This is a genomic window from Dorea sp. AF24-7LB (assembly GCF_003478575.1).
GTDB lineage: Bacteria > Bacillota > Clostridia > Lachnospirales > Lachnospiraceae > Dorea_D > Dorea_D hominis.
In genome coordinates, this window is sequence record NZ_QUFR01000014.1 from 1 (window position 1) to 57,023 (window position 57,023).

Sequence of the window (57,023 nt, forward strand, 5' to 3'; positions counted from 1 at the left end):
TTCCGGAAAAGGGTGCTCTGAATCTTTGGAAAGCATGCACTATTGCATTGGAATATTCAATTGAACTGGGAAAAAGTGGATTCTTTGCGTTATCCAGTCTTCTTAATGGCGTTTCAATCAGTACATTTTTATTGTATACACAGCTGATTGAAAGGAAATCTACAGGAAATGTTCCTGTAGCATAAAATTGCCTGATTATTTATTGATTGAGCAGACTGATAACAGCTCTATACAACAAAAGGTTAGGAAACTCCCTTTCAGGTGTTCCCTAACCTTTTGTTTGTAACATCGTTTATGTTTCTTTCACACTCCGCTAAATCCATGTACTCGGCTCATTTTTTCTATATTTTAACGGAGACACTCCATATGTTTTTTTGAAGCTTCTGATAAAATAACTTACGTTCTGATAGCCACTGAGCATTGCAACCTCTGTAACTGGAATGTCCGAATTTTGTAACAACTGTTTTGCATGCTCCAACCGCAAATATGTAACATATTTTGAAAGCGTAATATGAAAATGTTCTTTAAAATATTGCGATACATATTTTTCAGAAAGATGGAACTGTTCCCCAAATTCCTTTAATGATATCTCCCCTGTAAAACTCTGCTGTATGTATGAAATCATCTCTTTTTCTACAGTATTTCTTCCACTTTTATCATTTTCGATTATAAATCCATTCTCCCACATGTGAAGAATAAATTGTAAAAGAATTATTTTTGTCTTTATCTGAACAGCTATTTCCAACTTCTTTTCATCATTTTTTGCCATATATATTTCGGCCAACTGCTCACACAACTCTTTTGCTGCATCCTTGATCCTTGGTCTTATCATCAAATGACCATTTTTTAATGGAGTAAGCAATTTATCATCTAACATGTCATCTGTGCAAAAAGAGATATATTCAAGTGGAAAAAGGAAAGTAAAATAATCCACTTCTCCAGCCTGTGAACCCATGAAATGCAGATTGCCCGGCGACACTACAAAAGCATCCCCGGGGGTTCCAATATAATTTTCTCCTGATATACTTACAGTCAAAAACCCACTTTTTACATATATAATTTCCAGTTCATCATGCCAATGTACCGGTATCTGAAATGATCGTCCCTCATTTTTTATATGATATGTACTAAACGGATCATCCTTTGTACCATGCGGTTTATTTTCCTTTAATTCAAAGTACATAATCTCTCCTATACTTCTATAAGACCTTTACTTTTCCATTTTCCACTCTTCCATCTAAGTACCATTCCCACAGCTCTCGCACATTCGTCACCTGCCATAGCAATATATGATCCTACAGCCAGAAGTCCCATGTGTATTCCGAGAAAATAAGTTCCGCCAACTGCAAACAAATACATAAATATTGCACCTAGTATAACCGGGAAAAGTGCGTCTCCACTCGTTTTTAATGCCTGACCATATACAAGGTTTGTTACCCTTCCAAATTCAAGAAAGACATCTACTATTAACAACTTTACCACAAGATTTATCATCTGTGTATCATCAGTAAATATATGCACGATAAAATGTCCTGCCAATGCAAATGTCACGGAAAAACAGGTCGCTGTGATGATACCGTATATCGCAGCTTTTCTCGTTCCCCTGTTACATTCCTCAAACTCTTTTGCTCCAATTCTCCAACCGGTCATAATTGCATTTGCCTGAGCAAGGGCAGCTCCCACACAATATGAGAAATTTGCAATCTGTATAGCATATGAGCATGCTGTAACATTCATTCCATCCACATCCATCTGATTCATAAAACGTACAATAAAGGTCATTGCGATGTTGTAAAGTGCTGTTTCAAGCGCAGAAGGAAAACCAATCTTAACAATCTGCGCAAATATCTTTCTTGATGCAATTCGCTCAGGACTCTGTTTTGCTTTTATAAGCACAGCCCCCATACCTGCTACAATAATAAGATTTACAACTCTTGAAATAACCGTGGCAACAGCAACTCCCATTACACCCCAGTTGAATACAAATAAGAATACTGAATTAAGTATTATATTGAGAACATTTCCAACAATAGTTCCTATCAAAGAATGTTTTGTATATCCAAACACTCTCAAATAACTGGAGAAAATAGGAATCAGTGCATTTAAAAAACATGCGCCGCCAACAATTCTAAGATATATTTCAGCCGGCTCAAGCAAAGCCGGAGCAATACTTACGATTCGAAGTATCCCACCAGAAAAAGTAGCAAGAATGACAGACATTACGATACCTATCAATGCGTTGAATATAAGTCCAAGTTGTCTTGCCTGATACGCTATCCCCAGTCTTCCGGCCCCGATATTTTGTGACATAACAGCTATCATACCCGACGATATTACGCCGAACATGATAATAAAAACACCTATATATGTATTTGCTGTTCCCACTGCTCCTACAGCCTGGTCGCTTACAGATGATAGCATAAGCGTATCGACCATACCTGAAAGCATATAAAATAAAGTTTCTAAGCATATTGGCACAGATAACTGTGTTAATGTTTTTCTTTCAGCTGCCATAGTTTTCTCCTCACATACAATTCAAGAATACTATATCAATAATACAATATATTTCTATGTAATTCTTGTATAATATCCTGTGAAAATTGCACTATTTCTACTTTATCTTAAAAAGTACTAGATCGTGTTACTGAAAAATGGACCGCAAAATACCCGAATTCTATGAAACGCTGGTATGATAACTGGGATGCTCCCAATGAACTACCAAAACAGTAACTTCCATTCCTTTTTTCAATTATCTCACACCAAAATCAGCTCCTCTCTCCGGCTTATCTTTTCCCTGTTTTTCTTGAATAATCTTCTTATTGATTTCAAGCCGTTCATGAATGGATAATTTCTTATCTTTTCCATCTACCGTCTGCTTCTGCTGTGCCGTTTTTCTATCTGTCTTTCCTGCCTCCTTAACCACTGCATTCGCTCCGGTACTTATTACTCGCTCATCTGCTCTTCCTTCATTTCTTTCCGCTACCTGCTGTTCTCGTCTCTCCTTCACACCTTTTTCTTCCAGACTGCAAAAGCTCTGCAAATCCAACATCACCTCTTGTACCGTATTTTCTCCCGGCTCCACATTATCTCGATACTCATACGAATCAAAAGCTTCTGCAATCTCATCCAGTGCCTCTGCCAGCTGTTCTGTGGTCATCTTCTCTGGATACATTGCTTCTCGAACATCCCTCATCGGTACATACTTATAATCCGGCAATGCTTCATGTATTTTCTCAATCCCTTCCCGTACCAGTGCAAGCTCTCCATAATACCGAACATCATCCATCAGATTTCCAAGCCGGATTAACTCCGGTAAGCATATTTCTCAAGATGTATCAGCTCCTTCAATTGTCAAGGTGCAATCGGAAGAACTGTCTGAACCTCTTTTACGTTTGTGATTTTTGGAAATCAGAGGATTTTCAATTTGCCTTCCATATACTCTGTATTGGGAGCGACAAAATCGGACATGATTTTAGAAATTTTTTGAAATTATTTTTTGAAGTGTAAAAAGATATAAAAAAAGATGCCAGGATTTCTCCTGACACCATAGTGACTATGCCAACTTCGTGCCCACTTGGCACAAGGTTGATTGTATTATTCTTCATTTCCTAATGATATTGGTTCTTTCTTTGTTTTCTTGTTTTTAGATATCATCTTATGACCTGTATAAATAGCCATAATCATACAAAGCAAAGAACTTGCCGCAAAATATTTATGGCTTGATTTTGAACCTTTATATCCGCTATAAAAAGTTCCTAGCATCGTTATCAATGCTCCGACAGACCAATATTCATGAGCTTTCATTCTAACATCTCCTTTTGTGTTAATTTTAATATGTGCCTTTTAATGAAATATGCAAACAGGAATTTGGAACGTGCTTTATAAATTTTTTCCGATCCCCTCAAGTTCGTTCATGGAATCCTTGTTTTTTTCAAGTTCATCTCTGGCTGTTGCGTAATATGATTTTTTGAAAAGCATATCCCATGAAAGATATTTTGCCATACAGTCAAACTGCTTATCAATCAGCTCATACTGGATACTGTCTACGGGAGAACCGCCTACAACAATCGTGCCAACTTTTTTATTTTTTAACTGCAATCCACGGCAGTAGCACTTATCAATGATAAGTTTCAATTGTGCTGACATTCCCCACCAATAAACTGGTGTAGCAAAAAGAATCATATCTGCGGCAGCAATTTTATTAATTGTAGAATTTGTATCATCCTTATCGACGCATCCCTTAGAGCATTGACAGACACCACATCCCTTGCATGGTGCAATGTTGAGTTTGTCGGGTTCAATGATTTCAATTTCATTCTTTTCTGATGCTCCTTTTATAAATGCATTGATTGCTGTCAGCGTGTTTCCTTTTCTGGCACTTCCATTAATGATTACAATTTTCATGCGTGTATCCTCCAACTTCCGATTTCATGATATCATTTCTAATACAGATTTTACCGTATTTTTCAGATTCAGTCCATCTTTTAATCCCAGTCGATAGAAAAATTCTTCTGTTTCTACTCCACTGCTAAAAATTGCATTACAGTATTCCGTAATCACTTCTTCCTGTTCTTGGGATAACGTTTCCAGTAATTTCTGGTATTTCTTATCAATCTCACTTACTGGCTCTTTATCCTGCTTTAACTTCCATTCTGAATATGCTTTCCCCATATGCTCTGTAATTGTCAGATTCACAAATTCCTGCACTTCCTCGGATATGGTGCTCGCAGATTCCTGTTTATCTTTCTTTTTATCATTTGATTTTTCAAGTATCGTGTCATTAATATAACGAATGATTTCTCGAATATTTGACTTCATCGACTGCAGATATCCTTTCATCAGCACAGCTACTTTTCTAGCATCCGATTTTTCGGTTTCTTTTTCCAGCATATAAAACTCTTCCAGTTGCACTGTTGATGATATAATGTATGCAGATGCATGTTTTGTACCTCGTGTCGTCGTGCATGCTACAACCCTCATTAACCTTATAAGGAGCAGTAAAAATGGGAGAGAAATTCACCAGCCGAGTAGGCTATTTGATTCGAAATTTCAGAATTGCATCTGACATGACGCAAAAGGAATTAGCAGAGAAATGCGGATTAAATGAATCTACTATTAGAAACTATGAACTCGGAAACAGATATCCGGATGAAGCGACTTTATTAAGTATTGCAAACAATCTAGGTGTCAGTTTTTATGCATTATCTGATCCTGATGTTGCCAATATATTCAGTGCACTTCATGTACTATTTGACATTGAATGGGCATACGGACTACGACCTACTATGAAAGATGGAGAAATATGCTTCAAATTTGAAGAGCGGCTTCCAAGTGCTGGTCCCCGTCCACAGGAAGACCTTAATAACTTCCGAAAGATGGTTGAGTATTGGGCACGTTTACGAGACAAGCTAGAGGATGAAGAAATATCAGAAACGGAATATTATCTCAAAGAGGTAAAGTACCCAATGAACCCAACAGACCCCAATAAAGAGTATACTGTTTCGTTGAATCTTGATGATGACGACCAGCTACTTGTTCAAAATATGGATGAATATGACGATGTAGAAGAAACTGCTGAATTGTTAAAAGACTTGTTTCCGGATTTCTCTTATGTGAAGAGGAAAAGGAAACCGAAGAAAGAGTAGTTCAACCATAATCATAGGAAAGGATTTATTATTATGAGAAGATTTATATATTTAGATACTGATACACTTAATTCATATATTGCACAAATATATGATGGCTTAGTGCAAACACAAGAAACAGAGACTCAATCTAGTCAAGCAACTGATAAGCAATCTGAATATACATCTGACTTAGGAGCAGATGCAGATTTAAAAGTATTTGGAAAAGGCATTGAAGGCAAAATGGATTTTACATATCGCCATTTAAAAGAGACATCTAACACTGAACTTATTAGCGCTGTACAGACTAAGCTTTTACATGACAACGCATTCGATCAACTCATGAATTATTTAAACAAAAACGAACATTTATCAAATCACAATATTGGTGACTTCATAGAAATCAATGACGAATTTTATATTATGGATTTAGACTATTATAAAAAGATTTTTAACGACAAAAAATTTTTGGATTTTATGAAGAAAAACGACCGCGACAAAATACAAGCCTTGCTTAAAATACAACAAGATATTGAATTAGAGCAGGAAGGCGCTAATTCTAATGAAATCAAGAAAATTTATACTAATCTTGCCAAAAGCAAATGTGCAGAATCTGATAAAGGCTATGATGATACAAAGGACATAATTGAAATGCTTTGCACACTTGTTCCATATCGAAGAACCTTATGTATTGCAGACAATATGGTTGTACTAAATGACAAATATATGCGCGATAGCATTAATATGACATCTTTTAAATTCGGCGGTAAAATCAAAGTTCTTGGATATATCACTAACAAAATAACAACAGATACTAATGACAGTACAAATATTTCTCCATTAGCTCAAGTTGGCATCGGTTTGAACCAAATCATGCTTTCATTCTTTGGTCAACAATCATCCTTAAATATTGTACATCCTATTGCAATATACTACGAATAAAAAGGAGATATTCATATGAGATTTTGTGACTTATTTATCAGCTATAAAATTGGATTAAAAAATATTAAAAGCACTATTCCTTTTACAAAACTTCCCCTTTACCGAAAGATTCTTGTAATCATCCTTTTTGCAAGTGCTATTATTAGTGGTATCTTATTAATTTTTAAGCAAACTTGGGCTTCATATATCCCGATGGCATTAGGTATTATATCACTTATAATTTTCTTTATAATTGATTCCATGAAAAGGAATCTTAAAGTAATGCTTCAGCAACACTATGCCCCTTATTCCGAAAAACGAATGAATATGACCATTAATGTATTAAAAGACTACGGAATAGAAATTCAAAATTTTGACTCACTTGATATGTTAATTGAGGAAGCAAAACAGGCACAAATCCAATGTGACTACATAGCCCCATTAAAGAAACCATTTAAGACATTAGGTGCAATAATTATTCCTATTGTTGCATTTGTAGCACAAAAGATTGGAAATGCTGCTTCACAAGACGAAATGATTACCATGGCATTACAAGTTATAGTTCTTGTGTTATTAACTTTTTCACTAATTTTCTCATTAACACCAATTATTAAAGATATTCTTTATAGAGATTATAATAAATACGATGATTTTATTTATGATTTGAGACAAATAAAACTTTTCTATGCAAAAAAATGCTACATATTCAAATCCGATATGAGCACATACTAATTTCCAAAATTATTGTCATTTGATTGTCACGCAACCAAAAACGAGCCAAGAAACGCCTTAAATTCAGCATTTCTTGGCTCATGTACATTATTCAAACTCGGCGTGTCCTTTGCTGTTCTTAACTGTATTTATTTAAGTTTTGTGCAAATACACCCCTGTTTTTACTTCAATTACATCAATTATTCTGGCTTACTGATTTTCTGTTGCCAAAATGTTGCCAATACGTTACTTATTACACTTCATAAAAGTTCTAACCACATCCCATCTTATTTTCTCAAAAAATTTATCAATTGATGCATAATTTATCAACTCATTTGCAAATTTATCTATCCAACCATAATATTGCTCTTTGTTCATAAAAAAAGCAAGTGGCGAAAACTTCAAATCTATTCCAATCATTATTTTGTAACACGAAATATTTGAAAGATTCTCAATTTGCATATATCTCTTCTCGAAATCACGTGGCAAAACCGTTCCAAATCCGGTAAAAGTTGGTGTGATTTTAAGTTTAAAATATGGGTGCTTCAAAGTAATAGTATTAGGTTTTTCTTTAACAAACCGACATTTCACTGGTACATAAAGTTCGAATTTATCATATATTGCACCATTTTTACCAATACTATATACAACATCTCTTTCGAAATCTTTATTATCAAACGCTGCCCTTTCATATGGCTGCTTTGAAAATAAATTCACAAAAATATTAGAAGCAACAAAATCATTAATTTCTTCTCTTTGTATTCTTGTTATCTTATCTTTATTGTATTTTGGGTTATTAAAATAATCTGTTGTTAATGTGGACAATTTCTTCAAAACTATGTATTCTAAAAGTTGATTTAACAACGTACCTGAACGCGAAACACCGATAAAAGTTTTATCTGATTCGACTTCATTAAAAATATGAGTCATTGCAAGTCTATCCTTCATCCACATTGCTTCTATATTTTTATCTTCTGACAACGCCGCATTTAAGTATTTGCATACATCATATGAAAATGCATAACCATCAATATCTAGTATTTCTCTATTTCCATTATCATACTCCAATGCTGCCTCTATTATCACATTTCTATTCGATTGTTTAAATTTCTGAAAAGAAATAATGAGTAAAGATAATATAATCAAGATACTACCTATTATAATTAGCATCAAATTATTATTAAAATCTAACTCCTTACTTATCCCTAACACTACAAAATTTATTCCTATGGAAATAATCACAGTTGTAATTACGATTTCAGAAATTGTTTGCTTACTTCTTCTAATGTTTTCAATAGAATTCTCCATAATTTAACAATTCCTCTTCTGATTTTCATTGGCAACAACATAAAGTCCAAATATGATAAATACTTATATGACAGGCAATCCTATAGACCACCTGCCATATAAAATAATCCATGTACTCTTGTACTATTCAAACTCCAGACAGACAGTACGGAGTATTAACGCATATAGACGATTTTAAAGGCTTTTTAACCAGTTAAGAGCAACATAGCCACATAATCTAAATTTTAAAAATGCAATAAAAATGCAATGAGTGACACGACTACTTGCTATACTTCCATCGGCTTCTTCTTGATACCAACACTATGAAAAGTCCGATTACAATTAAATATACTTTGAAAGGAAGATCACCATGAATTACAAATTAGAACTCAAACAAATCGTGGAATTTCCACGCTGTCGCATTTACCGTGACTTCATACAAACTTTAATCACTACCAAGAGCATCCGAACTACCGGGGGCTCTTTTCTTTTTTATTATCTGGTATTATGCTCCTATGCAAATTACCGCACATCCTACCGCCGGATGGAACACATTACCTATACCATTGGTCCAGGAGAGTGGATCTGCACAGTCACAGATCTTCAGGAATGGTTTCGCTGCCGTTTCCAACATCAAGCGTTGTCCATCCTTCGATTTTTTGAAGAGCAGAATTACATTACCTACTCTCTTCTCGGCAAAAACCGCCTGGTCAAATTCAAAATATCAGACTGGCCCAAAGACAATACCGTATTGGAATACAACTATCCCTGTAAAAAAGATACAGGGTTTTTCTTTTTCCCGATTGCCAAAGTTCACGAACTAATTGGCATTGGAAAATGCTCGGAAATGGATGTTATTCTGGATCTGTGGATTCATGCAGTTTACAACGATTCCTCTGTCCTGGGATCTGATTCCGGTCCCATTGTCTATTACCGGGATAATACCGGAAATCCCCTTACCAGCTTTAATGAACTGGGTGAAAGGTGGAGTCTGTCAAAGGCATCGGTATCACGACTCTTGAAGAAACTGGAGGAAAAAGAATACATTACACTTATCTCATTTACAGGAAAACACGGAAGCGTAATTTATCTCAACAATTACCTGTCCGTGATGTTTAATATCAGCGACGTTATGATTGACAAGGAGGAGATCGCTATGAAGATGCAATTACCAATCCATGTACCTGAAGAAATCACTATTGAGGATTCTGCTTCTGTTAGCGTTTCAGAAACTGTCACAGACTCACAAATCACCGTTACAAAAAATGATTCCTGCGTTCCAGATTCACACATGAAATTTATCGTGCAAAAAGTCGCAGAACTATTGGATTCACAAGGGATTCCATGTTGCCACTGCTCCAAAACCCGCTATATATTATCTCCATTATCAGCCTGCAAAGATATATTTAATACATTTACTCTAAATATTATCTGTCCCTACGGAAATGCCGCTTATCGGTTTGAGTTGTCCGTAAGTCCAGGGGATGAGTCTGCCCAAAAGATGCCTGCCGTGGCAGAGCCTTCTGCACTGAAAGGGGGGGAATAGACATGGCAAACCGCAATACACAGGGATTTCCTTCACCCGAAGAAGATCCACGTTTTCACGACACCTATCAGTTTTTACGCAGATACCGGGATGCAACCTACAGCCTGAAGGTAGTCGTACACCAGATGGAGCACCAGTTTAAGCTCCAATACGACAATGACATCGACAAATTTCTGGACTCCATCTATGCTGCCGGGGCTGATCTTACCGGAAGCGACATCGAACAACGGGCAAAAAGTATTGCCAGAAGCAACCAGATGCTGAAGCTTTTGGAATCATCCATCGATCTCCTCCGGAACAATCACAAGCATGGGGAACAGTATTACTGGATTCTCTACTACGCTTTTCTCTCTCCACAGGAAATGAAAAATACAGATGAGATATTGGATAAGCTGGCTCACCACATCACCAATATTTCCTACCGCACCTATTACCGGAAACGCAGGGCTGCGATTGAAGCACTCAGTACCATCCTTTGGGGATTTACTGCAAAAGAGACATTGGATACGCTCAACAAGTTCTTTCCAGAGTAATACATATCGCCTATCTCCTCGGCTTTTCGTAATATCATAAAAATGTTATACTAAAAAATGCAAAATATATATTGACTCTCACGGAACGTCATAGCGTACAGTTATCTTATCAGGAACAGGAGGTCAGCAACTATGAGGACAGTCAAAGAAATATCAGAACTTACAGGTATCAGCGTTCGCACGCTTCACTATTACGATGAAATCGGGCTTTTAAAACCAACACAAAAAAGTGATGCGGGATACCGGCTTTATGACGATAGGGCATTGGAAATATTACAGCAGATTCTGTTTTTCCGTGAGTTTGACATTCCTTTGAAAGAAATCAAAGCTGTTCTGGAGAATCCTGCTCTTGAAAGGAACCAGATCTTGCAAATGCAGAGAAAAATGTTGGTAGCAAAGAAAGAACGTATGGAACATCTGATTGCCAGCATTGATGATATCCTGAAAGGAGAGAATAAAATGGATTTTGCGATTTTTAGTAAAACGGAAGTTGAAGAAATGTTCCAAACTATGTTTGAACATATGCCTGACAATATGAAAGAACTTGCTGTAAAAGAGTTTGGAAGCATTGAAGAATGGAAAAAGCATTATATTAAGACAGTTTCATCAGAAGAAATGCAGAAAGGCTATGCTAAAGTTGTTGAGTGGTATGGAGGAAAAGAGCAATTCCTGTCTGTTGCCAACAATCCTATTAGCAAAGAGGCTGCAGAAAGTTACAACCAACAATTTGACAATCTTTTATACAAATTAGCAGCTAAAAAAGTATGTTCACCAGATTCTTCTGAAGTAAGAGAACTTGTTTCCGAATACGGTTTTCTTATGAAACAACTTTCACAGATAAAGAAAGAACACGGTCTGATGGTTGCACAGGCTCAATATTACCGTAATGAAAAAATCAAACCTATGATAGATGAAAAATACGGCAATGGTACAGCCGAATTCTTCGCACAAGCTTTCGAAGCATTTTATAAAGACAAGTAATCATTAGAACTACACAAAAGCACAACAATACACCATGCAGGGAATCAAAATGGTTTCCTGCTTTTTTTATGCCAACCAGTGAAAATGGCACAGAAATGACCTGCTTCTGCGATTGAAGCGTAAAATTACCCATGCTACAATAGGTATTGCTTATAGTTTTCCTTATTTCCAGCACCCATAGATGGTGCTTTTTTTGTACCTGTAAATTCAATCGCTGACAGCAGGTTCTATGTACTTTGTACGTACACTATACTTACAATACCAAACGTATCCTGTACGTACAGCCATATGTATAAAGTTTCCTATTATATATAGAAGGGAGTCAATCATGAAAACAAGGAACGAAATCTATCAAGGAGAAGGAGCCAAGCTCTTACGGTTCATTACCACTTACCATACTCTGAGGTATGACCAGGTTTTACAACTTTTCTCCCGACATGAGCAGTCTATCAAGTCATTGATTACCAGCCTCATCAAACAAGGGCGCATCATTTACGATAAAGAGCATGACCTTCTTTGTGACAGCCAGCAGTCTGCTGAGAATCCTGACTATGCTATAATTACATGCTTCTGGGTACTGCTGGATTTTAAGAAAGGTGTTGTATACCACACCAGTGGCGAATTTCCAATCAAGCTCAATTTCTTTTCGCAAGATGAACAATACGAAATCATCTATATCGGTGAAGAACAGGAGGCTCTGATCAATCATGTGATGGAAAGTATCCCATCACATGGTTCCAAACGCCTGATTGTCTTAGAATCCGAAAGCCAGGCTGCCAAAATCACCATTGATGATGTAGCCGCTTACTGCCTTGTAAATGAATCCGGTGCTGTCAGTTACTACATGAGAAAGTAGGTTATTATGACGCAAAATACACCAACCATTTACCAGCGGCTTGAAAAACTGGAAGGGGAGCTGCAAAAACTGACGAATACCGTTTACGCTCTGAAGGTCACTGATATCCAGAATTATGATAAAAATTTTGAGGAACTGAGCGTCAGTGCTGCTCTTCGGGCGGAGCGGATTGCCTGCCAGATGCGTAACCTTGTCTGTCCGGCTCTCTCCCCAAATCAAGCAGCTTATCTTCCCAAAGCGGCAGATGCACAGGGAATGCGGATTGCAGAACAGCAGGGGATTCTCACCATTACGCTTCCCGGACTGCTTCCGAAACGAAGAGTCCACACAAACACTGCATTTCTCCATGAACCGCTTAATTATATGCTTCGGGAGTATGTAAAACAAAATGCCCTGCCCCTCTATCGTGACTGCGTGATATGTTTCAGTCAAATATATGACAGGGAACTTCCTCAAAGACGTATCCGGGATTATGACAATCTGGAGTTTAAACAGATTCTGGATACACTTTGTACTTATGTTCTGACAGATGACAGCGGCTTTTTCTGTGATTCCTACTACACGACACAGCTTGGCTTAAAGGACTGTACACTGGTATCGGTTATGGAAAAAGCTGACTTTCCGAAATGGCTGCAGAACCAGAAAAATCATCACGAAAGCATGTCGGAAAATCTCCTGACTTCTCAGGCAGAAATCCGACATCGGTAAGAACCACCGCAGGGAACTTTGTTTTCTTGCTTTTTTTATCTCCAAACCACCGGAGATTTACCCAAGTATAGGCTTGCATGGGTAAGAACTGAATTGAGGTGATGCTTATTTGATAAGACCTGACACTACGAAATACCGCTTACTGGAAATGATAGGGATGTGCGGGGAATTTCCCGCAGACCAGCTAAACAGACTCATCCCAAGTGCCTCCTATGCGGAAAAACTCATTACGGATTTGAAGGCGGAACACCTCATCCGTACCCACTACCGGGATGCTCTCAGAGGCTACCGTCTTACAAAAGCTGCGAAAGAGATGCTGTTATCTGTCTCGCCGCTACGCTTCCAGTGCTATCTGACCGGCAATACCGAGACGAACCTCATCCGAAGTGAAGTATCCCGACGTATCCGCTTACATCAGAAAGCCGAAACGTATCTGACACTCCTTCATGCCGGGATTCCCTTTTATCCGGATGTAAAACCTGACATCTTCTGTAATCACCGCGAAGCTGGTTCCATCGGTATGCGAAGCCTTCCTCTTTTTTACGCTTCCAGAGAAATTAAGGAACTAGGCCCGGAGACCACGAAGATTAGGAACTCCCGCAGCATGGGCATCCTGATGGCACCGCAATGTGTCTATGTCCTTTACAACACGGGAAACGGAGTCCTGAAATGGGAATATCGAACGGAAGTCCGCTTAAACGCCTTCCTGCAGCATTACCTGCAAGGCTACCCTTACAACGGACATCCACAGATCCGGGCAATCATGACCGGAACCGACATGGAAATGGCTTTCCGGCTGTTTACCAGTACAGGAGGCTACAAAAAGAGCCTGTTTATGCTGGACACTTCCTTCGAGCATTTCCATTACCTTCCCAATACTCCGGAAGGGGAAGTGCTTTTAAAACTGCTGGTTCACCCTGAGATCATGGAAAAGCTGGACAACCTCCTGCTGTCCGATCTGGGCTGCCGCAGCGATTCAATTCCACTGGAACATGATGCCACGGATGCTTCCGGGAACCCCATCCTTCTTGCTTATGATTTTGACATGCAGCGAATCAACCGGTTCAATACCGGCTTAAATGTATACGGCAGATCCGGGAACCTGATCTGTTTCGATTTTCAGATTCCGGTCCTGAAAAAATACTTAACTGCCACAATCCATTTCTCCAGTATTGACCTTTGCAAATTCAAAAGGGGGTTTTTACATGAACCGTAAATGGTGGAAGCTCATTTATATGCTTCCGATCACCTTCTGCACCCTCTATGCAGGAGGCTATGTTGCTCAATTTATCCGCAACTATCAGACCTGGGAATCTGCCGGCAATTTTGCTGGAAACGGAACTGCCCCGCAGATTCCCTCCCCGCACCCGCTCGCCTGTCTGGATGCCCTGACTGCTTTCCCGTACAATCTGTATGGGATTTTTCTATGTCTGGCAGCTTTTGGACTCCTGACCTTCCTTCTCATGCGTATGGGATTTGACCGAAACGGGGAAATAACAGACCGGGACCGGAACCTGAATTATTCCACAAAGGGAACCTATGGGACTTCCGGTTTTATGACTTTGGAGGAAATGCATCAGGTACTGGAGCTTACGAATGATGTCAAGAAACACAAGGGAACCATTCTTGGAAAACTGAACGGAAAAGCCGTTTGTCTCCCGAAGGATACCCGCATGAACCGGAATATTGCCGTTTACGGTGCCAGCGGTTCCATGAAAAGCCGGGCCTTTGCACGCAACATGATCTTCCAGTGTGTTGCCCGCGGGGAAAGCCTCATCATCACCGATCCAAAATCGGAATTGTACGAAAGTACAGCCACTTACCTTGAGAATGCCGGATATATCGTGAAATCCTTTAATCTTGTAAACCCGGAAAACTCGGATAGCTGGAATTGTCTGGGTGAAATTGGCGGACAGGAAACCATGGCACAGGTATTTGCTGATGTCATCATCCAGAATACCGGTTCTGCCAAAGGCGATCACTTCTGGGACAATGCCGAGATGAACTTATTAAAAGCTCTGATTCTCTATGTGGATCAGGGATTCCCACCGGAGGCAAAGAATATCGGACAGGTATACAAACTCCTGACCATGAGTTCTGAAAAAGAACTGAACAGCCTCTTTGACCTGCTTCCGGTCTCCCATCCGGCAAAAGTCCCCTACTGCATCTATAAGCAGGCAAGTGACACGGTACGTTCCGGCGTCATCATCGGACTCGGTTCCAGACTTCAGGTATTCCAGAACAAGCTGATCCGCCAGATCACTTCCTATGATGAGATCAACCTGACGCTGCCGGGAAAAGAAAAATGTGCATACTTCTGCATCACTTCGGATCAAGACAGCACTTTTGATTTTCTTTCTTCCCTGTTTATGACCTTCGTATTTATCAAACTGGTCCGTTATGCAGACACCTATGGGGAAGATGGAAAACTGCCGGTTCCGGTACATATCCTGGCTGATGAGCTGGCGAATACGGGAGCAATCCTATCGCTCAACAAAAAGATTTCCGTGATCCGAAGTCGAAACCTCAGTATTTCCTGCATTTTCCAGAACCTGCCTCAGATGCAGAACCGGTATCCCTTAAACCAATGGCAGGAAATCATCGGGAACTGCGACACTCAGCTATTTTTAGGCTGTACGGATGAGGTAACTGCTACATTTATCTCTAACCGCTCCGGTGATGTGACCGTTGGTGTCAGCAGCGAAGCCAAACAATTAAATAGCTGGAGGGTATCCGATTATACACCAGAATACCGCCAGACCAGATCCATCGGGAAACGAAAGCTCTTAACTCCGGATGAGATCCTACGCCTGCCTCTGGATACCGCACTGATTATCCTGCGTGGCCAGAAAGTCCTGCAGGTAGAAAAATACGATTACACCCTGCACCCGGATGCCAAAAAACTCATTTCCCGGAAGGCTTCCGAGCATATTCCGGAATGGAGAAAAGGAGCATGTAGTGAAGAATATACGTACACTCCAACTATTCCTGCTTCCCACCCGAAAAAAACCGCTTCTTATGGAAAGCAGAAAAAGAAAAAAGCTGAGCCTCTCTTTGACCAGCAAAGCGTTTATCAGGAACCTGGCTATCACGATTTCCCGGATGACTTCTCAGCAGATAACTATCCGGATCACACAGACATGGTTCCTTTAGATAAAGATTCTATCATGTCATAATTTGAAAGGAGACACTATGATGCCAAACGAAACAACCAACACATCTATTTTAACTCTGGATTCCGATGCAAAGCTGGAAACAGCCCAGTCCATTTCAGACCTTACCTGGCATGAGATCCAGAATGCCTACCGTACCCGCCGTATCTTAACCGGAATGCTTGGCGGTATCGAGAAAACAGAAAACGGCAGCCTCATTGCCGTGGTTTACTACAAAGATTTCCGTGCTGTCATCCCGGTAACTGAGATGATGATTCATCTCATGCAGGATGAAGCACACGATTATGGGGAGCTTGCTCTGCGGCAGAACAAAATCCTCAACAATATGCTTGGATGTGAGATTGATTTTCTGATTAAAGGATTGGATTCCAAAACACGCAGCATTGTTGCCAGCCGCAAAGAAGCGATGCTAAAGAAACGCCAGATTTTCTATCTGGATAAAGACGCAAACGGAATGCCAAAGGTCTATGAAGACCGTATCGTACAGGCAAGAGTCATTGCCGTTGCTGAAAAAGTAGTCCGTGCTGAAATTTTCGGTGTGGAAACCTCCATTCTTGCCAGAGATTTGTCTTTTGACTGGATGGGCGATGCTAGAGAACGCTTTCAGGTGGGCGACCACATCCTGGTACGCATCCTGGATGTGGAGGCTGACTCACCAGAGCAGATTACGGTTCACGCAGATGTAAAAAGCGTGGAAGGTAATACCAGCAAAGAGAATATGAAAAAATGTAAGATTCAGGGAAAATACGCCGGAACTGTGGAAGACATCCATAAAGGCACCGTCTTTGTCCGGCTCTCCATCGGTGTCAATGCCATTGCTCACTCCTGCTATGACAGCCGGACAGTCGGGAAAAAGGATCAGGTATCCTTTGTGGTGACGCATATTGATGAGGAACGGAACGTTGCCCTCGGCATCATCACCCGCATCATCAAGCAGACCATTTAAAATTATAGGTTGTTCCATAAAAAGGAACGTGGTATACTGATTCGGTATTATTGAACTGGAAAGACGGATGCATTTCGATTTTGCCCTCTAGTATCCAAGGAGGGTGATGCCCATGAATACAATGGAAGTATTGACTTTACTATTGGTAATTTTTGCGGCTTTGACTTATATAGATCGACATAATAAGAAATAGCATCCACGACCCTAGGAAAGTTTTGGATGCTATGACTTATACATAGAATATAAAATTTAACTGAGGGCATCAGATTTTGCATCTGAATACCTTTCTTGAGTTCATTATACACTGGGGGATTTGAGAAATCAAGTCCCCCTTTTATTTTAATCTCTGCATCGGATACCTTTTCAGGAATGTATCAATCCACTTCTGATTCACCCCATTTAGTACACCAAGCCCGGATAATAGCTGCATACAGTCAAGATATCCCTGCACATAACTGAAAAGCTCCGTCTGATATCCCCAATGCTCGTAGGCATTATAATGCTCCTCAAACAGATCTGCCATTTCAGCATTCACATTCCGGAGTGCTTCCACTGCCTCATCAAACTTCTTTTCCAGTTCGCCGCATACACTTCTGCCTTCCTCAAACACCGGATTCTGCTCCCGCAGCCTTGTTCTGGTCGGCTCCATCAGTTCCATTGCACTCTGCATCAAAAGTTCCATCATCTCTTCATTCATTTTTCAGATACCTCTCTTTGCTTTTTCATTTGCCGTTGGCATAAATAAAGCATAGCAAATATCTGCTTTTCTGAAAACGATGTGACAGTTCCTACGATGATAGATTATAGTTCCTATTCTCCTGCCTGCTTACCAAAGAACAACTCTCTATGCGGATGCAGCGCATCTGCATGATAAATGTTGATCCGGTGCTCATCCCCACTCCGGTCTTTAAACGCCGGAAACAGGAACCCATATTCCGGTTTCCCCGGCTCATAATCTCCTGAAACCGGACAGATGGCGCACATAAGGAACGGATAGACTTCCTACGATTCCCACAGCTCTGCTTTATCACTCGCCATTGCGATTGCCAGATTTCTCGTCTGATCTGAAGCAGATAATTTCAGGAAATGTGTATTGAATGTTCCATCCACAAATCCTTCCTCATCCATGTATGCTCCGGCAATCCTGCTGAAACAGTTTCTCTTGATTGTCATACGTCTAGTCAGTTCCAGCATATCTTCTCTGTTAATTTTTCCCATATTCTTCCTCGCTACCCATCTAAGCACGCATTATAAAAAGAGGTAAAATCCCCGTCAAATTCCATTTCAATAATATGTAGGCTGTCCATTGTGTGCTCCAGATAAGTCAGTGTTCCTCTGTCCAAATCTATACTCGGCTTTCCCAGTGAGTTCGCTATTACATCTGGATTTGTAATTCCAAACATCTCCTTTATATCCGGCATAAGATAATCCACGATATCCGGAAGCCTTTTTTCATACACCTGTGCCAGTTCAACTGCACGTTTTTTATAATCTGAATGTATCCTGTTGCATGTAAATTCAATTCCGTTTATTTCCATCTTATAGTAATCATTATTCTCATCATAGACAAACGCTGTACCCTTACTTTTTTTATTTTTTTCCAAAATCCCCATGATATATCTACACTTTCCCGGTTCTTCCGCCATACACAGTCTAAAAAACTGTAACTTAATGCTTACGTTTGTATAAAACAATTCCTGCTAAAATCAACAAAGTAATACCAATTACAATCAGAAAACTAAAACTATCCCGTTCAATTTCCCTGCTATGTAAATAGAAGTCGGACCATCCGCACCGCCTATCACGGATACTGCCGCATTTTCTTTCTGCTTCAGTACAATGCCAATGACAGCCAATACAATTCCTAAAATTCCTGCTATGATTCCCAAACATTTTTATGTAACTACCTTCTCCTCAAATCACATACTTCTTTACGGGAAGAATACATGTCATAAAATGTATGAATATATTAACTCCATTATTTTTTCTATTCCCATATCCTCTTTGTCATCACTATCCTGATTTATATGTTCTTCAAATTTTTTACATATTCTCAGATGTTCCATATATGCTTCATCTGACAGTTCACCTCCTTCAGATATTACCAAAGTTAAATATTCCACAAGATCCTTAAAATTCTCAACAACTCCTAAAAGAATAGTAAATAACACTTGAAGATCAACCCCTGTATTAGGAATTATCGACTCTCGCCCACTCATATTTTTCTTCTGCCATTGTTTTTCCTCACCTAACGGTGCATTATAAAACTGATATTCACCATTTCTTCCAAATGAATATCTCGCAAAATCAAAATGTGCATTTACACGTTTTAATTCCTCGATCAGTACGCTCAATTCTGATAGTGCGATTTCTATTGATTTGTTCATATTTAGTCTACTCAATTCACACTTTAAAATATTTAAATACTCATAAATACCGTGATTATTTTTTAATTTCTCTCCAGAATGAATAAGAAAATGAATTGCATTTATACTACTTTTCAGCCACAATTCTACGCCATGCCATACGTCAAATAAAATAGGAAAAACAAGCATATCTGCCACACAATAACGATTTCTATTATACAAAATTGAATACAGCCCTAATACTGCATTGGCCATATATGCTTTGCCCATTTCAAAATTATCATTTATAGTTTGAACCGGATTACTTTTATCATTTCCCCCCATAGCGTCATCAAAACACCAGTTCAAAAAAGCATAATTATTTGATTGATTATAATTTATCTCGTCTTCACTACAAAAAATTTTCATTTCATTATTCTTCTCCACTCTATTGGTCATATCTATCCCCTCCACAAAATAGAATTTTTATATACTTCTCAATTCATCATGTTCTTCAATCTTATTACATGGATTAGTTCGTAGCGTGACTGGATCTATAAACCAATATTTTGTATCTTCATAGTCAAATAACCTTCTTCCTAATAATGTGCGATTTGAAAACATATCTTTCTTTTCTGGCCAGTATACTCCCACAGGGCGACAATTCATATACTGATACGACTTGATCATCTGCGGAGCTCCTCCTATTGTATCTCTTTTATCTGTTTTTTGAAGCATTCTGCATAATGCTTCAAAAGGCTCCATATCTAAAACAATCCCTTTTTGTTTCTCGATATCGTTTCCATACTTTTTCCTTAATAAATCCCTTAATTCTCTTTTAAAATTTTCTCTCTGATCACCAATTGCCACAAAGTTGCCACTCACACTAGATATTATTCTATGGTTCTTTCCGTCCTTTGCAAAAGACTTATCATGTTTATCATAATAATATCTCCAAATTTTAAATTTCTTCTCCACCCACGAATATCCTCCAAAAACGAATTCATTATCGGGAACATAATTTGGATCAGCCAAATCATACACTGAATTCATTAGATGATTTGCATGATTTAAAAGGTGTCCATTAATATCGGTTATATCCATTGCCCGTGTTTCTATTCTTGTATATCCCGTCATTGCCTGCCTAATTTGCATCATCATTGGATATGCATATTCAGTATCTCCTGCAAACGCTAGTGCACATGTATTTCCCGGCAAAGTTGTAAGTTTTGGACACTCGTCCCAGCGATGTCCTCCACATAATCTACTATCAGAAATAAAAATTAATTCTTCACAATTATGAATTTTTCTCACCCACGATGCCGCTATTGTCATTGCTTTTCCTCCATCAACTTCAAATTTTTCTAATACATAAAACCTACTTACATTATACTCCTCCCCAATTCAAATCACAATTTATTCCCCAGCCTTTTTCCCGTTCACAAGCTTCGGACAGTAAAACGCCTGGATCTTCATAGTCTCCTCATCTGATTCAATTTCCACATAATAATCCCGGATAAAGTATCCCGCATTATGCTCCTGAAGGGCGTACAGCTCCAATGTCTGAAAATCCACCAGTACCAGATCACGTGGCTTTGGCTTTTGTGTTTCCTCACAGAATACTTCCATGCTTTCCACCAGCTTATCCAGACATTCCTGACACAGATGGTTCTGTACTTTTTTCACATCGAAGATACTATCTTCCCCGTAATCCACCGATACTTCGGAAATCCCGTAATCCGACATCTGCTCCGTATGGAAAAAGCAGCCGCCTTCTCCTGTCCCGGTATAACCCATATGCCCGTTTCCCTGCGGGCCGGTAAGATTCCCGTCTTCATCGTGATTCCGTATATGCATATCCATCACATACCATTGATTGGTACAGATGACTCCAAGATCATCAAACTTCCGAAAATATCCCATCATGCTCCGTTCATGACTCCCACACAGCCAGCACTGCTTGGGATCTTTCAGCTTGCTTTCTACTAATTCAGGCACCTTTCTTTCTACCGGGTGATATTCCTGCTCCTGTGTTTTTTCAAGATAACCTGTCAGATCCAGCCGGCTGATTCCCAGTCCGATCAGAATTCCTGCCGCACATGCCAATAATCCCACATATCCCTTTTTCATATCATAGTCATCCTTTAAGAATTAGTTTTATAATGCTTTTAGGATTACTATATCAAATCTTGCAATCACTTTCATCATAAATCGCATATTTTTATGTGTTTTATTGCATATACAACTTTCAAAAAAACTGCCTGCGGCAATTTCGCAGACAGCTTCTATTTCATCATCTCTTCAATTATCACATCCAGCATCCGAAGCACGCTTTCCTGCTTCTTCGGTGTGAGCCCTTCCAGCTTTCCTTCCACTACAGAAGTATGTTCCATTCTGGTAAGAGGAATCACTTCCTTCAGCACTTCATTCGGTTCCGCACCTAATACATTCAACAGCTTTACAAATGTTTCCATCGTAGGTGTTTTCACTTCCCGCTCAATCGCACCCAGATGGTTGGTACTGATATCCACCAGTTCAGCCAGTTTCTCCTGCGTAATTCCTGCCTCTTCCCTGTACCTGCGGATTGCCTTTCCCATTCCTTTCACACGCACACCTCCTCCTTCCAGTATTCACTAACGCTTAAAGCATTAGTCATGTAAATCCAGTATAATTGGTTGCAAATCACGCTTAAAGTATCCATAAGGATTGCATTTACAACGCTTTTAGCGTTGGTCACGTTTTTGGCACTCCATCGTCTGTAACTGGCACATTCCTGCGATTGTAGCGGTAATTTACCCATGTTAAAATTGATATTGTCAAAATTATATGCAGAAGGAAACGCAGCACTGCCTTATGGGAAGCCTCTCCTGCGGCAAATAAGCTGCGTTTTTTCTGTAAGATAGGAGGATCTTTACAATTTCATACTTTGATTTAGGACGCAGCCTGCATTGACCGGGCTGCGTCCTTTCTTGAGGCAGGAAAACCATAAGCAAAGGCAGGGGAGGTAATTCTCCTGCCGCTCTTATAAAAAGGAGGTATCTTTACGTGAAACACAAACTGAAAAACGCTCCGCCGGACACAAAACGGCATGTCAATTATGGCAGATGCCTGTATGCTGCATTTCTGGCTGTCACAGTCCTCTGCGGATATACACAGCCGGTTTTTGCCGCTACCATCTGGACCAAAGCCAATGAGATCATGAAGGATGTCTATAACCAGATTATCCTCATTTCCACCATTGCTGCAGTCGTAACGGCATCGGTTGCCCTTCTGATGATGAATTTTTCCAAAAGCGGAAAAACCGTGGACGAATCACGTGCATGGCTCAAGCGTATCGTCATTACCTGGGCGATCTTAAACGGGCTTGGCTTTATCATGGCTTACATCACCCCGTTCTTTGCAGGCGGAAAATGGAACGGATAGACGAAAGGAGATGCCACTATGGGAATACTTGACGGAATCGTGGAATGGATTGCCGAACAGGTCATGAACATTCTGGATCTGATCACCACTTCAGTCCTCGGTGCTCTGGGCTGTTCCATGGATACGTTTCTTCGCTACTTTCCTGCAGCCGAGACCATGTATCAGGTCTTTCTGGCACTGGGCATCGGGCTGATCCTCTTAAACTGGGTATGGCAGCTCTTTAAAAATTACTTTATGGGAGCCGGTATCGAAGCGGAAGATCCCATTAAGCTGTCCATCCGTTCCTTCCTCTTTATCTTTCTCACCTTCTATGCGAAAGATATTGTGGATCTGCTCCTGAAGATTTCAGGAACACCGTACAACTGGATTTTGACGGAAGACCTGCCGCCTTTAAAATTTGCGGATTTTAACTCCGTAGTCACAGTCATCCTAGGAGTCTGTGCAAATGGGGCGGTAGCCATCATTGCACTGATTCTGGTACTGATTCTGGCGTGGAACTACATCAAGCTGCTCTTTGAAGCGGCAGAACGTTATATTCTTCTGGGGGTACTGGTCTACACAGCCCCGGCAGCTTTTTCCATGGGTGCCAGCCAGTCAACTGGAAATATCTTCAAAAGCTGGTGCCGGATGCTTGGCGGCCAGTTCTTTTTGCTGCTGATGAATGCGTGGTGCCTGCGGCTGTTTACTTCTATGGTCGGCACCTTCCTTGCCAATCCGTTATCCCTATAAGAAAGGAGGACCAAAATGAAACTTAGAAAGAAACTCATACCATTCCTGGTATTAACTGCCTGTCTGGTACTGTTTTGCTCCATGCCGGTCTTTGCAGCGGAGCTTACGGAAGCAGACGTGGAAGCGGCAGTTGCCAGTCAGGGAAAGGAGGCGGTAACCGGAAATGTCTTCGTCTGGTTCCTGTGTGCCATTGCCTTTTTAAAGGTATCCCGGAAAATTGATTCTTTTCTGGCATCGCTTGGCATCAATGTCGGCAATACCGGAGGAAACATGATGGCTGAACTTCTGATTGCAGGACGGAGCCTGACCGGTTCCATGCGTTCCCATGGTGGTGGCGGCTACCGCAAAGCCTCTTCTCCCGGAAGTGCGGCTGTCGCAGGAAGCTTCCTATCCGGCGGGCTTGCCGGAGCAGTGGGAAGACAGGTACAAAGGGAAGCGGTCAATTCCGCAACCGGTTATACCGAACACAGCAGTATCGGGAACATGCTTTACCAATCATCCCTGAACAAAGGCGGAGACTTTGCCAATCAGGTCATCAGCAACATTGCACAGGGAAATTACGGTCAGGTGGGTTCCATCAAGGGAGCAGACGCACAGAAAGCCTTTACTTCCTATATGGGCATCAAGCCGGGCGGCGGTTCTTCCTATGATAATGTAGAAATCGGCGGCGGACGGATCACCGGTACCGAAACCGGAAGTTCCGGGAACCGGGATTTTGCCCTGTACCATGCCGACCAGTATGCAGCTCCGACTCAGGGCTCCTACTCTACGGTACAGTCCGTGGACGGTTCCACCTGGTACAAGCAGTATGCACAGGATACGGTCGAAAAAACACCATATACTTCCGGCAGCGGCAAAGTAGCCTACAATGAATCCATTGTCCAGAAACTACCGCCAGCCCCACAGCGAAAGGAGCGTATGTAACATGCCAAAAACAGCCTTGATGGGCAGTCCTCTTGCTGTCATCGGTACAGTATTCCGGCACAGGCGCACCCTTGCGAAAACCGGAGCAGCCGTCGGCGGTGTACTGATGCTTCCCATGCTGTTCCTTGTCATGCTTCCGGGACTCGTCTTCGGAGACCTCTCTGAAAATACCGGAGCACTGACCAGCAACACGGTAATCAGTGAAAATATCCGGGCTTCCAATCAGGCAATCGTGGAGGTGCTTCAGGAAAGCCATGATGCACTGCTTGCTAAGATCAATGCGGAAATTGCCAGACTCCCGGAAGGAGATACTGCCTCTATCAGCGATCCTTACGCTTCCAGTATCATCGTAAATGCGAACCAGCTCATCGCACAGTTTTGTGCCAGCCAGGATGACTATAAAAATATAAATATCAGCAAACTCAAAAGCCTTATCCGGGAAAACGAGGACGGGCTTTTTTCTTATGACGTTACTTCAGAAACGGTCACGGTGGAAGTTCCGGCAGAAGAGGAAAATGCACCACCCAGAAAGGTTACTTTTACCCGCCATACCTACACGGTCAGCTATGCCGGAGATGCCTACTTTGCAGATCACGTCTTTCATCTGACCGATAAGCAGAAAAAAACGGCAGACAGTTATGTGGAAAACCTGACCATGTTCTTTGGCTGCTCCGCTTCCGGTCTTGCCATGGCGGTGGGTGTCAGCGATGAGGTGCTGGCTTACCGGGCTACCATCCAGCAGGTCGCACAGAAATATGGCATGGAAGCTTATGTGGAACTCCTCATGGCAGTCATGATGCAGGAAAGCGGCGGGCGTGGAAGCGATCCCATGCAGGCGGCAGAAGGCGGCTTTAATAAGAAATACCCCCATGTCCCCAACGGCATCACCGATCCTGCTTATTCCATCGAATGTGGGATTCAGGAATTAAAGTATGCACTGGATAAAGCAGGATGTACCGGACCTACCGACCTGGACCGCATCAAGCTGGCGCTTCAGGGTTACAATTACGGCTCCGGCTATATCGACTGGGCAATGGAACGTGACGGCGGCTATACCAAAGAAAACGCCATTGCTTATTCGGATATGATGTGTGCCCGTCCGAACTGGCATTATGACCGGTATGGGGACAAGGAATATGTGGAGCATGTTCTCCGGTATTATCAGATTACCAATACCGGCGGAAGCTATCCGGCAAATGGAATGCAGATTCCCCACTATCTCCAGACCGATTACGGAAACATCCCTTATGGCGGCGGCTCCATCGCATCTTCCGGATGCGGGCCTACCAGCTTTGCCATGATCGCCAGCTACCTGACCGGGAACACTATTACCCCTCCGGATGCAGTGGCATGGTGCGGGAATTCCTATTACAAGCCGGGAGTTGGAACCTACTGGAGCTACTTTCAGGCTGCAGCCAGTCATTTCGGCTGTGGCAGCGTCACACAGACCAGCAATGCCAATACGGTACTTCAGGCACTCTCCGAAGGCCGTCCGGTCATCTCCTCTCAGCGGGCAGGACTTTTCACCAGCGGCGGGCACTTCATCGTGCTCCGGGGTGTTACGGCAAACGGCAAGGTACTGGTCAATGATCCCAATGACAGTGACGCAAAGAACTATATTAACCGTGAATTTGATATGATGTCGGAAATCCATGCCACGGCAAATGCCTACTGGATCTTCGACAAAAAATAAAGGAGCCATTATGAACAGAACAAAAGTGATTCTTTCCATTTTCCTGATGCTGTTTCTGCTGCTTGCCGGACTGGTTCTCCCCAGTTTCTGGAAAAGCCAGAAAAAAGAAGCTTCCGGAAACAAAGGCAGGGAACCGGCAAAGGAAACAACAGAAACAAATTCTGATACCCCCATGCCGGAATATCTGGATTTTGATGCTTTAAAAGCATTTTTCTCCGACAGCCAGATTGCTTCTCTCAAAGAGCAGTTTCCTGTCTACCTAAAAGAGTATGTCAAAAAAGAACAGACAAGCATCACCTTCCTGCCGGAAAAAACCAGCTACCCTACCGAAACAACCGTCTGCCTGATGTTTTCACTTTCCGATCAGGATACGCTTCCGGTTACCTACCACACCCCGACGGGTGTGTTTTTATTTGGAGAAGACGGGGTACAGGTCTCTGCAGATACAACTGTTTACGAAAAACAGACAGATGATTCCCTGCCGTCCCTGACTTCGCAGGACATCGAACACCTGCAGGAAGGCGGGTATCCGGATACTTCTGACAGCCCGGAAGCTCCGGACACAGAATCCGGCAGTGCCTCTGTGCCTTCCAAAGATGCGAAAGATACGAAAAAGGAGGTGCAGCCATGACACAGCCAGAAGAAACACCGGTTTCCTTTATCCCGCCCAACTTCATTGAGAAAGGCAAGATCCTAAACGGAACTTTTGACATCCGCAATGCCATAGAAAGCATTGTTCTTTCCCTGGCAATTGGTATCCCTGTTTCCCACCTGCCGCTGTCCCTGACTGCCCGCATCATCATTCTCTGCATGACCGCACTTCCGGCGGCAATGGTAGCCCTGATTGGAATCGGCGGAGAGAGCATCACTGCCTTTCTGATGAATGCCTTGCGTTTTGTAGTGAACCGCAGGGTAATCTGGAGGTCCGACAGTCTTCCGGAAGGAAAGCCACGCAGGAACCCACGTTCCAAAGAGCCAAAGACAAAGAAACACCGGAAAGCAGAAAAAACGGCAGAGCCTTCCAAAGTAATGGCATCGGCTCCCCCGCAGTCTGAACCGGACGCACCAGCCCCGCCAAAAAGTAAAAAAAAAGAACACCGACAGTTTGATACCTCCACCAAGCGGGGCATCAAAAAACAGGCAAAGGAAGATATCCGTTATCTAAAGTGGGAGCAGAAAGAAGCCAGCCGACAGAAAAAAGAGGCGGCGAAACAGATAAAAATCCAGAAAAAAACGGAAGCCCGGAGACGAAAGGAGGAAGAAAAACGGGCAGTTTCCGAAAATCGGGCGGCAAAAAAAGAGCAGAAAAAGAAGGTGGTTTCCAAGAAGGACGCCTCATCTGCCACGGCAAACCCCGTTTCCCGGAAAAAGCGAAAGAAAGACCAGACCTTGGAGGATTATCTTCCGGTGGAAAAAATCGAAAACGGGATCGTCTATACCACAGACGGACGGTACGTGAAGATCCTGGAGATTGAACCAATCAACTTCCTGCTTCGAAGTGCCAGAGAACAGCAGGGCATCATTTACAGCTTTATCAGCTACTTAAAGATCAGCCCGGTCAAACTCCAGATCAAGATGATCTCCAAAAAAGCAGACATCAATAAGCATTTGGAGCAGTCCCGGCTGGAGCTGGAGCGGGAAACCGATCCTCATTGTCAGGAGCTGCAGCGTGACTACATCCAGTTTGTCCAGAACTTAAGTTCCAGAGAAGCAGTATCCAGACGGTTCTTTCTGATTTTTGAGTATGAACCCTTCAATGCCAACCGGAAGGAGGAGGAACGGGAAATCCTTGCCGCCCTTGAGACGGCATCCCAGACTGCCAAAACCTTTCTGTACCAGTGCGGGAATGAAGTGGTCACCCATGACAATGAGGATGAATTTACCACAGATGTCCTGTACACACTGTTAAACCGTACCCTTTGTACGGAGGTTCCGCTTCCGGACCGGATCAGCACTGTACTGTCCGCCTATACAAAGGAAAACCGCATGGAGGAACTGGATCACATCCGGATCAACGAGTTTCTCGCACCGGAAAGTGTGGATTTCAAGCACTCCCATTATGTGCAGATCAATGGGCTTTACCATTCCTACCTGCTTGTGCCGTCTGACGGCTACAAAAACCGGGTAACTCCCGGATGGCTGTCACTCCTTGTCAATGCCGGGGAAGGGATTGATATTGATTTCTTTCTCCAGAAACAGCCAAAGGACAAGATCCAGCAGCGTCTCGGTCAGCAGATCCGTATCAACCGTTCCAAATTAAAGGATGCGTCCGATACCAACACTGACTATGATGACCTGAATTCTGCCATCCGCTCCGGATATTTTCTGAAGCAGGGACTTGCCAACAACGAAGATTTCTATTACATGAATCTTCTCATCACCATTACTGCTTCCACGTTGGAAGAACTGCAGTGGCGGATTCAGGAAATGAAAAAGCTCCTGATCTCGCAGGATATGAACTTACACTCCTGCTACTTTTTACAGGAGCAGGGATTTTTATCCTCTCTGCCGCTGGCAAATCTGGACAAGAAGCTTTTTAAGCTGTCCAAGCGGAACGTACTGACTTCCGGGGCGGCAAGCTGCTATCCCTTCGTCAGCTACAGTATCTGCGATGATAACGGAATCCTCTTTGGGGTAAACAAGCATAACAATTCCCTGGTCATTGCGGATATCTTTGATTCCAGGCAGTACAAGAACAGCAACATCTGTATCTTAGGCTGTTCGGGAGCAGGAAAGACCTTCACCATGCAGACCATGGCACTAAGGATGCGAAGAAAAGGCATCCAGGTGTTCATCATCGCTCCGCTAAAGGGACACGAATTTTACCGGGCTGCAAGGAATGTCGGCGGAGAATTTATCCAGATCTCTCCTGCCAGTAAGAACTGTATCAACATCATGGAAATCCGGAAGGTAGACAATTCTGTAAATGAACTGCTGGACGGACCGACACTGGATGCCTCCGCACTGGCAGGCAAGATCCAAAGGCTTCACATCTTCTTCAGTCTGCTGATCCCGGATATGTCCCATGAGGAGAAGCAGCTTCTGGATGAAGCCCTAATCAAAACCTATGCCAGAAAAGGGATTACACATAAAAATGAATCCCTGACAGATCCGCAGCATCCGGAGCAGTACAAAAAGATGCCCATTCTGGAGGATGTCTACAATGTCCTGCTGGAAAGCGAGGATACCAAACGTCTGGCTCATATCCTGAACCGCCTGGTTCACGGTTCTGCTTCTTCCTTTAACCAGCAGACCAATGTGGACCTGACCAATAAATATACGGTACTGGATATCTCCGAACTGACCGGTTCCAGCGATCTTTTAACGGTCGGCATGTTCGTTGCCCTGGATTATGTCTGGGATAAAGCGAAGGAAAACCGTACCGAAGAGAAAGCCATCTTTGTCGATGAGGTCTGGCAGCTCATCGGTGCATCCAGCAACCGGCTTGCAGCGGAATTCGTACTGGAGATTGCCAAGATCATCCGTGCTTACTCCGGAGCCGGCATCTTTGCCACACAGGATTTAAACGACTTCTTTGCTCTGGATGACGGGAAGTACGGCAAGGGTATCATCAATAACTGCAAGACCAAGATTATCCTGAACATGGAGGATGAAGAGGCACAGCGGGTGAAGACTATCCTGCATCTATCGGAAACAGAAGTAATGAACATCACCCATTTCCAGCGGGGCAACGGTCTGATCTCAACCAACAACAATAACATCACTGTGGAATTTAAGGCTTCCAATCTGGAAAAGGAGCTGATTACCACAGATCGGCAGGAGCTTCTGGAAATCCTTGCGAAACAGAAGAAACAGGCTGTGTAACTTTTGGCAGCACTGACGCTGCCCTTTTCATTTGAACTTCAAGAAGGAGGAGACTTATGTTACAGACATACAAATCCTATACCAGACGGACGCTGGCTATGCTGCTGGCAGTCCTTGTCGCAGTCGGCGCATTGTTTTCCGGCAGTTTTCCGGTTCATGCAGCCGACGGCACCATCAGCTATAAGGCAGGTGCCAATATCCCTTACGGCAGCTATTTTACCTCCCGCATGAACTTTGACGGGAGCAATACTGCCTACTGCGTGGAACCACTGAAGAAAACACCTTCCTCTGGTTCCTATTCCTATGACCTTTTAAGCCAGAACTCCCCGCTCAGAAAAGCGCTCTACTACTTAAACGGCGGTTACGGCTACGATAAAGTCGTCAAGGATAAATATTTCAGTGGCTGGAGTGATGATAACAGCTATGTCATCGGACATCTGGTTGTCGCTTACATCTATGCCGGTAATTCCGCTGACACCGGAGCTTTCCATGGCGCCCCGCAGTCCTATATTGATAAAGCACTGGAAGTAGCCAGTGCCATTCAGGGACTTCCGAACCCGCCGGAAGGCTTCCGGGCATTCATCGTTCCGGGACAGGGCAGCCAGACCATTGCCGGAAGCTGGTATCAGGTTCCAAACGGCTGGATCGAACTGAAAAAATCTTCTGCCAACGGAAGCGTATCGGACGGGAATCCGAATTACAGCTTAAAGGGTGCTGTGTATGGGATCTATCAGGGTGAGAAGCTCATCCAGAAACTGACCACTGATGAAAACGGGTATGCCAGATCCGGCGAACTGGAGGAAGGCGATTATACCATAAAAGAGCTCTCTGCTTCCAAAGGCTACATTGTAGACACCAAAGCTCACAAAGTCACCGTAAAAGCAGAACAGACTTCTGCTGCAAACGTAACAGATATTCCGCAGAATAATCCCATGGATCTGGTGCTTGAAAAGCTGGATGCCGAAACAAAGAAAGCCTCCCCACAGGGAGCAGCTTCCCTTGCAAACGCAGAATTTACAGTCAAGTTCTATACCGAGCAGTCTGACAGTGATCCTGCGGAAGCTGGAAAGAAACCGGCACGTACCTGGGTATTAAAAACAGATGTTTCCGGAAAGATGCATTTTACCAAAGATTCCTTTGTAAGCGGCGATGCCTTTTACTATACCAGTGATGGCAAGACCGTCTGTCTTCCGCTCGGTACCATAACGGTACAGGAAAGCAAAGCCCCTGCCGGATACCAGCTCAATCCAACTGTCTTCGTACAGAAAATTACAGGTGACGGTAAGCAGGAAATGGTTTCGGTATACCAGTCTTCTACCATAGAAGAATCTGTCATCCGTGGCGGAGTGAAGATCCAGAAACGTGACAGCGAGACCGGAGAAGCAAAACCGCAGGGTTCTGCCACTTTGGAAGGTACTGTCTTTGCGATCACTACGTTAAATGAAAATCCGGTATTAGTAGACGGAACATCCTACACGAAAGATCAGGTTGTCCTTACACTTACTGCCGATAAATCCGGTTCTGCTGCAACTGCAAAAGATGCTCTCCCATTCGGACATTACCGTGTGGATGAAACAACTGCACCTTCCGGTTATCTGAACAGCGGAAAGATCTCTGTAGAATTTGACATCACAGAACAGGGAAAAATCGTGGAACTGACTGCAAAAGACAATTCCATCTCCAATCAGGTCATCCGCGGGGATCTGGAATTTGTCAAGATTGCTGACGGCAGCCAGAACCGTCTGGCAAATGTGCCATTTAAGATCACTTCCAAAACAACAGGCGAAAGCCATGTGATTGTGACAGATGCCAACGGTTATGCCAGCACTTCCTCCAAATGGAACAAACATACCGCAAATACCAACCGGGGTGAGTCTTCGGAAGACGGCATCTGGTTCGGCACCTCCAAACCGGATGATTCCAAAGGCGCTCTCATTTACGATACTTACACTCTGGCGGAACAGCGTTGTGATTCCAACAAAGGCATGGATCTTTTAACCTTTGAAGTCAAGGTTTATAAGGATTCTGTTCTGATACAGGTTGGAACTCTGACCGATGATGCCATTGAGATCGGCACGACTGCTCTGGATGCCGAGACCGGTACACACATGAGCCAGCCGGCAAAAGAAGTGACCATTGAAGACGTTGTGGAATACGAAGGACTGAAAAAGAGCCAGAAATACAAACTGACTGGAACCTTAATGGATAAAAAAACCGGGGAACCAATCCTTGTGGATGAAAAACCGGTGATTTCTGAAACTGAATTTACTGCAAAGAAATCCTCCGGCTCCGTCAAAGTAACCTTTACCTTTGATGCAACTTCCTTAAAGGGAAAAACAACCGTTGTCTTCGAGGAATTATATCAGGATGAGATGCAGCTTGCAGTCCATACCGACATCAACGATGAAGACCAGACCATCTATTTCCCGGAAATCAAGACTACTGCGAAAGATGCGGACACGAACTCCAATATTTCCTGTGCAAAGGAAGAAATCACGCTGGTGGATACGGTTTCCTTTAAGGGGCTGGTTCCTAACCAGAAATATGAAGTGACTGGAACTCTGATAGATAAAGAAACAAAGAAACCAGTCGAAGCAGACGGAAAACCGGTGACAGCAAAAGCATCCTTCAAGCCAAAAGAATCCGCTGGTACGGTAGATGTTACCTTTACCTTTGATGCCAGCTCCTTAAAAGGGAAAACAGTAGTTGTCTTTGAATCCCTGGCTTACAAAGACAAGGAAGTTGCCGTACACACAGACATTGCGGATGAAGGACAGACTATTTACTTCCCGGAAATCAAAACCACTGCAACAGATGCTGCTTCCGGCACACACTATGCAAAACCGGAAAAAGAACTGACGCTTACAGACCTTGTGGAATACAAAAACCTGATCCCAGGCAAAGAGTACAAGCTGACAGGAACACTCATGGATGCGGAAACCGAAAAACCTTTCGATGTGGATGGCAAAGCTGTGACTGCAGAAACAAGTTTCACTCCGGAAGAAGCTAACGGCAGCGTAGAGCTTTCCTTTACCTTTGATGCCTCTGCACTTTCCGGAAAAACGCTCGTGGCATTTGAAACAATGACTTTTGAAGATCACGAAGTAGCGGTACATGCGGACATCAAAGATGCCAACCAGACCATCTACTTCCCGGAAATCAAAACCACAGCCAAAGACGGCAGTGACGGGGATCAGGATGTCTCTGCTTCCAAGGAAGCGACTATCGTAGATACGGTCACTTATCATGGTCTGATGCCTGGATCTGAGTACAAAGTCATCGGAACCCTGATAAATAAGGAAACCGGAGAGGCTTTGTTAAAAGACGGAAAACCAGTTACCGCTCAGGCAGAATTTAAAGCAGAAAAAGCTGGCGGCTCTGTGGAAGTTACCTTTACCTTCGACGCTTCTGCTCTTGCCGGACAGGATGTGGTTGTCTTTGAAAAGCTCTACTATACAGACGGAAAAACCGAGCATGAGATTGCTTCCCATGAGGATCTGAAGGATGAAGGTCAGACCGTACACATGACGGAGCTTCCGAAAGAACCGGAGACGCCTCCGGTAGCTCCGCCTGTAAAGACCGGCGATGAGACGCCGCTTCTCCTGTATGCCGGAATCGCCATAGCTGCACTTGCAGGTGCAAGTGTCCTGGGCATCGTTTACTTCAAACGCAAAAAGAAACATCAGTAACTCATAACGAAGACTCCTGCAGGCAGCTCCCACATGGAACTGCCTGCTTCTTTAGTAGGTGATGAATATGAAACACCCCCACTGCAAGACAGATGCCAAGCACATCCGTCATTTTCTGAACCTCTGTGAAGGGAACTGGCACTCCTGTATCTACGTCTGGTGCCGCACTTGTAACGCACAGGAAAGCTGTGAGAACTCTGGCTTTTTATTCCATCCGGATGAAACGGGAAGCCCCTGCATCCTCCCTCTTTCAGATGCAGCGCTTTTGTTTCCCCGGATACCGGAGCCAACCGAATGTACCGGAAGCATGAGCATTGCTGCTTTTACAGAGCTTTATCTGCCCTATCTGGCCGCTCAGAAGCTGCCTTTAAAGCCATGTCCCATTCCGGCACTGCTCCGGCTTCAGGAGAACCAGCAATATGACTGGTAACAAAAAGTTGCACTTTCAGGCTCTTATACGTACAGGATATGTAAAGAAAGGAGGCACTGCCTATGTTAAACGTAATTTCAATCATCCAATGTATCGATCAGGTCTTTACGAACCTGATATTTATTCCCATGATTTTTGTCCTGTATGTGAAATTCCGTCCGAAAAAGCCATGGACCAGAAGGCGCAGGAACACTTACCTGCTCTGTCTGGTACTGATCAGCTTATTCCTGCTACGGATTTTCTGTGAGAAGTTCATCTTTACACCGGTTAATTATCCACGTTTCACAGACAGCGGCTTATTCCCGCTCATCCGAGCAATTTTCTATCCCGGCATCTGAAAAATGGGGATTCGTGCCATTTAGTCCGAATCTGGGATCAGTATCCGCTTGCGTCCTATGGGAATTCATCACCTGCTTACTTACAATATAAGTATACAGTACGTACTGGTTATTCACGTACACGTTACGTATCGTGTATGTACAAGCGAGGTGAAAACAGATGAAGAAACCAAAAATCATCCGCTGCCCTTACTGCGGCGGAACAGCAATATTAAGAGATGCATCCTTTGTATATGGAACGCATTCTCATGGCGGACAGGTTTATGTCTGCTCCCACTATCCATCCTGCAATTCCTATGTCGGGGTACATCCGGGAACCAAGATACCAAAAGGAACGCTCGCCAACCGGGAGCTTCGTCAAAAGCGGATTCAGGCACATCGAATTTTCGATCAGATCTGGCAACAGGGCATCCTTTCCAAACCGGAAGCATATCGCTGGGTGGCAGATAAGTTCTGTCTGACAGATAAGCAGGCTCACATCGGACAGTTCAGCAACTATATGTGCGACCAGCTCATTCGGGAATCCGCAGATGTTTTAAAGAACAACCATATTCCCTTCCGCCTCCGGGCAGCCAGCTGAAAGGCGGTGATTGATGATGACCTTACCACTAAATAAAAAGCAAAAACAACTGGTGGAAAAATCCATGGATCTGGTTCCGATCATGATTCGTTCCATGACCCGCACCGCTGCCTATGTAACTGAGGAAGAACAACAGGAATTATGTCAGATTGGATATCTGGCTTTGTGCCGGTCGGCTGTCGGATTTGAGGAAGGAAGATCATTCCAGCCTTATGCCAAAACTATCATCCGTCATGCCATCTTTGACTACTGGCGGAAAATTGCCCGTGACCGCTCCATGCTCTGTTCTCTGGACGAAGCATCATCTGAAGATGAACATCTCCATTATCGTGATTTGTTTTCCTACGAGGATACACAAACAACTCACCCGGAAAAGGACACAAACCAGACCTTGCTTCTTGAGCATTTAACCCAGCTTGGCACCGGACAGTCCTCAACTATTCAGAAGGGAATTGTAGCCCTCTATCTGCAACAGCAGGGATATACCAGCTTTGACTTGGCAAAACACTACCAAGTACCAGCCAATCGTGTACGGGCATGGCAGAGCAAAGCACGGAAACTATTACAGCAGGATGATGCACTCTATGCACTTCTGACTTAACCTTGAAGGAGGGAACTTTTATGCTGACACTTTATACTGCTGTCGGAACCTTAAAATTTCAAAAAACGACAGGCGGAAAATCCATTCCTCTTGTAATCAACGATGGACAAGAATATGGACTATCGGATGACGAGTTGCTGCTCTGGAGCTGTCTTGCCTTCCAGATTCTGACGCTCCATGAACTCCAGGATGCCTATACCCTGCGCCAGATACAGAAAGAAGGTCCGAAAGGCTTATCCTTCCAACACTATCTGAACCGACTTTCCTTACGCGGTCTGGTTGTAAGCGAAATTGGACTGACAGGGGTGGATGCCTTATATCGCCTTCTCGGCAGTCTGACCATTATTCCCTTGAAGGATACCTTTCCCATCCGGCTCTTTGGCTGCGTTCAGCTTTATCTGGAAGGAACTATTGGTGCAAAAGAGTTTGGCAGATATTTAAAGAAGAAACCCTCTTCACCGATGGAAGATACCATTCTGAAGCTGGCTGATAAGGTATCCCTCACGACCGCTGAGCTTGTCACAAGTATGGAGCAGGAAAAAGTAATCCACAACGAATCGGATATTATGGATGAGTTATACACAGAACCGGAGACAACTTACCAAACACTTGTGGATGATGTCCAGATTCACCATACCCAGTATCCAGTGCTGCAGGCTATTGCTAATTTGTACCTGAATAAACAAATCACATTTCATACATGTTAAAGGAAGGAACCTTATGCCAAAACCATTTTTCACAAAGCTGGTTGCCATCAGTGCAATCGGCTTTTTCTGTGTACTTTTTGGGTGCATCTTCGGGATCGCCACCCATGACCGGCTCTTTATCCTCATGAGCCTCCTCATCGGAATCTGCAGCATCTTGCGTGCACTCAGTTTCTACCACCTGATCCATACACATGCTTATCTGTCACTGGACGTAAGCTGCACGAAACGGGAACAGACACTCTTCGGGAAAAACCAGCAATATTGGTTTGCCAGTGATAACGGAAAGGAATACGCCTTCTCACTGGAAAAGAATATCAAACTCCTAGAGGGACATCGGTATCGGCTGTACTTCCGGAAACCACAGCAGGGAACAGGGCAATCGATGCCATGTGCCGGAGATATTCTCGGATATGAAGAACTCACCGATCAACTGCCGGAACTTCCGGATACATCCGTTTAGATAGAAAATGAGCCGCCCGTACTGCATCACCCCTACAGTTCTGGCGGCTCATTTTATTATAAATAACCTCTCTTATTTCTATCAAACAATAGTGTTTGTATCCGCTTCAATGCCATGAGCATTTACTGATGTGCGATAAAGAAGTAATAGAAGTGTAAAAAATTTTGCCGTTCCTATCCGGCACTTGCGCATTGTGTCGGATAGGTCGGGCGGTTATTCGGGCAAGTCCACCTTGCCAACAAAAGAATAATAAATCTCAATGTCCTGTCTGCGGGTCTTGTTCTCGTCATAGCTGCACTCATGCACAACGATTTTCTCTACAAACTCCCGCAGCAGAGTAGGGGTAAGTTCTTCAAAGCTGGTATGCCGCCGGACAACATTCATAAACTTTTCTGCGTTCACGGTGGCTTCCTGTGCTTTGGAAAGCTCCGCTTGAATAGCAGCGGCTCTTTCTTTCAGCTCCCGTTGCTCTGCTTCATAGTCTGCCGACAGCTCTGTGAAACGCTCGTCTGATATGCGCCCGGTCACGCTGTCCTCATACAGCCGCTTGAAGATAGCGGATAACTCGGCTATGCGTTTCTCGGAGGCTTCCAGTTCCTTTTTCTTGGCGGCGTTCCTGCGTTTGCCCCCGTCCTCGTTCTGCTCAATCAAGAGTTTCATAAACCGGGCTTCATGCTTTGCCGCATAGCTGGTCACTTTCCGCAGATTGGAGAGTACACCAGCGGTCAAGAGGTCGGTGCGGATAAAGTGCGCCGTACAGTCATGGGTGCGTTTCTTGTAGTTGCCGCAGATATAACAGTCCTGCTTGCGCTTGTCCGTCTGGTATCGCTGCTGATACATCACGCTGCCGCAGTCCGCACAGAACAGTATGCCGGAGAACAAACCCACTTCATCATAGCGGTTTGGGCGTTTGCGCTGTTTGCGAAGCTCCTGCACCCGTTCCCATGTTTGGGTGTCTATGATAGGCTCGTGGTGGTTCTCGAAAATCACTTGCTTTTCCGGGGGATTTTCTACACTGTGCTTGACTTTGTAAGAAAGTTTTTCTGTCTTGAAATTTACCAGACAGCCTGTGTATTCCCGGTTTTCAAGGATATGCACTACGGTATTGGTCGCCCACTTGCACTCATAGCCGGGGTGGTAGCGGCGGGTGCTGCCCGTCCTGCGGTATTCAAGCGTTCCCGGCGTGGGGATTTGCTGCTCTGTGAGCATACGGGCTATCTTGGTCGGACCATTCCCGGCAAGACAGAGGTTGTATATCTGCTTGACTACGGGTGCAGCTTCCTCGTCAATAATGAAATTTTCATCCTCGTCCATGAGGTAGCCATACACAGGCTTGCTTGTGATGGGCTTGCCATTCATGCCTTTTGAGCGTTTTACTGCTTTGATTTTCTTGCTCGTATCTCTCACCAGCCATTCGTTAAAGATATTCCGCAGCGGGGCAAAGTCATTGTCGCCCTGTGCGCTGTCCACTCCGTCATTGATAGCGATGAAGCGGACACCTTTCTGTGGGAAAATCATTTCCGTGTACATTCCCACTTGCAGGTAGTTTCGCCCTAACCTCGACATATCCTTTACGATAACTGTCCCGACTTTTCCGGCTTCAATGTCCGCAAGCATGGCTTGAAAACCGGGTCTTTGAAAGTTCGCACCAGAATAACCGTCGTCCGTGTACCAGCGCAGATTGGAAAAGCCGTTCTGCTTTGCATAGGTTTCAAGGATACGCTTCTGATTGGAAATGGAATTGCTTTCGCCTTGCAGCTCGTCCTCATGGGATAGTCTTGGGTAAAGGGCGGTAATTGGTTGTTGGTTGGTCTGTCTTAACATAAAATCCTCCGTTTCCGACAGCCAGCCCCACTATTCCGTACCTTGATTGTACCACATGGGGCGGCTGTCTGTATAGCGGCAAAAGCGTCAAATCTGCTTCTTTATGGTCGGTCAAATCGCCGTTTTTTGTGTAGCAGCTTCCGCTTCCAGCACTTTCATCATCTTGTCGGCTGCGGTGTCGGTTGCGCCCTGCTTGAAGAAGCCGGAAACGGTAAGGACGGAGTTGCCCATGCGGATTTCCGTCACACAGTCCGGGCGGCGGTCTGTTTTGGTGGTGCTTGTCTGTTTCGTTTCTGTCATAGGCTCTCCTTTCGCTGCTTCATCAGTTGCTTTAAGCGTTCCAGCTTTTCCTGTGCGGTTTCCTTTCGGAAGTTGCTGCCCGTGAAGCGGACGGGGGCGCACATGGAAGTCAGCCTGTCATAGATACGGGCGTGGGGCGTGTCCTGCGGGTGCTGCAATTCCTCCAGCGTGAGGTTGGTCGTGGCGATCAGCGGCTTGCCGCTTCGGTAACGGCTGTCAATCACGCTGTAAACCTGTTCCAGCCCGTATTCTGTTCCTCGCTCCATACCGAAATCATCAAGTATCAGCAGAGGGTAGCTGCAAAGGCGGGAAATATATTCGTTCCTGCCCTCAAAGCTGGCGGCAAGGTCACCCAGTATCGTTGCAAAGTTTGTCATGCAGACGGCAACCTCTTTTTCCATAAGGGCGTTGGCGATACAGGCGGCAAGGTAGCTTTTTCCCGTCCCCACGCCGCCCCAAAACAGGTAGCCGATATTTTCAGCCTGCATGGTTTCCCAGCTCTCCACATAAAAGCGGGCGGTTTCGGTCTGCGGGTTTCTGCCGTTGTCATGCTCAAATGTCCAGTTCCGCATAGCAGGGTCGGTAAAGCCCCGGCGTTTCAAGTCCTCCACTTTTTCAAGGTGCTTCTGTCGGCTTTCGGCGGCTTGCTGCTTTTCACGGGCTGCCCGCTGGCAGTCGCACTCTGCCGGGTGGCGGTCACGCCCGAAACAAGTCTTTCCCTCTGCAAAATAGGCTTCTTTGGGCGTATGGCACTTACCGCAGTATAAAAGCCCGTCCTCGCCTGTGTAGTCCTCCGCTTCGGCGGTAGTGGCTGTAATGTCCGTAATCATAGCTTCAATTCCGTTTTTCATAAGCTCTCGCCCTCCTTGCATGAATAATCGGGTATGCCCTGTTTCGGGGCAGCCTTGCCTTTGGCAGCGTCCTCCTGCGCCCACTTGTAAATGGTGGCTGCATGGCTGTGGTACTGTTTCCCGGTGGAAGCGATATGGCAGGAAAGCCGGTCAATATAATACTCCCACTTGTCGGGCAACTCTGTTTTTAGCCCGGAAAGCTCTGTATCGGTCAGTATCACATTGTTGTATCTGCCATAAGCGGCGGGGGCGGGGTGTCCCGTTTCTCCCTCTCTCTCTTTTTCTATCTCTATCTCTTTCTCTAACTCTATCTCTATCTCTGGTGGACGAATGTCGGACAAATGTCCGCCTTTTGTCCGGGGCGGTAAAAGTGCCTTGTTTTCCAGTCTTGCAGCCCGTTTCCGCTCGGCTTCGGTAGAGGACTGTCCTATCATCAGCTCAATGTCGGTCATATAGAAAGCCCCGCTGTCAAGCTGCTCCACAAGCCCCAACTGCCGGAAAATCTCTAAAGCCCTCTCAACCGTCCCTATCTGGTGGCGGGTCAGTGTCGCTATCATCTGCGCTGTGTAGGGGATATGCTCGTCAAGCTGCAATTTCCCGCCGTTTTTCAGCGATTTTAAGTACAGCTTCAAGAGGATATTGGAGTATAAAATCCCGTCTTTCATATCTTCCAGCAGCACAATGGAGTCGCTGTCAAAAAAGTTCTCTTTCAGCTTGAGGTAGTAATACTTGCGGTTATCTGCCATTGTCCCTGTCCTCCTTTTTCCGGCGTTTGGAGTAGTAGTGGGGGCAGAGTATGATAACCGCCCGGAAGCTCTGCTTGCAGCTATGGGTACAGCCCCGGCAGAGGTCATTGTATGTGATACGATCGCAGGTGGAATTCCCGACTTTCACTTGCCGCAGGAAAAAAGACCATTCCAGCCGCCGTTTCTTGCTCATTCTTGGCATGGGTGCGCTCCTTTCTGCCGTTTCCGCTGGTGTGGCGGTATCGGCGGTAATTCTGTATCATCTCGGTATCATTTTCGGGTTTTTTCTGCCCTATAAGCCCGTTAAAAAATCCTTTGGTATTTGCGGATAGGGTACGGGGCAGCCCCCTTGTTCTGTATAGGTTCGGGTACATTTTGGGGCGGTTTTTATCGTTCCTGTTCCTGCCTTTTCACAGGCTTGCGCTCCCGGTGTAAAATCTGGTCGATATTGCCCTTGACAGTCTGTAAGCGGCGGTATTCCTCCCGTTTTGCCCGGTAATCGTTGTAGCCGCTGTTTTTCTCTTGGATAAGGGTTTCAATCTCTGCTTGCAGGGCTTTATAGCTCGGCAGCTTGGAAATGCCGTTTTCCCTGAAATAGCGGGCGGCTGCGTCTGCTATGATAAAGTCGCTTTCGTACTTCTGACGGTAGGCTGCTTTTGCTTTGGCGTTTTTCTGCTGTTTCAGCCCGTCCCGGACAGGGCGGGTCTTGGAATAGGCAAGCACCTGCCGTTGCAGCTCCTTTTTCCCGTTCAGCGTCTTTTCCATCTGCTTCAGCTCTGTAAGGCTTTCCCGCATGGCGGTATAGGCGGCAGAACAGGCTTCGTCCAGTTCCTCCGGGGAAGAAAAGCCGTACTGCTGATAGGCGGTAACGGTAGCTGCCATTTGCTTTAGGTTGTGCTTTGCCGCCCAGCGGTCATAGCCCACGCCCTTGCCCTCGGCTCGCTTGGCTTCCCGGTCAACCATGCGCTGCAAGGTGTTGTCTGCCGGGGTGGTTTTTGTGGTTTTTTCCCCTTGTGACAGCTTTTTAACCGCGGCAGGGTATTCGAGTATGGCTTTGCTCTGTTCGGCGGCTCTGTGGGCGTTCTGCGTAAGCAGGACAAGGACAGCAGCCTTGTCAAAATCGTCCCCCAGCTTCCGGGCTGTGATAGGCTTTGTCCTGTCCGGCGTGAGGTAGGAAAGCCGCCCCCGGCTCTCCTTGACGGTCACACCCTCCCGCAGCAAAAGGGAAGAAAATTCGTCAAAGCTGCCAGCTTGGGAAAGTGCCTGCCGTATCGTCCGGCGCAGCTTCGCCTTGTCCGTTTCAAACTTGGTGGGCTTGGTCGGCTGTCCTGCGGCTTCTCTGACAGCGTTCTCTTTATCAAGGGCAAGCTGTCCTTTCTTTGCCGCCCAGTATTCCCGTTCGGTTATCCGTTCCTTGCTGCCGCTTAGGAGGTCGATTTGGTAAAGCCCCTCCCGGTGGCACATCTCCATGACTTCACTCTTGAAATATTCCATAGCGGCGTTGGTGCAGCGGTGCTTGCAGCCCTCCCGTGTGTCGGCTGGTCTGTCCATGTAGGGCAGAAGCGGGACTTCATAAATCCGCAGGGAGTTGATGACGATATGCACATGGATATTGCCGCTGTGGTTATGCCCGTCCGGGTGGGTGCAGACTAAGGCTTGGTGTCCGGGGAAATGCTCTTTACAGAACTGCTCGCCCAGCTCCTGCGCCCGGTCTACGGTCAAGCCGTTGTCTGTCCCGTCCCGTGGGTCAAAGCTGATGATATAGTGGTGGCTTTTCACATCTTCCCGTTTTTGGTTTTTCTCATAGCGGAGATTAGCCCGCATACAGGCAACAGCGAAATCCTCGCCCCCACAGTTGAGGGAAGAAATGCGGTAATCCTCCCTCGGTATCAGCCGCCCGTTTTCATCAAGGGTGGGCTTCATGGTAAACTCGTCATGCTCAAATGTGAGATAGGCTTCCGCTGCGCCATAGTCCGCATTTTTAGAGCTGATATGTTTGAATGTTGCCAACAGCGTCACCCACTTTCTGCAAGACTTCAAACTTTAGGGCAGCAAGGTCGGAAACCGCCGCCCGTACCTCCCCGGCAAGCTGCGGGTAGGGGCTGTGCCACTCGTTCAGCGTCCGGGCTATCTGGTTTAAGTTGCCGCCGATCCTGCCGTATTCGGCGGTCAGCTTCCCGACAGCGGCAAGCAACTCGTCATTGACGGGGGAAACGGTTATGATGGGGCGTATGGCTGCCCCGGTTATGGCTTGCCGGATAAACTCGGCTTGGCTCATGTTGTAAGCAGAAAGCCTTTCCGCAAACTCGGCGTATTCTTCCTCGGTCATGCGTGTCTTGACTACCCGGCTGCGGTGCGGCGTGTTATATCGTTTTCGCATGGTAAAACCTCCTTCGGCTGTGCGTGGTGTCCTCTCACTAATAGGAGAAAAACAGGGTGTAAAGCGGAACTGTTTTTGAAAAATCCGAAAAATTATTTTGAGGGATTTTCCAGCGGCGTAAGCCGCATAAGCAGGGTTTGGGGAAGGCACTCCCCAACAAGATTCCCGCAGGGGCAAAATGAGCGATAAGCGAATTTTGGTACTGCGGTAGAATCTTGCTCTGAAAAACTCCGGCGTTCCCCGGCTTCCGTACTTTCCGCTAACAAGACGTTTCAAAAGGGCTTTGCTACCCGCTATTCCGGCATATCTTGAAAATTTTCCTTTCACTACCTACAACACCACGCAAAGCAAAATGGACGGAGATTTTTAGAATTTCCCCTTATTCCCTACAACACCACGCAAGCCGAAAAAGGCGGACAATGGCAGTATTTTTTTCTTTGATACCCTCCACGGATAAGTAAGGGATTTTGCCAACTGCGGCGGCAATTTTCCCTTTTGTTTTTTCATACTGGGGATTTTCAAAAATGCCAAACAGGAACGAAAAAAAGCAGCAAATCTGTTGAATAGATTTACTGCTTTCTGGTTGCCGGCGAAGCGGCGGTTATTCAGTTGTAGGCGGTAGGGCTATCTCCCAAAGCGGAACTTGAAAATAGCTGTGAGAAGCGTCTGGGTGATGTAGTCCTCTGTATCTTGGTCTACCCGTCCATTCACACGGGCGGCACATTGTATGCGGCGGCGGTAATACTGCAATACAGTTCCCACCGCTTCCGGCTCCCCGCTGGTGGCTTGGACGATTGTTTCATAGGGGAGAAGCCTATTATTTCTCATATGCCATTCCCTCCATTTCCGCTTGGAGCTGCCGTAGGACTTTTCGGATATGGTAGCCCGCTGTGCTGCGGCTGCGCCCGTACTGTCTGCCAATTTCGTGCTGTGGAATACGCTTGAAAAAGGACAGGTAAATCATTTCCCGCTCCCGTTCGTCCAGCCGTGACAGGGCTTCCGCAAGTAAGCCGCTGCTGAAAATGACCGTATCGCCGCAAAGGGTAAGTATGTATTCCTCGTCCGGCTCCGGGGCTTGGAAATATTCATCTGTCGTGCCTAAAGGGTAGTGCTTTTCGTCTGTGAGGTATTCAAGGGATATTTCTCTTTTGTGCTTCCTGCTCCGTGTCCTCGCTGCGTTGATCGTTGCATTTCGGATAACGACTTTGCAAAAGGCATGGAAAGTGTACTCGATATGTTCCCGATATTCTTCTGTACAGGTCATGGAAAATCCCCCTTTCCTCCCAAAAGGGCTGTGGCTGGTTAGTAGTTGCTTTTTATGATAGTAAGGGGCGGCAGCACTTTAGGCTGTCGCTCCTTGACTGCCTAACTGCAAAACCGGGCGGGGCTGTCAACGGCGGGCGAAGCCCGTTCATCTTGACCGTTGACTGGCTCGGCCAGGTTTGCTATTTATCCGGCAAACTTGAATTTATTTTAAGCTATCACGTTTTACCTTTTTAAGCCTTACTATCATTACCATAGGAATTTCTTTGTTGTTTTTGAAACATTCTTCATAAAATCCATCAATGACAAATCCAGCTCTAAAACAAAGGTTAAAAATATCTTGTATGGAACGATGATAATAAATCTGCTCCTCCGGTTGCCCTTCAATCGCTATACCATAGTAACTGTGCGGTGTCATATATTTTTCAGTCAACGTGATAAAACAAGGGTGTTGCGTTGCAAAGACAAAAATTCCGCTTTCCTCCAACAGTTCATAAACAGCCATAAGAAGTGGTTCAATATCCGTAATATCCATAATTGCCATATTAGAAACTGCTTTCGTAAAGGCTCGATTTCTTTTTAATTCTAATATACTTTCTCTATTGGTCGCATCCGCTACACAAAATTCAATTTGTTTTGCATATTGTGATTGCCGTCTTTTAGCCAATTCTATCATTTTTTTGCTGTAATCAAAAGCGACAATCGAAGCGCCTCTTTGTGCAAGATACGAAGAATAATTTCCATTGCCACACGCAATATCCAAAATGTAATCCGCAGGATTAGGAGATAGAAGTTCCGTTACTTTGGGACGCACTACCTCTCTGTGAAATTCATTAGATTTGTCACCCATTGCATTATCCCAAAATTGTGCGTTTTTCTCCCAGATTTTTTTACTTTCCTCTGTTCCCATGTTCTCTCCCACTCCCAAAATTTGCCTTTTTGCTTCCATTAAATCTTCCTTACTATATTCCATTGTTACCCTCCATAACTTCTGATTGTTGCCGTCTTGACTATTATGTATCTTTTCTTTCCAAAATGGTATAGGCTTTTATTTTTATAATGCTGCAAAACTTTTCTTCTGTAAGGTATTCAAAGGATATTTCCCTTTGCCGCCGCTATTGGAAAGCCAAAAGCAGCGGCTTTTTTACGCGATATGACCGAAAAGTCTAGAAAGCAGGATATGTCATCATTTGTCATTTCTTCTCAATGTAATAACTGCATGGCATATCAAGCCAAATACAAGAGAAAAACAGCCACCGCCAAATAGTGATGCTCCCCACCCTGCACCCGACATTGTCATAAAACCGCCAACAAAGAAAATACCAATGCCAAGAAATATCCCGACACCATAAAAAAGTCCAATTGCCATATCATACTTATTAAATTGTCGTTTCTCTTTTTTTTCACATGTTTCCATTTTTGTTATTACCTCCTTCGCAAAATCGTCCATGTGGACTCCAAAAAGAAAACAAATTTTTTTCAACGTATTTAAATCGGGTTCATTAACATCTCTCTCCCAATTCGATAGCGCCTGCCGGGTAACATTCAATTCCCCAGCCAGTTCTTCCTGTGTCATTCCCGATTGTGTTCGCAGATGACGTATTTGCTTTCCTGTTGTAATATCCGTCTGTTTCTGGTTCAAAATGGTTCCTCCTCTCTGATGCTGATTTTATCAATATACGATACATTTATGCAGACAACACCACGGATCGGCTTTTGGCTGGACAATTCCAATCAAACACCACAGCAGACAGCAGAAACCATTCTGAACACCAGGAAGCCGGTATGATTGTTACATATAAGGGGAAGAAAAATTTCTTTTAAGTACTTGCTTTCCTAAAACTGATGTGATATAATAGCTTCATTCCAGAAAAGGAGTAAAAAATATGCGGCAAGGTATTCTTAAATAAACTGTCAATTTGATAGTGGGAACAAAAAGTAGCAGTCCCGTTTCACTTTTAATATGGGGCTTAGTTTTTTGTACCCAGTTTAAGAATACTTTTATCATGTAATTTTATATGCCCGAAAACATATAAGTGTTTTGGGGCTATTGGAGTTATTTACCCAGTGATAGGAGTATTTATCACTGGGTATTTTTATGCCCTTTTTTGGGTGTTGATAGGAGGAAAATCACATGAAAATAATTAACTTAGGCATTCTGGCTCACGTTGACGCAGGAAAGACAACATTAACGGAAAGTTTATTGTATACCAGTGGTGCAATTGCAGAACTAGGGAGCGTAGATGAAGGCACAACAAGGACAGATACAATGAATTTGGAGCGTCAAAGGGGAATCACTATCCAGACAGCAGTGACATCTTTTCAGTGGGAGGATGTAAAAGTCAACATTATAGATACGCCAGGCCATATGGATTTTTTGGCGGAAGTATACCGTTCTTTATCCGTATTAGACGGAGCAGTATTATTAGTTTCTGCAAAGGATGGCATACAGGCACAGACCCGTATACTGTTTCATGCACTACAGATAATGAAGATTCCGACAATTTTTTTCATCAATAAAATTGACCAAGAGGGGATTGATTTGCCAATGGTATATCGGGAAATGAAAGCAAAGCTTTCTTCGGAAATTATAGTGAAGCAAAAGGTTGGGCAGCATCCCCATATAAATGTAACGGACAATGACGATATGGAACAGTGGGATGCGGTAATTATGGGAAACGATGAACTATTAGAGAAATATATGTCAGGGAAACCGTTTAAAATGTCAGAACTGGAACAGGAAGAAAACAGGAGATTCCAAAACGGAACGTTATTTCCCGTTTATCACGGAAGCGCTAAAAACAATCTGGGGATTCGGCAGCTTATAGAAGTAATTGCCAGTAAATTTTATTCATCAACGCCTGAAGGTCAATCTGAACTATGCGGGCAGGTTTTTAAGATTGAATATTCAGAGAAAAGGCGGCGTTTTGTTTATGTGCGTATATATAGCGGAACATTGCATTTGAGGGATGTTATTAGAATATCTGAAAAAGAGAAAATAAAAATCACAGAGATGTGTATTCCGTCAAATGGTGAAATCGTCCCGGCTGACCATGCCTGTCCGGGAGAAATTGTTATTTTAGCTGATGATACTTTGAAACTGAACGATATCCTGGGAAATGAAAAACTCCTGCCTCACAAAACACGGATTGATAATCCCATGCCATTACTTCGGACAACGGTAGAGCCGCAAAAGCCGGAGCAAAGGGAAGCCCTGTTAAATGCCCTCGCAGAGATTGCTGATACAGACCCTCTTTTGCATTTTGACATTGATACTGTTACCCATGAGATTATGTTATCTTTTTTGGGGAATGTGCAGATGGAAGTCATTTGTGCCATCCTTGAGGAAAAATATCATGTGGAGGCAGAAATAAAAGAGCCTACTGTTATATATATGGAAAGACCGCTTAGAAAAGCAGAATATACCATCCACATAGAAGTCCCGCCAAATCCTTTCTGGGCTTCTGTCGGGTTGTCCATAGAGCCGCTCCCTATTGGAAGCGGAGTGCAGTATGAAAGCAGAGTTTCACTTGGATATTTAAATCAATCGTTCCAAAATGCGGTTATGGAGGGGGTTCTTTATGGCTGCGAGCAGGGGCTGTATGGATGGAAAGTGACAGACTGTAAAATCTGTTTTGAATATGGATTGTATTATAGTCCTGTAAGTACCCCCGCAGACTTTCGGCTGCTTTCCCCTATCGTATTGGAGCAGGCTTTAAAAAAAGCAGGGACAGAACTATTAGAGCCATATCTCCACTTTGAAATTTATGCACCGCAGGAATATCTCTCACGGGCGTATCATGATGCTCCAAGGTATTGTGCAGATATTGTAAGTACTCAGATAAAGAATGACGAGGTCATTCTGAAAGGAGAAATCCCTGCTAGATGTATTCAAGAATACAGGAACGATTTAACTTATTTCACAAATGGGCAGGGAGTCTGCTTGACAGAGTTAAAAGGATACCAGCCAGCTATTGGTAAATTTATTTGCCAACCCCGCCGCCCGAATAGCCGTATAGATAAGGTTCGGCATATGTTCCACAAGTTAGCTTAACAGCTTGCAAAAGTCATATAAAATGAGATTTGAAAGGAGAATGTAACTTCATGTTTGCTAAAAATTCAAAGGCATATTCTGTCTACCTGCTGTTCCGATTTGTCTGTTCCCTGGCGGTTTCTATGTCCACAGTGCTTTCCATCGTGTACCACCTGGAGGTGGTGCAGCTGGATGCTTTCCAGCTTGTCCTGGTAGGGACGGTTCAGGAGACCTCCTGCTTTCTGTTCGAGATGCCCACCGGTGTGGTGGCGGATTTGTATAGCCGTCGGCGCTCGGTGCTGATTGGAATGTTCCTCTACGGCCTGGGCTTTCTGATGGAGGGTGCGCTACCGTGGTTCGCGACGGTTCTGCTGGCCCAGGTTGTCTGGGGTTGCGGTGATACCTTCATCACCGGCGCTCTGGAGGCGTGGATTGCCTCGGAGGAAGAGGACAAACCCATAGACAAGGTGTTCCTGCGGGGCAGTCAAATGGGGCAAATCGGCGGCGTTCTGGGCGTGGTGCTGGGCACACTGCTGGGAAACATAAACCTGCAAATGCCTGTCATCTTGGGGGGCAGTTTGTGCTTGTTGTTGGGGCTGGTGTTGGGTCGCATCATGCCAGAAACCAACTTCTCCCCTGCTATTGAGGAACGGCAGGGCTTGCTTAAAGACTTTGTCTGCCTGTTCAAGCTCAACCTGGGCTTTGTGAAAGGCGCACCTGTGTTGCTGACGCTCTTAGCAATCACACTATGCGGGGGACTTGCCAGTGAAGGCTTTGACCGGCTCTCCACCGCTCATTTTCTGGATGACACGGTAATACCCGTTATCGGGCCGCTGAACAGCGTCACTTGGTTCGGTGTTATCAGTCTTATCGGCAGCGGCTTAGGTATTCTGGCTTCTCAGTTGCTCATCGCCCGCATGGAGAAAAAAGGGACTGTCAGCCGAACCAGTGTGGTCATGTCCACCAGCGCCGGGTATATCCTGTGCCTGGTTCTCTTCGCGGTGGGGCGGAGCTTTTGGTTCATGTTGTTGGTGTTCCTGCTGGCGGGGCTTATGCGCACCATCAAGGAGCCTGTGCTGGCCGCCTGGATGAACGACCATGTGGATGAGAAAATGCGCGCCACAGTCTTTTCCACCAGCGGACAGCTGGACTCTTTCGGGCAGATCATCGGCGGGCCTATTGTGGGGCTGGTAGCCCAGCAGGTGTCCATACCCTGGGGGCTGGTCTGTACCGCTTTCCTGCTGTTGCCCGCGCTGTTCTTAGTGCCGGTGGCGGGAAAGAAGCGGGATTGATATGGCATAGTTAAGTTTACTGACGAGCGGGAGATTACTTCCGCTCGTCTTCATTTAGTAGCGCAAAATTTGAGGACTCTTTATTTCCTTATTCGGTATAGCGGAGGCGGCTGTCAATTCGACATAATTTTCTTGTGATACTTTACCGTACATGAGCATTTGCTCCGGGAATGTCTTAGTTAAACTTGAAAGAATTAGATTTTCATTCTCATTACACAAATATTATTAGATAACCAATTCAGAAATATCAATGCTCGTTTTATAGTTTTGTTTTACTCCGCCAGGAGAAGTAATAAAAATCGTAGCATATTCCCCATTTTCATAAAGGGTAATTTCTTTTATATCTTTTTCTTCATCTTGGTTCGTAGTATCGCAATAAAATTTTATGGTATATTTAGGGTTCATACCTATGCTTTTTTCTGTCTCTTTCCATGATTTTATATTTAAAGCAGAAATAACCTTGTCTATATTATGCTTATCATCATACTTTACCAGCAATTCCTTATTTGCGGCATCATATATCTCTATAACTTTTACACCTTTTACATAATTGTCCATTCTCTGCCTTTTTCCGCCCCGCCAGATACCTGTGCCGGTATTTCAGCTCTGCATACTCTGTGATCCGTTTCATGTAGACTGCATCATAAGCTCCGCCTACAGCACCAACCACCGGAATTCCCTGTAAGAACTTCATATACAGAAGCTCTTTTGACAAAGCTCCCGCCGTTTGTTCGATCTGCTCCTTATCCTGATACTCTTCCGGCAGTATTCCGTTTCTGATAAATTCATTTACTTTCCCGTCAATCTCACAAAGTGTATCCCCATAGGATACTGCTCCCCGGATCAATAATAAGATAAAATATTTTTCTTCCCTGCTTTCATAGCTGTATCCATACTGCAGAGCAGTCTCATAAATATTCTTTAAAATCATCCCTGTAAATACCGGAATATCCGGCAGACCGATTCCCAATACGCCCATCCCGATTCCAGACACACCGGATAGCAGTAAATTCTTTGTTCCCGTATCTCTTGCCTTTTTAGAAAAAGAGCGGAGGGATTTGGAATTCTGCTTTACATCCGCCATATACTGCCGCACCTGATAATCCTGCTCCAGTTTTGTCCGCTGATACGTCTTTTCAATAACCCCGGTTCCTTTCTCGAAAATCAGAGCAAATGCCTTCGCAAAAGCGGTATCCAATGTTTTCTGAAGTTTCGGCGGTATCTTTTCCTCCAGTTTCTGATTCAGAATGCTCTCCCTTTTCTCTGAACGCTTCTGAAGGAATCTCTGCTCCTGTACTTCCAGCTTTTCCCACTCCTTCTGAAGCGGTGTCCTTTTATCAAATAATCGCATCTTAATACACCTCCGCACCAAACGGCATCAATGCCAGTTTCGCCAGTTTAAACTGCTGTAAACCAAACGGGATTCCGATAATCGTCACACATAAAGCTGTACCCAACGCCAGATGCTCCAGTGCAAGAGGCAGACCGGATACAATCAGCCAGATGATATTCAAAAGGAACGAACCAGCTCCGCCACCATACTGCACCTCTTTTCCAAAGGGGAAAAAACTAAGCGCCGCAAATTTAAAACACTGCATCCCCACCGGAATCCCCACAACGGTAATACACCAGAGACAACCTGCCAGACACCAGCTCAGCCCACTGACTGCGCCGCCAAACACAAACCACAACACATTTCCCAGGCATCCCATATGCTACACCTCCCCATTCATCCGATTTTTCACATCAGCAAGTATCTTTTCTATCCGGTTGATGGCATCATCCACCTGTTCTCTTGCATCTGCAATCTTGCTCTGCACCATATAATCTGCCACCAGCCCGTCCAGAAAGAAATCCGCAAAGGAAAGGAAGCTGCCGATTTCCATGCGTAGATCCAAGGAAACCTGCACATCTCTTAATTCTCTCTGAAAACGCTGAATATCGCTTTTCGCCTGTTCCATCAACGCAGCTGCGTCATTCATTTTAGAATGCTTCACAAAGTCACTGATAAAGCCTCCTCCAAGCATATCAAAAATGCCCCAGTTTCTCGCACTTCCCAACTTATCCCTTGCTGCGTAAAGGCTCTGAAGCGCCCGCTCCCCTGCCTGTACTGCTTCCTGCATTTCCCGTTTCATCATTTCGTTACTCATCGTTTATCCTCTCTTTCTTTTTAGCAGACTATTGCGGCAGATTTTCTATATTTCATAATAAAAAAAGACTCCTATCATGACCTCTGCCACAATAAAAGTCTTGCTATCTCATTTGCTACGGGTATCTCTCGATACCGGTTGTCGGTTACAAAACCACCTCTTTCAAGGCGTTCAGCTACTCCCTTTTTTGCTTGAGATGAATATAACATATTGGAAATAATTTGTCAAATCATGCATTTTTCTTTTCCAACCGTTCCGCTTCTCTGGCAAATACATGCGAGATATCAAACAGTTCCGGTACATCTGATATGGTACACACATTCACACAATAATTGAGCCATGGAAATTCTTTTGTCATCTGATAAATAACTGCCATGGCTTTTGCTTCTGACATTGCTTCCACCGAATGATATCCCGATCCCTGAATATGCTCAAATCCGTTTGCTTCAAAAAAGTCCCTTACATCCGCATATGCATTATGCCAGTCACCTTTCGGATAATATTCCTTTAGTGCTTGTGTATTCAGGTCAAAATTGATGCCTTTCCTCTGTAAGCTGTCCATCTGTTAGTTCCTTATAAAGTCTGTAATCAGGTTCTCCTTTTCTGTTCCGTTATACCAGAAACACTCTAACAAATTCTCTGCAATTCCTACGGAGTTTTTCAACTGAAAGATTGCTGCCCAGAATCTTCCATAGTCCTGCTTGCGTCCCCGGTCAAGATAAATCCTGCTTCCAAGGGCTTTGACTGCACAGCTTAAATCCTCCTGCTCAAAAATCTGATCTGCCTGTTCACACATCTGATTTACCGTTTCCGGAGCGAGCTTGCTTGTATCAAATTTAAGTTCTACTTTATACATTATACTCATCCTTTCATACAACAAATGACTGAGTGACTCTTCTCTTTCTACTGTAATTCTACCATGAAACCTATATAAAGTCATTCCCCATTTTCACTTGCTTTAATATAAATTTTTCCTTTTATTTTGGAAACACAATCTCCACACAGAACTCATTCCCTTCTATCCGGGCGCTGATTTTCCCATCCATACGAAGTACCAGCTCTTTCGCAATTGATAAGCCGAGACCGCTGGAAGTCTTACTGCGTGCTTCATCCGCTTTATAAAACCGTTCAAACACCTGATCTACATTTATTTTTTCCACATGACATACTTGATTTTTTATCTGTATCCGGATGTTGTTTTCAACTTCTTCCAGTGAAATACTGATTTTCTTCTCCCCGTGATCCAGTCCGTTTTTTATGATATTCTGAAAAATTCTCTGGATTCCCTGTTCATTTCCGTTCATAAACAGCAGTTTATCTGTAATCTGTATCTCCGGTTCAATTCCTCTGCCCGTCCATTCATCGTAGTAGGAAAATATGGTATCTTTCAAAATCTTGTTGATACAGCAGGATGACATTTCCAGATGAAAAGAATCGTTTTTAAGTTTTGTAAAAGTAAATAATTCTTCCAGCATTTCTTTCAGGCTGCCGATTCTCTCCTGTATGATCTTCATATACCGTCTCTGCTCTTCCTGGTCTTCACAGGTTTCCATTAACTGAAAATATCCGTCAAGGGATGTCAAAGGAGTACGGATATCATGTGAGAGATTTGTATATGTATCCGAAATCATCTCCTCTTTCTTCAAGTATTCCTTCTTTTCCCTTCGCTTCAGTTCCAGCCATTCGTTTAAAACATCTGCCAACTCACCAATGCCTCCAAAATCCATTTCTCTGGTAATCAGCATGTTGCTGTCGTGCTTCATCAGAAACGACAACTGGCGGCAGATGTCTTTCACCTGCCGCTGGTATTTCCAAAATAACATTCCTTGTACCAGTATCACTGCTATCAATAGCACGAACCCTAGTTTTATCATTTAGATATCTCTCTTTCTGAATACCCATGCTGTCAGTAATGTAACCACGATTCCGAACGCCGCCGCAATCACAACTGCCGTCAGGCATTCCTTATTGGTCGGTGACATGGATAAAAGTGCAATCTTTCCTGTCACTGTATATTTCAAAATCTGGAAATTCTCCACACCTGCCTTCTGGATCAAATGATTGATCACTCCGTATAAGACAATCATGGTATTCATGCACAGGCAGATAACAATCGTCATGCTGAACACGTTGCTGTTCAAAACCACCGCAATCGCCATACTGATTAGTACCAGTGCATAATGAAGCAAAATCTGAATACCAAAGTATCTCAGCAACTCGCTTCCATTCCCCCACTCCAGATATCCGAAGTACATCTGCTGTGCAATAATCTGAATGATGAAATAAAGCAGCATGGTAACAGTCGTATACACAAACAACACGGAAGCTTTGGAAAAGATCAGGTTTCTCCGGCTCCTTACCTGCCCGCCGATATTTTTAATATAACCGCTTCCTATATCTGCACTGGAAAACAGCACTGTAAAAATCACCAGAAACAACGCCACAAACTTCGCCTGCAGGTTTGCATATACCTGATCAAAGACCGTTACTTTTTCTCCCGGCTGTGTCGGCAGGAATACGGACATTCCCATATTGATGGTTTCTGGTTTCACTGTTTCTGCAATGTTTTCTGTCTGCTGTTGTTCCGCTTCCTTGTTCATCGTATCAATATCCAGTTTCGACATGGATGTGGAGAAGAATATAGCTGCCGCCATCACAATCCATACCACATACATACTTTTTGTCCGGACCATCCGGTACAGATCCATTTTTATCATATTAAGCATTTTGATTCCCTCCTGTCAGATTCAAGAAATAGGTTTCCAGTTCTTCACTGGTAATGGAAATTCCATTGACCAAAATTCCTGCTTTTGCCAGTTCCATATTGACATTGGCTCTTTCATTCAATCGTTCAAATATATGGATATGGCTCTTATCTGTAACCTGATAGTTGGTAAATCCCATTCTGTCCAGAATCGGGACTGCCTGCTCCGGATGGATTAACTCTATTTCAATCCGTTCACTGCAGCGTTTCATCAGTTCTTCGCTTGTCAGCTCCTGCAGAAGACTTCCATTATGGATAATTCCATAATCCGTTGCAATCTTAGATAATTCCTCTAAAATATGACTGGATATCAAAATCGTCATATTCCGTTCATCTCGCAGTCTCTGTATGGTATCACGCACCTCTGCAATTCCCTGGGGATCAAGCCCATTGATCGGTTCATCAAGGACCAGGAGATCCGGCTCCCCGACCAGTGCCAGCCCGATTCCGAGACGCTGCTTCATTCCAAGGGAAAAATGTTTCGTTTTTTTCTTTCCGACACCTTCCAGTCCGACCGTCTCTAAGATATCTTCGATGTATCCCTTTTTCCGAATACCAAACAATTCACATTTTATTTTCAGGTTTGTATATGCATTCATGTTGCCATACAGCCCCGGTGCTTCAATCAGACACCCCACACGAGAACGAATCCTCTCCAGTTCTTTTCCTTTACACCCGAACATCTCAATCTCTCCGGCTGTCGGTCTTGCAAGTCCACTGATCATCTTCAGGCAAGTCGTCTTTCCCGCACCGTTCCGTCCGATAAATCCATAGATAGCACCCTTTTTTATGTGAAGGTTTACTTTATCCACTGCCTTATGATGACCATACTGCTTCGTCAATCCATTTGTACTTAATAACAATTCACTCAATGCTTTCATCTCCTTTTCTTATCTGCTGTTATCATATCGGATAAATCCTAATCAAACGCAAATAAATAGTAAAAAAAGAGTAAAGATTAAGAATGCAGACGGTAGCCGATTCCCCATACGGTATCAATATATTCCTCCTGCGTTACTGCTTTTATCTTTTTCCGGATATTGCTGATATGTACATCCAGTGTCTTTGTCTCTCCCATATAGTGTTCATCCCACGCATATTCAAAAATCTCTTCTTTGCTGAAGACCTGTTTCGGATGCTCCAGTAAAAGCTCCAGAATTGCAAATTCCTGCTTTGTAATTTTGGGAAGCAGCACTCCGGCAATCCGGACTTCAAAGCGCTCACGGTCCAGTTCCAGGTTTTTATATGACACGCTTTTATGTTCCGGCTCCTGCTGCATATGGCGGAGCTGAACCTGAATCCGGGCAAGCACCTCCTGTATCTCAAACGGTTTTGTAATGTAATCATCTGCCCCACTGGTAAGAAGCCCGATTTTTTCATCCAATCCGTCTTTGGCTGTCAGGACAATAACCGGCGTATTGCCCTGTTTCCGAATCTGGGCAAGCACCTCTTCTCCTGAAATTCCCGGAAGCATCAGATCCAATAGAATCAAAGAAAAGCCCGCCTTATCCATCTGGAACAGCATCCTCGCTTCCGTCCCGGAAAAAGCCTGTACCGTCTCATACCCTGCTTTCTGTAATGCCGTATATAAAAGATTATTGATATCCGTATCGTCTTCTACAATCAGAATTCTGTTTTTCTGCTCCATTTTTCTCATCCTTCCATTTTCCGATTTAAACAATATTATATTGCACTTTTATAACTATGTCCAAAATTCTTTTGATATTATCCTTCCACCTCGTCTACATATGCTATATATAGTTCTAATTCTTTTGACATATGCTATATCTTGTGTTAATATAATCTTGTATTTAAGTTTTTGTGCTGTCCCGTCATGGGAGTCTGGACCATTCATCCAGAAGCATATGCAGTTTAAGTTTGGAAAATCGTGTCATTATACTGCCGTTTTATACGGTGCTATAATGGCACTTTTTTTATTTTAATCTATTTTAACGCCCAAAGAGGCAGAAAGGAGAATTTTTATGTCAGCAATTTTAACAATTTTAGGGAGGGCCACAAGAGATCCTGAGATGCAGCAAGGAAAAAATTCCGGTACGGAATATGTTTCTCTGGACATTGCAGTTTCACAGCGAGGCCAGGATGGAAAGGAAGAAACCATTTACTATCAGTGCTATTTTAACAAGTTCCTTGCAGAACGCTTAGCAAAAGCAGGCGTAAAGAAAGGAACCGGGCTGATGATCTATGGTGATCTGGAGCTTCATCCGTTCATTTATCAGAAAGGAAAGAATGCGGGGCAGGCAAATGCCGGTCCGAGGATCAATGTCAAGGACTGGCACTTTGTACCATCCAACCGTTCTGACAGCAATACCGGACATCCGGGTGCAAACCAGAACAGCCAGCCGAATGGTGGTGCGGCAACGCCCGGTGCA

At 44.0% G+C, this 57,023-nt stretch carries 62 protein-coding genes and 2 pseudogenes (1 of these 64 running past the window's edge); 28 read left to right on the plus strand and 36 right to left on the minus strand.

The annotated features are described in order from the left end of the window. Positions 1-185 (plus strand): annotated as a pseudogene (locus DWY31_RS14075) (hypothetical protein); the annotation flags it as partial. Positions 186-313: 128 nt separating this feature from the next. Here DWY31_RS14075 and DWY31_RS11875 read toward each other — a convergent pair. The 6 genes from DWY31_RS11875 to DWY31_RS14215 all read right to left on the minus strand — a co-directional run bounded on the left by DWY31_RS11875 (position 314) and on the right by DWY31_RS14215 (position 4,890). Next, positions 314-1,183: an AraC family transcriptional regulator gene (locus DWY31_RS11875; RefSeq protein WP_118520709.1), complete on the minus strand. Its 870-nt coding sequence runs from the start codon at positions 1,181-1,183 to the stop codon at positions 314-316. Between the two features lie 8 nt (positions 1,184-1,191). After that, positions 1,192-2,514: an MATE family efflux transporter gene (locus DWY31_RS11880; RefSeq protein WP_118520711.1), complete on the minus strand. Its 1,323-nt coding sequence runs from the start codon at positions 2,512-2,514 to the stop codon at positions 1,192-1,194. Positions 2,515-2,749: 235 nt separating this feature from the next. Next, entirely contained in the window at positions 2,750-3,286 is a 537-nt protein-coding gene (locus DWY31_RS11885; RefSeq protein WP_118520713.1) for a hypothetical protein, read from the minus strand. A 308-nt stretch (positions 3,287-3,594) separates the two neighbouring features. Continuing rightward, entirely contained in the window at positions 3,595-3,804 is a 210-nt protein-coding gene (locus DWY31_RS11895) for a DUF6219 family protein (RefSeq protein WP_009300563.1), read from the minus strand. Positions 3,805-3,879: 75 nt separating this feature from the next. Further along, on the minus strand, positions 3,880-4,404 hold the full coding sequence (locus tag DWY31_RS11900) for a flavodoxin family protein (RefSeq protein WP_118520715.1): 525 nt from the start codon (positions 4,402-4,404) through the stop codon (positions 3,880-3,882). Positions 4,405-4,428: 24 nt separating this feature from the next. Next, the gene (locus tag DWY31_RS14215; RefSeq protein ID WP_243060573.1) at positions 4,429-4,890 is read right to left on the minus strand and encodes a hypothetical protein; all 462 of its coding nucleotides are present in this window, start codon (positions 4,888-4,890) and stop codon (positions 4,429-4,431) included. Between the two features lie 113 nt (positions 4,891-5,003). Here DWY31_RS14215 and DWY31_RS11910 point away from each other — a divergent pair, with 113 nt between their 5' ends. Genes DWY31_RS11910 through DWY31_RS11920 form a run of 3 tightly spaced genes read left to right on the plus strand, consistent with a single transcriptional unit; the run spans position 5,004 to position 7,277 of the window. Next, on the plus strand, positions 5,004-5,645 hold the full coding sequence (locus tag DWY31_RS11910; protein WP_118520717.1) for a helix-turn-helix domain-containing protein: 642 nt from the start codon (positions 5,004-5,006) through the stop codon (positions 5,643-5,645). Positions 5,646-5,678: 33 nt separating this feature from the next. Further along, positions 5,679-6,566 (plus strand): DUF6414 family protein, encoded by an 888-nt coding sequence (locus DWY31_RS11915; RefSeq protein ID WP_118520719.1) that lies wholly within the window; start codon positions 5,679-5,681, stop codon positions 6,564-6,566. A gap of 15 nt (positions 6,567-6,581) precedes the next feature. Then, complete coding sequence (locus DWY31_RS11920) at positions 6,582-7,277, plus strand: hypothetical protein (protein ID WP_118520721.1); 696 nt, start codon at positions 6,582-6,584, stop codon at positions 7,275-7,277. Positions 7,278-7,502: 225 nt separating this feature from the next. On the opposite strand, the gene DWY31_RS11925 is transcribed toward DWY31_RS11920, so the two are convergent. Further along, the gene (locus DWY31_RS11925) at positions 7,503-8,564 is read right to left on the minus strand and encodes a hypothetical protein (RefSeq protein WP_118520723.1); all 1,062 of its coding nucleotides are present in this window, start codon (positions 8,562-8,564) and stop codon (positions 7,503-7,505) included. 349 nt (positions 8,565-8,913) lie between these two features. On the opposite strand from DWY31_RS11925, the gene DWY31_RS11930 reads away from it, so the two are divergent. The 8 genes from DWY31_RS11930 to DWY31_RS11965 all read left to right on the plus strand — a co-directional run bounded on the left by DWY31_RS11930 (position 8,914) and on the right by DWY31_RS11965 (position 17,286). Further along, positions 8,914-10,089 (plus strand): MarR family transcriptional regulator, encoded by a 1,176-nt coding sequence (locus tag DWY31_RS11930; protein WP_023921589.1) that lies wholly within the window; start codon positions 8,914-8,916, stop codon positions 10,087-10,089. 2 nt (positions 10,090-10,091) lie between these two features. Then, positions 10,092-10,622: a hypothetical protein gene (locus DWY31_RS13840; RefSeq protein ID WP_005333547.1), complete on the plus strand. Its 531-nt coding sequence runs from the start codon at positions 10,092-10,094 to the stop codon at positions 10,620-10,622. Positions 10,623-10,754: 132 nt separating this feature from the next. Next, the gene (locus DWY31_RS11940; protein WP_005333545.1) at positions 10,755-11,603 is read left to right on the plus strand and encodes a MerR family transcriptional regulator; all 849 of its coding nucleotides are present in this window, start codon (positions 10,755-10,757) and stop codon (positions 11,601-11,603) included. 328 nt (positions 11,604-11,931) lie between these two features. Then, positions 11,932-12,459: a DUF5697 family protein gene (locus tag DWY31_RS11945; protein WP_005333543.1), complete on the plus strand. Its 528-nt coding sequence runs from the start codon at positions 11,932-11,934 to the stop codon at positions 12,457-12,459. A 6-nt stretch (positions 12,460-12,465) separates the two neighbouring features. Next, positions 12,466-13,167 carry a DUF6100 family protein gene (locus DWY31_RS11950; protein WP_005333541.1) on the plus strand — a complete coding sequence of 234 codons (702 nt, stop codon included), beginning with the start codon at positions 12,466-12,468 and terminating at the stop codon, positions 13,165-13,167. A 109-nt stretch (positions 13,168-13,276) separates the two neighbouring features. Further along, a complete protein-coding gene (locus DWY31_RS11955; RefSeq protein ID WP_022415648.1) occupies positions 13,277-14,383 on the plus strand; it encodes a hypothetical protein in 1,107 nt (368 codons plus the stop codon). Next, the gene (locus DWY31_RS11960) at positions 14,373-16,343 is read left to right on the plus strand and encodes a VirD4-like conjugal transfer protein, CD1115 family (RefSeq protein ID WP_117536973.1); all 1,971 of its coding nucleotides are present in this window, start codon (positions 14,373-14,375) and stop codon (positions 16,341-16,343) included. The genes DWY31_RS11955 and DWY31_RS11960 overlap by 11 nt, the downstream gene beginning before the upstream one ends. 19 nt (positions 16,344-16,362) lie before the next feature. Next, positions 16,363-17,286, plus strand: a complete 924-nt coding sequence (locus DWY31_RS11965) for a S1 RNA-binding domain-containing protein (protein WP_199671994.1) — start codon at positions 16,363-16,365, stop codon at positions 17,284-17,286. A 334-nt stretch (positions 17,287-17,620) separates the two neighbouring features. Here DWY31_RS11965 and DWY31_RS11970 read toward each other — a convergent pair whose 3' ends face one another. From DWY31_RS11970 to DWY31_RS12005, 8 genes and pseudogenes are all read right to left on the minus strand, one after another. Continuing rightward, complete coding sequence (locus tag DWY31_RS11970) at positions 17,621-17,983, minus strand: hypothetical protein (protein ID WP_117536975.1); 363 nt, start codon at positions 17,981-17,983, stop codon at positions 17,621-17,623. A 113-nt stretch (positions 17,984-18,096) separates the two neighbouring features. Continuing rightward, positions 18,097-18,504, minus strand: a pseudogene (locus tag DWY31_RS14565) (hypothetical protein). 11 nt (positions 18,505-18,515) lie between these two features. Further along, positions 18,516-18,899 (minus strand): hypothetical protein, encoded by a 384-nt coding sequence (locus DWY31_RS11980; protein ID WP_240577164.1) that lies wholly within the window; start codon positions 18,897-18,899, stop codon positions 18,516-18,518. 117 nt (positions 18,900-19,016) lie between these two features. After that, positions 19,017-19,175, minus strand: a complete 159-nt coding sequence (locus tag DWY31_RS11985; RefSeq protein ID WP_240577163.1) for a sodium ion-translocating decarboxylase subunit beta — start codon at positions 19,173-19,175, stop codon at positions 19,017-19,019. Between the two features lie 60 nt (positions 19,176-19,235). Next, complete coding sequence (locus DWY31_RS11990) at positions 19,236-20,090, minus strand: hypothetical protein (protein ID WP_242992884.1); 855 nt, start codon at positions 20,088-20,090, stop codon at positions 19,236-19,238. A gap of 27 nt (positions 20,091-20,117) precedes the next feature. Then, the gene (locus DWY31_RS11995) at positions 20,118-20,966 is read right to left on the minus strand and encodes a hypothetical protein (RefSeq protein WP_117536977.1); all 849 of its coding nucleotides are present in this window, start codon (positions 20,964-20,966) and stop codon (positions 20,118-20,120) included. Positions 20,967-21,047: 81 nt separating this feature from the next. Then, the gene (locus DWY31_RS12000) at positions 21,048-21,761 is read right to left on the minus strand and encodes a hypothetical protein (protein WP_117536978.1); all 714 of its coding nucleotides are present in this window, start codon (positions 21,759-21,761) and stop codon (positions 21,048-21,050) included. Positions 21,762-21,916: 155 nt separating this feature from the next. Beyond that, complete coding sequence (locus DWY31_RS12005) at positions 21,917-22,228, minus strand: helix-turn-helix domain-containing protein (protein ID WP_240577250.1); 312 nt, start codon at positions 22,226-22,228, stop codon at positions 21,917-21,919. Positions 22,229-22,676: 448 nt separating this feature from the next. Between DWY31_RS12005 and DWY31_RS12015 the strand changes: the two genes are divergently transcribed. The 13 genes from DWY31_RS12015 to DWY31_RS12075 all read left to right on the plus strand — a co-directional run bounded on the left by DWY31_RS12015 (position 22,677) and on the right by DWY31_RS12075 (position 37,030). After that, positions 22,677-23,054, plus strand: coding sequence for a hypothetical protein (locus tag DWY31_RS12015; RefSeq protein WP_005333524.1), 378 nt, complete (start codon positions 22,677-22,679; stop codon positions 23,052-23,054). Positions 23,055-23,072: 18 nt separating this feature from the next. Beyond that, the gene (locus DWY31_RS12020; protein ID WP_005333522.1) at positions 23,073-23,783 is read left to right on the plus strand and encodes a hypothetical protein; all 711 of its coding nucleotides are present in this window, start codon (positions 23,073-23,075) and stop codon (positions 23,781-23,783) included. A 15-nt stretch (positions 23,784-23,798) separates the two neighbouring features. Next, on the plus strand, positions 23,799-24,707 hold the full coding sequence (locus tag DWY31_RS12025) for a hypothetical protein (protein WP_118520729.1): 909 nt from the start codon (positions 23,799-23,801) through the stop codon (positions 24,705-24,707). A gap of 1 nt (position 24,708) precedes the next feature. Then, on the plus strand, positions 24,709-26,400 hold the full coding sequence (locus tag DWY31_RS12030; RefSeq protein WP_117536980.1) for a lysozyme family protein: 1,692 nt from the start codon (positions 24,709-24,711) through the stop codon (positions 26,398-26,400). A 10-nt stretch (positions 26,401-26,410) separates the two neighbouring features. Continuing rightward, on the plus strand, positions 26,411-27,031 hold the full coding sequence (locus tag DWY31_RS12035; RefSeq protein ID WP_158575516.1) for a DUF5038 domain-containing protein: 621 nt from the start codon (positions 26,411-26,413) through the stop codon (positions 27,029-27,031). Continuing rightward, positions 27,028-30,225: a TraG/VirB4 family ATPase gene (locus DWY31_RS12040; protein WP_118520731.1), complete on the plus strand. Its 3,198-nt coding sequence runs from the start codon at positions 27,028-27,030 to the stop codon at positions 30,223-30,225. The genes DWY31_RS12035 and DWY31_RS12040 overlap by 4 nt, the downstream gene beginning before the upstream one ends. 56 nt (positions 30,226-30,281) lie before the next feature. Beyond that, positions 30,282-33,914, plus strand: coding sequence for a VaFE repeat-containing surface-anchored protein (locus DWY31_RS12045; protein ID WP_243060574.1), 3,633 nt, complete (start codon positions 30,282-30,284; stop codon positions 33,912-33,914). 61 nt (positions 33,915-33,975) lie between these two features. Further along, positions 33,976-34,344 carry a hypothetical protein gene (locus DWY31_RS12050; RefSeq protein WP_136017835.1) on the plus strand — a complete coding sequence of 123 codons (369 nt, stop codon included), beginning with the start codon at positions 33,976-33,978 and terminating at the stop codon, positions 34,342-34,344. Positions 34,345-34,406: 62 nt separating this feature from the next. Beyond that, a complete protein-coding gene (locus DWY31_RS12055; protein WP_008373818.1) occupies positions 34,407-34,682 on the plus strand; it encodes a hypothetical protein in 276 nt (91 codons plus the stop codon). A gap of 160 nt (positions 34,683-34,842) precedes the next feature. Then, on the plus strand, positions 34,843-35,262 hold the full coding sequence (locus DWY31_RS12060; RefSeq protein ID WP_005333505.1) for a DUF3268 family zinc-finger domain-containing protein: 420 nt from the start codon (positions 34,843-34,845) through the stop codon (positions 35,260-35,262). A 13-nt stretch (positions 35,263-35,275) separates the two neighbouring features. After that, positions 35,276-35,863 carry a sigma-70 family RNA polymerase sigma factor gene (locus tag DWY31_RS12065; protein ID WP_005333504.1) on the plus strand — a complete coding sequence of 196 codons (588 nt, stop codon included), beginning with the start codon at positions 35,276-35,278 and terminating at the stop codon, positions 35,861-35,863. A gap of 20 nt (positions 35,864-35,883) precedes the next feature. Continuing rightward, on the plus strand, positions 35,884-36,570 hold the full coding sequence (locus tag DWY31_RS12070; RefSeq protein WP_117997776.1) for a cell division protein: 687 nt from the start codon (positions 35,884-35,886) through the stop codon (positions 36,568-36,570). A 13-nt stretch (positions 36,571-36,583) separates the two neighbouring features. After that, positions 36,584-37,030, plus strand: a complete 447-nt coding sequence (locus tag DWY31_RS12075) for a hypothetical protein (protein WP_005333500.1) — start codon at positions 36,584-36,586, stop codon at positions 37,028-37,030. Positions 37,031-37,243: 213 nt separating this feature from the next. Here the strand turns inward: DWY31_RS12075 and DWY31_RS12080 are convergent, their stop codons facing one another. From DWY31_RS12080 to DWY31_RS12135, 11 genes are all read right to left on the minus strand, one after another. Beyond that, on the minus strand, positions 37,244-38,854 hold the full coding sequence (locus tag DWY31_RS12080) for a recombinase family protein (RefSeq protein WP_002569232.1): 1,611 nt from the start codon (positions 38,852-38,854) through the stop codon (positions 37,244-37,246). Positions 38,855-38,965: 111 nt separating this feature from the next. Beyond that, positions 38,966-39,154: a transposon-encoded TnpW family protein gene (locus tag DWY31_RS12085; protein ID WP_002569233.1), complete on the minus strand. Its 189-nt coding sequence runs from the start codon at positions 39,152-39,154 to the stop codon at positions 38,966-38,968. Continuing rightward, positions 39,151-40,005 (minus strand): ATP-binding protein, encoded by an 855-nt coding sequence (locus tag DWY31_RS12090; protein ID WP_002569234.1) that lies wholly within the window; start codon positions 40,003-40,005, stop codon positions 39,151-39,153. Before DWY31_RS12090 ends, DWY31_RS12085 begins: the two co-directional genes overlap by 4 nt. Then, complete coding sequence (locus tag DWY31_RS12095; protein WP_002569235.1) at positions 40,002-40,751, minus strand: phage replisome organizer N-terminal domain-containing protein; 750 nt, start codon at positions 40,749-40,751, stop codon at positions 40,002-40,004. Before DWY31_RS12095 ends, DWY31_RS12090 begins: the two co-directional genes overlap by 4 nt. Next, a complete protein-coding gene (locus DWY31_RS12100; RefSeq protein ID WP_002569236.1) occupies positions 40,741-40,953 on the minus strand; it encodes a hypothetical protein in 213 nt (70 codons plus the stop codon). Before DWY31_RS12100 ends, DWY31_RS12095 begins: the two co-directional genes overlap by 11 nt. Before the next feature lie 185 nt (positions 40,954-41,138). Then, positions 41,139-42,761: a relaxase/mobilization nuclease domain-containing protein gene (locus DWY31_RS12110; protein ID WP_002569237.1), complete on the minus strand. Its 1,623-nt coding sequence runs from the start codon at positions 42,759-42,761 to the stop codon at positions 41,139-41,141. Then, entirely contained in the window at positions 42,733-43,131 is a 399-nt protein-coding gene (locus DWY31_RS12115; protein ID WP_002569238.1) for a plasmid mobilization protein, read from the minus strand. The genes DWY31_RS12110 and DWY31_RS12115 overlap by 29 nt, the downstream gene beginning before the upstream one ends. Positions 43,132-43,755: 624 nt before the next feature. Beyond that, positions 43,756-43,959 carry a helix-turn-helix domain-containing protein gene (locus DWY31_RS12120; protein ID WP_003505336.1) on the minus strand — a complete coding sequence of 68 codons (204 nt, stop codon included), beginning with the start codon at positions 43,957-43,959 and terminating at the stop codon, positions 43,756-43,758. Beyond that, positions 43,949-44,395 (minus strand): RNA polymerase sigma factor, encoded by a 447-nt coding sequence (locus DWY31_RS12125; protein ID WP_003505338.1) that lies wholly within the window; start codon positions 44,393-44,395, stop codon positions 43,949-43,951. Before DWY31_RS12125 ends, DWY31_RS12120 begins: the two co-directional genes overlap by 11 nt. Before the next feature lie 204 nt (positions 44,396-44,599). After that, positions 44,600-45,367: a class I SAM-dependent methyltransferase gene (locus DWY31_RS12130; protein WP_003505400.1), complete on the minus strand. Its 768-nt coding sequence runs from the start codon at positions 45,365-45,367 to the stop codon at positions 44,600-44,602. Positions 45,368-45,580: 213 nt separating this feature from the next. After that, complete coding sequence (locus DWY31_RS12135) at positions 45,581-46,036, minus strand: XRE family transcriptional regulator (protein ID WP_003505401.1); 456 nt, start codon at positions 46,034-46,036, stop codon at positions 45,581-45,583. A gap of 492 nt (positions 46,037-46,528) precedes the next feature. On the opposite strand from DWY31_RS12135, the gene tet(O) reads away from it, so the two are divergent. Together tet(O) and tet(40) are read left to right on the plus strand one after the other, a co-directional pair. Next, a complete protein-coding gene (gene tet(O), locus DWY31_RS12145) occupies positions 46,529-48,448 on the plus strand; it encodes a tetracycline resistance ribosomal protection protein Tet(O) (RefSeq protein WP_117823345.1) in 1,920 nt (639 codons plus the stop codon). Positions 48,449-48,498: 50 nt separating this feature from the next. Continuing rightward, positions 48,499-49,719 (plus strand): tetracycline efflux MFS transporter Tet(40), encoded by a 1,221-nt coding sequence (gene tet(40), locus DWY31_RS12150; RefSeq protein ID WP_117823347.1) that lies wholly within the window; start codon positions 48,499-48,501, stop codon positions 49,717-49,719. A 225-nt stretch (positions 49,720-49,944) separates the two neighbouring features. Here tet(40) and DWY31_RS12155 read toward each other — a convergent pair whose 3' ends face one another. From DWY31_RS12155 to DWY31_RS12200, 10 genes are all read right to left on the minus strand, one after another. Next, positions 49,945-50,277: a DUF5301 domain-containing protein gene (locus tag DWY31_RS12155; RefSeq protein ID WP_005333498.1), complete on the minus strand. Its 333-nt coding sequence runs from the start codon at positions 50,275-50,277 to the stop codon at positions 49,945-49,947. After that, the gene (locus DWY31_RS12160; RefSeq protein ID WP_005333496.1) at positions 50,234-51,070 is read right to left on the minus strand and encodes an EcsC family protein; all 837 of its coding nucleotides are present in this window, start codon (positions 51,068-51,070) and stop codon (positions 50,234-50,236) included. The genes DWY31_RS12155 and DWY31_RS12160 overlap by 44 nt, the downstream gene beginning before the upstream one ends. 1 nt (position 51,071) lies before the next feature. Further along, positions 51,072-51,431 carry a YccF domain-containing protein gene (locus DWY31_RS12165; RefSeq protein WP_005333494.1) on the minus strand — a complete coding sequence of 120 codons (360 nt, stop codon included), beginning with the start codon at positions 51,429-51,431 and terminating at the stop codon, positions 51,072-51,074. 3 nt (positions 51,432-51,434) lie between these two features. Next, positions 51,435-51,869 (minus strand): hypothetical protein, encoded by a 435-nt coding sequence (locus DWY31_RS12170; protein ID WP_005333491.1) that lies wholly within the window; start codon positions 51,867-51,869, stop codon positions 51,435-51,437. A gap of 229 nt (positions 51,870-52,098) precedes the next feature. Continuing rightward, the gene (locus DWY31_RS12175; protein WP_005333489.1) at positions 52,099-52,431 is read right to left on the minus strand and encodes a hypothetical protein; all 333 of its coding nucleotides are present in this window, start codon (positions 52,429-52,431) and stop codon (positions 52,099-52,101) included. Positions 52,432-52,434: 3 nt separating this feature from the next. Then, positions 52,435-52,725, minus strand: a complete 291-nt coding sequence (locus DWY31_RS12180; protein WP_022415108.1) for a hypothetical protein — start codon at positions 52,723-52,725, stop codon at positions 52,435-52,437. Between the two features lie 121 nt (positions 52,726-52,846). Then, on the minus strand, positions 52,847-53,743 hold the full coding sequence (locus DWY31_RS12185; RefSeq protein ID WP_005333486.1) for a sensor histidine kinase: 897 nt from the start codon (positions 53,741-53,743) through the stop codon (positions 52,847-52,849). Then, complete coding sequence (locus DWY31_RS12190; protein ID WP_005333484.1) at positions 53,744-54,595, minus strand: ABC transporter permease; 852 nt, start codon at positions 54,593-54,595, stop codon at positions 53,744-53,746. After that, a complete protein-coding gene (locus DWY31_RS12195) occupies positions 54,588-55,514 on the minus strand; it encodes an ABC transporter ATP-binding protein (protein WP_118520733.1) in 927 nt (308 codons plus the stop codon). Before DWY31_RS12195 ends, DWY31_RS12190 begins: the two co-directional genes overlap by 8 nt. Before the next feature lie 77 nt (positions 55,515-55,591). Beyond that, complete coding sequence (locus DWY31_RS12200; protein ID WP_005333481.1) at positions 55,592-56,290, minus strand: response regulator transcription factor; 699 nt, start codon at positions 56,288-56,290, stop codon at positions 55,592-55,594. Positions 56,291-56,615: 325 nt separating this feature from the next. On the opposite strand from DWY31_RS12200, the gene DWY31_RS12210 reads away from it, so the two are divergent. Continuing rightward, a protein-coding gene (locus DWY31_RS12210) for a single-stranded DNA-binding protein (protein ID WP_005333477.1) crosses the window boundary here: on the plus strand, positions 56,616-57,023 show its 5' portion. The gene runs 294 nt beyond the window's last position; 408 of the gene's 702 nt are visible here — the first part of the coding sequence; it begins with the start codon at positions 56,616-56,618; its stop codon lies off the right edge, out of view.

Excerpts from the sequence above, each read along its gene's own strand:
- DWY31_RS12180 (WP_022415108.1), bottom strand. The coding sequence starts at position 52,725 with ATGTATAAAGTAGAACTTAAATTTGATACAAGCAAGCTCGCTCCGGAA.
- DWY31_RS11970 (WP_117536975.1), bottom strand. The coding sequence starts at position 17,983 with ATGAATGAAGAGATGATGGAACTTTTGATGCAGAGTGCAATGGAACTG.
- DWY31_RS12160 (WP_005333496.1), bottom strand. The coding sequence starts at position 51,070 with ATGCGATTATTTGATAAAAGGACACCGCTTCAGAAGGAGTGGGAAAAG.
- DWY31_RS12075 (WP_005333500.1), top strand. The coding sequence starts at position 36,584 with ATGCCAAAACCATTTTTCACAAAGCTGGTTGCCATCAGTGCAATCGGC.
- DWY31_RS12065 (WP_005333504.1), top strand. The coding sequence starts at position 35,276 with ATGATGACCTTACCACTAAATAAAAAGCAAAAACAACTGGTGGAAAAA.
- DWY31_RS12020 (WP_005333522.1), top strand. The coding sequence starts at position 23,073 with ATGGGAATACTTGACGGAATCGTGGAATGGATTGCCGAACAGGTCATG.
- DWY31_RS12100 (WP_002569236.1), bottom strand. The coding sequence starts at position 40,953 with ATGCCAAGAATGAGCAAGAAACGGCGGCTGGAATGGTCTTTTTTCCTG.
- DWY31_RS11940 (WP_005333545.1), top strand. The coding sequence starts at position 10,755 with ATGAGGACAGTCAAAGAAATATCAGAACTTACAGGTATCAGCGTTCGC.
- DWY31_RS12165 (WP_005333494.1), bottom strand. The coding sequence starts at position 51,431 with ATGGGATGCCTGGGAAATGTGTTGTGGTTTGTGTTTGGCGGCGCAGTC.
- DWY31_RS11965 (WP_199671994.1), top strand. The coding sequence starts at position 16,363 with ATGCCAAACGAAACAACCAACACATCTATTTTAACTCTGGATTCCGAT.
- DWY31_RS12155 (WP_005333498.1), bottom strand. The coding sequence starts at position 50,277 with ATGGACAATTATGTAAAAGGTGTAAAAGTTATAGAGATATATGATGCC.
- DWY31_RS11945 (WP_005333543.1), top strand. The coding sequence starts at position 11,932 with ATGAAAACAAGGAACGAAATCTATCAAGGAGAAGGAGCCAAGCTCTTA.
- DWY31_RS11995 (WP_117536977.1), bottom strand. The coding sequence starts at position 20,966 with ATGACAATAGCGGCATCGTGGGTGAGAAAAATTCATAATTGTGAAGAA.
- DWY31_RS12200 (WP_005333481.1), bottom strand. The coding sequence starts at position 56,290 with ATGAGAAAAATGGAGCAGAAAAACAGAATTCTGATTGTAGAAGACGAT.
- DWY31_RS11915 (WP_118520719.1), top strand. The coding sequence starts at position 5,679 with ATGAGAAGATTTATATATTTAGATACTGATACACTTAATTCATATATT.
- DWY31_RS12120 (WP_003505336.1), bottom strand. The coding sequence starts at position 43,959 with ATGAGAAATAATAGGCTTCTCCCCTATGAAACAATCGTCCAAGCCACC.
- DWY31_RS12070 (WP_117997776.1), top strand. The coding sequence starts at position 35,884 with ATGCTGACACTTTATACTGCTGTCGGAACCTTAAAATTTCAAAAAACG.
- DWY31_RS12080 (WP_002569232.1), bottom strand. The coding sequence starts at position 38,854 with ATGTTAAGACAGACCAACCAACAACCAATTACCGCCCTTTACCCAAGA.
- DWY31_RS12185 (WP_005333486.1), bottom strand. The coding sequence starts at position 53,743 with ATGATAAAACTAGGGTTCGTGCTATTGATAGCAGTGATACTGGTACAA.
- DWY31_RS12055 (WP_008373818.1), top strand. The coding sequence starts at position 34,407 with ATGTTAAACGTAATTTCAATCATCCAATGTATCGATCAGGTCTTTACG.
- DWY31_RS12125 (WP_003505338.1), bottom strand. The coding sequence starts at position 44,395 with ATGACCTGTACAGAAGAATATCGGGAACATATCGAGTACACTTTCCAT.
- DWY31_RS12090 (WP_002569234.1), bottom strand. The coding sequence starts at position 40,005 with ATGAAAAACGGAATTGAAGCTATGATTACGGACATTACAGCCACTACC.
- DWY31_RS12115 (WP_002569238.1), bottom strand. The coding sequence starts at position 43,131 with ATGCGAAAACGATATAACACGCCGCACCGCAGCCGGGTAGTCAAGACA.
- DWY31_RS11910 (WP_118520717.1), top strand. The coding sequence starts at position 5,004 with ATGGGAGAGAAATTCACCAGCCGAGTAGGCTATTTGATTCGAAATTTC.
- DWY31_RS11980 (WP_240577164.1), bottom strand. The coding sequence starts at position 18,899 with ATGGGGATTTTGGAAAAAAATAAAAAAAGTAAGGGTACAGCGTTTGTC.
- DWY31_RS12035 (WP_158575516.1), top strand. The coding sequence starts at position 26,411 with ATGAACAGAACAAAAGTGATTCTTTCCATTTTCCTGATGCTGTTTCTG.
- DWY31_RS12050 (WP_136017835.1), top strand. The coding sequence starts at position 33,976 with ATGAATATGAAACACCCCCACTGCAAGACAGATGCCAAGCACATCCGT.
- DWY31_RS12195 (WP_118520733.1), bottom strand. The coding sequence starts at position 55,514 with ATGAAAGCATTGAGTGAATTGTTATTAAGTACAAATGGATTGACGAAG.
- DWY31_RS11885 (WP_118520713.1), bottom strand. The coding sequence starts at position 3,286 with ATGGATGATGTTCGGTATTATGGAGAGCTTGCACTGGTACGGGAAGGG.
- DWY31_RS11900 (WP_118520715.1), bottom strand. The coding sequence starts at position 4,404 with ATGAAAATTGTAATCATTAATGGAAGTGCCAGAAAAGGAAACACGCTG.
- DWY31_RS12130 (WP_003505400.1), bottom strand. The coding sequence starts at position 45,367 with ATGGAATATAGTAAGGAAGATTTAATGGAAGCAAAAAGGCAAATTTTG.
- DWY31_RS12005 (WP_240577250.1), bottom strand. The coding sequence starts at position 22,228 with ATGGGAAAGGCAATCCGCAGGTACAGGGAAGAGGCAGGAATTACGCAG.
- DWY31_RS12095 (WP_002569235.1), bottom strand. The coding sequence starts at position 40,751 with ATGGCAGATAACCGCAAGTATTACTACCTCAAGCTGAAAGAGAACTTT.
- DWY31_RS11930 (WP_023921589.1), top strand. The coding sequence starts at position 8,914 with ATGAATTACAAATTAGAACTCAAACAAATCGTGGAATTTCCACGCTGT.
- DWY31_RS13840 (WP_005333547.1), top strand. The coding sequence starts at position 10,092 with ATGGCAAACCGCAATACACAGGGATTTCCTTCACCCGAAGAAGATCCA.
- DWY31_RS11950 (WP_005333541.1), top strand. The coding sequence starts at position 12,466 with ATGACGCAAAATACACCAACCATTTACCAGCGGCTTGAAAAACTGGAA.
- DWY31_RS11875 (WP_118520709.1), bottom strand. The coding sequence starts at position 1,183 with ATGTACTTTGAATTAAAGGAAAATAAACCGCATGGTACAAAGGATGAT.
- DWY31_RS11925 (WP_118520723.1), bottom strand. The coding sequence starts at position 8,564 with ATGGAGAATTCTATTGAAAACATTAGAAGAAGTAAGCAAACAATTTCT.
- DWY31_RS11990 (WP_242992884.1), bottom strand. The coding sequence starts at position 20,090 with ATGACCAATAGAGTGGAGAAGAATAATGAAATGAAAATTTTTTGTAGT.
- DWY31_RS12000 (WP_117536978.1), bottom strand. The coding sequence starts at position 21,761 with ATGAAAAAGGGATATGTGGGATTATTGGCATGTGCGGCAGGAATTCTG.
- DWY31_RS11895 (WP_009300563.1), bottom strand. The coding sequence starts at position 3,804 with ATGAAAGCTCATGAATATTGGTCTGTCGGAGCATTGATAACGATGCTA.
- DWY31_RS12040 (WP_118520731.1), top strand. The coding sequence starts at position 27,028 with ATGACACAGCCAGAAGAAACACCGGTTTCCTTTATCCCGCCCAACTTC.
- DWY31_RS12060 (WP_005333505.1), top strand. The coding sequence starts at position 34,843 with ATGAAGAAACCAAAAATCATCCGCTGCCCTTACTGCGGCGGAACAGCA.
- DWY31_RS11920 (WP_118520721.1), top strand. The coding sequence starts at position 6,582 with ATGAGATTTTGTGACTTATTTATCAGCTATAAAATTGGATTAAAAAAT.
- DWY31_RS11880 (WP_118520711.1), bottom strand. The coding sequence starts at position 2,514 with ATGGCAGCTGAAAGAAAAACATTAACACAGTTATCTGTGCCAATATGC.
- DWY31_RS12085 (WP_002569233.1), bottom strand. The coding sequence starts at position 39,154 with ATGACAGAAACGAAACAGACAAGCACCACCAAAACAGACCGCCGCCCG.
- DWY31_RS12170 (WP_005333491.1), bottom strand. The coding sequence starts at position 51,869 with ATGAGTAACGAAATGATGAAACGGGAAATGCAGGAAGCAGTACAGGCA.
- DWY31_RS12190 (WP_005333484.1), bottom strand. The coding sequence starts at position 54,595 with ATGCTTAATATGATAAAAATGGATCTGTACCGGATGGTCCGGACAAAA.
- DWY31_RS12045 (WP_243060574.1), top strand. The coding sequence starts at position 30,282 with ATGTTACAGACATACAAATCCTATACCAGACGGACGCTGGCTATGCTG.
- DWY31_RS14215 (WP_243060573.1), bottom strand. The coding sequence starts at position 4,890 with ATGCTGGAAAAAGAAACCGAAAAATCGGATGCTAGAAAAGTAGCTGTG.
- DWY31_RS12175 (WP_005333489.1), bottom strand. The coding sequence starts at position 52,431 with ATGGACAGCTTACAGAGGAAAGGCATCAATTTTGACCTGAATACACAA.
- DWY31_RS12025 (WP_118520729.1), top strand. The coding sequence starts at position 23,799 with ATGAAACTTAGAAAGAAACTCATACCATTCCTGGTATTAACTGCCTGT.
- DWY31_RS12030 (WP_117536980.1), top strand. The coding sequence starts at position 24,709 with ATGCCAAAAACAGCCTTGATGGGCAGTCCTCTTGCTGTCATCGGTACA.
- DWY31_RS11960 (WP_117536973.1), top strand. The coding sequence starts at position 14,373 with ATGAACCGTAAATGGTGGAAGCTCATTTATATGCTTCCGATCACCTTC.